Annotated in this window: 70 protein-coding genes, 2 tRNA genes, 2 pseudogenes and 1 riboswitch (1 of these 75 running past the window's edge); all 74 genes and pseudogenes read left to right on the top strand. The window is 47.8% G+C overall.

All coding sequences use genetic code 11. The features are described from left to right. Positions 1–242, top strand: a pseudogene (locus tag DWX32_RS19645) (hypothetical protein); the annotation flags it as partial. Continuing rightward, positions 239–442 (top strand): hypothetical protein, encoded by a 204-nt coding sequence (locus DWX32_RS11420; RefSeq protein ID WP_118660058.1) that lies wholly within the window; start codon positions 239–241, stop codon positions 440–442. The pseudogene DWX32_RS19645 and the gene DWX32_RS11420, both read left to right, overlap by 4 nt. Then, on the top strand, positions 406–600 hold the full coding sequence (locus DWX32_RS11425; protein WP_118660060.1) for a hypothetical protein: 195 nt from the start codon (positions 406–408) through the stop codon (positions 598–600). The genes DWX32_RS11420 and DWX32_RS11425 overlap by 37 nt, the downstream gene beginning before the upstream one ends. Then, a complete protein-coding gene (locus DWX32_RS11430) occupies positions 584–1159 on the top strand; it encodes an ERF family protein (RefSeq protein ID WP_118660062.1) in 576 nt (191 codons plus the stop codon). The genes DWX32_RS11425 and DWX32_RS11430 overlap by 17 nt, the downstream gene beginning before the upstream one ends. Then, the gene (locus DWX32_RS11435; RefSeq protein WP_118660064.1) at positions 1159–1803 is read left to right on the top strand and encodes a putative HNHc nuclease; all 645 of its coding nucleotides are present in this window, start codon (positions 1159–1161) and stop codon (positions 1801–1803) included. Before DWX32_RS11430 ends, DWX32_RS11435 begins: the two co-directional genes overlap by 1 nt. 8 nt (positions 1804–1811) lie before the next feature. After that, on the top strand, positions 1812–2276 hold the full coding sequence (locus DWX32_RS11440) for a putative PDDEXK endonuclease (protein WP_330421827.1): 465 nt from the start codon (positions 1812–1814) through the stop codon (positions 2274–2276). Further along, positions 2263–3093, top strand: coding sequence for a phage replisome organizer N-terminal domain-containing protein (locus DWX32_RS11445; protein ID WP_118660066.1), 831 nt, complete (start codon positions 2263–2265; stop codon positions 3091–3093). The genes DWX32_RS11440 and DWX32_RS11445 overlap by 14 nt, the downstream gene beginning before the upstream one ends. Before the next feature lie 98 nt (positions 3094–3191). Continuing rightward, positions 3192–3608, top strand: coding sequence for a hypothetical protein (locus DWX32_RS11450; RefSeq protein WP_118660068.1), 417 nt, complete (start codon positions 3192–3194; stop codon positions 3606–3608). Between the two features lie 96 nt (positions 3609–3704). After that, positions 3705–3854 carry a hypothetical protein gene (locus tag DWX32_RS19650; RefSeq protein ID WP_158579582.1) on the top strand — a complete coding sequence of 50 codons (150 nt, stop codon included), beginning with the start codon at positions 3705–3707 and terminating at the stop codon, positions 3852–3854. Between the two features lie 68 nt (positions 3855–3922). Further along, the gene (locus tag DWX32_RS11455) at positions 3923–4333 is read left to right on the top strand and encodes a hypothetical protein (protein WP_118660070.1); all 411 of its coding nucleotides are present in this window, start codon (positions 3923–3925) and stop codon (positions 4331–4333) included. 59 nt (positions 4334–4392) lie between these two features. Continuing rightward, positions 4393–4533, top strand: a pseudogene (locus DWX32_RS20880) (DNA cytosine methyltransferase); the annotation flags it as partial. Positions 4534–4554: 21 nt separating this feature from the next. Beyond that, positions 4555–4842: a hypothetical protein gene (locus tag DWX32_RS11465; RefSeq protein WP_118660072.1), complete on the top strand. Its 288-nt coding sequence runs from the start codon at positions 4555–4557 to the stop codon at positions 4840–4842. 123 nt (positions 4843–4965) lie between these two features. Then, entirely contained in the window at positions 4966–5274 is a 309-nt protein-coding gene (locus DWX32_RS11470; RefSeq protein ID WP_147398490.1) for a hypothetical protein, read from the top strand. Then, positions 5264–5563, top strand: a complete 300-nt coding sequence (locus DWX32_RS11475) for a hypothetical protein (RefSeq protein WP_118660076.1) — start codon at positions 5264–5266, stop codon at positions 5561–5563. The genes DWX32_RS11470 and DWX32_RS11475 overlap by 11 nt, the downstream gene beginning before the upstream one ends. 2 nt (positions 5564–5565) lie before the next feature. Further along, positions 5566–5859 (top strand): hypothetical protein, encoded by a 294-nt coding sequence (locus DWX32_RS11480; RefSeq protein ID WP_118660078.1) that lies wholly within the window; start codon positions 5566–5568, stop codon positions 5857–5859. Further along, positions 5856–6440 carry an ImmA/IrrE family metallo-endopeptidase gene (locus tag DWX32_RS11485; RefSeq protein ID WP_118660080.1) on the top strand — a complete coding sequence of 195 codons (585 nt, stop codon included), beginning with the start codon at positions 5856–5858 and terminating at the stop codon, positions 6438–6440. The genes DWX32_RS11480 and DWX32_RS11485 overlap by 4 nt, the downstream gene beginning before the upstream one ends. Before the next feature lie 88 nt (positions 6441–6528). Then, complete coding sequence (locus DWX32_RS11490) at positions 6529–6726, top strand: hypothetical protein (protein WP_118660082.1); 198 nt, start codon at positions 6529–6531, stop codon at positions 6724–6726. 19 nt (positions 6727–6745) lie between these two features. Continuing rightward, the gene (locus DWX32_RS11495; protein WP_118660084.1) at positions 6746–7045 is read left to right on the top strand and encodes a hypothetical protein; all 300 of its coding nucleotides are present in this window, start codon (positions 6746–6748) and stop codon (positions 7043–7045) included. Further along, positions 7042–7206 carry a hypothetical protein gene (locus tag DWX32_RS19655; protein WP_158579583.1) on the top strand — a complete coding sequence of 55 codons (165 nt, stop codon included), beginning with the start codon at positions 7042–7044 and terminating at the stop codon, positions 7204–7206. The genes DWX32_RS11495 and DWX32_RS19655 overlap by 4 nt, the downstream gene beginning before the upstream one ends. A 74-nt stretch (positions 7207–7280) precedes the next feature. Beyond that, on the top strand, positions 7281–7901 hold the full coding sequence (locus DWX32_RS11500; RefSeq protein WP_118660086.1) for a DUF4417 domain-containing protein: 621 nt from the start codon (positions 7281–7283) through the stop codon (positions 7899–7901). Positions 7902–7951: 50 nt separating this feature from the next. Further along, positions 7952–8314 carry a hypothetical protein gene (locus DWX32_RS11505; RefSeq protein WP_118660088.1) on the top strand — a complete coding sequence of 121 codons (363 nt, stop codon included), beginning with the start codon at positions 7952–7954 and terminating at the stop codon, positions 8312–8314. A 30-nt stretch (positions 8315–8344) separates the two neighbouring features. After that, the gene (locus tag DWX32_RS11510) at positions 8345–9892 is read left to right on the top strand and encodes a PBSX family phage terminase large subunit (RefSeq protein ID WP_118660090.1); all 1548 of its coding nucleotides are present in this window, start codon (positions 8345–8347) and stop codon (positions 9890–9892) included. Continuing rightward, entirely contained in the window at positions 9892–10083 is a 192-nt protein-coding gene (locus DWX32_RS11515) for a hypothetical protein (RefSeq protein WP_118660092.1), read from the top strand. Before DWX32_RS11510 ends, DWX32_RS11515 begins: the two co-directional genes overlap by 1 nt. 38 nt (positions 10084–10121) lie before the next feature. Then, the gene (locus tag DWX32_RS11520; RefSeq protein WP_243037584.1) at positions 10122–11531 is read left to right on the top strand and encodes a hypothetical protein; all 1410 of its coding nucleotides are present in this window, start codon (positions 10122–10124) and stop codon (positions 11529–11531) included. A 4-nt stretch (positions 11532–11535) separates the two neighbouring features. Continuing rightward, the gene (locus tag DWX32_RS11525; RefSeq protein ID WP_118660096.1) at positions 11536–11802 is read left to right on the top strand and encodes a phage holin family protein; all 267 of its coding nucleotides are present in this window, start codon (positions 11536–11538) and stop codon (positions 11800–11802) included. Positions 11803–11805: 3 nt separating this feature from the next. Further along, the gene (locus DWX32_RS11530; protein WP_118660098.1) at positions 11806–13044 is read left to right on the top strand and encodes a phage minor capsid protein; all 1239 of its coding nucleotides are present in this window, start codon (positions 11806–11808) and stop codon (positions 13042–13044) included. Further along, a complete protein-coding gene (locus DWX32_RS11535; RefSeq protein WP_147398491.1) occupies positions 13037–13369 on the top strand; it encodes a CTP synthase in 333 nt (110 codons plus the stop codon). The genes DWX32_RS11530 and DWX32_RS11535 overlap by 8 nt, the downstream gene beginning before the upstream one ends. 309 nt (positions 13370–13678) lie before the next feature. Further along, positions 13679–14119 (top strand): hypothetical protein, encoded by a 441-nt coding sequence (locus DWX32_RS11545; RefSeq protein ID WP_118660104.1) that lies wholly within the window; start codon positions 13679–13681, stop codon positions 14117–14119. Then, a complete protein-coding gene (locus DWX32_RS11550; RefSeq protein ID WP_118660106.1) occupies positions 14116–14376 on the top strand; it encodes a hypothetical protein in 261 nt (86 codons plus the stop codon). The genes DWX32_RS11545 and DWX32_RS11550 overlap by 4 nt, the downstream gene beginning before the upstream one ends. Before the next feature lie 53 nt (positions 14377–14429). After that, entirely contained in the window at positions 14430–15116 is a 687-nt protein-coding gene (locus DWX32_RS11555) for a hypothetical protein (protein ID WP_118660108.1), read from the top strand. Next, positions 15113–15328, top strand: a complete 216-nt coding sequence (locus tag DWX32_RS11560; protein ID WP_147398492.1) for a hypothetical protein — start codon at positions 15113–15115, stop codon at positions 15326–15328. Before DWX32_RS11555 ends, DWX32_RS11560 begins: the two co-directional genes overlap by 4 nt. Before the next feature lie 65 nt (positions 15329–15393). After that, complete coding sequence (locus DWX32_RS11565; RefSeq protein WP_118660112.1) at positions 15394–15822, top strand: hypothetical protein; 429 nt, start codon at positions 15394–15396, stop codon at positions 15820–15822. Between the two features lie 13 nt (positions 15823–15835). Beyond that, on the top strand, positions 15836–16429 hold the full coding sequence (locus DWX32_RS11570) for a hypothetical protein (RefSeq protein ID WP_118660114.1): 594 nt from the start codon (positions 15836–15838) through the stop codon (positions 16427–16429). Beyond that, positions 16429–16851 carry a hypothetical protein gene (locus DWX32_RS11575; protein WP_147398493.1) on the top strand — a complete coding sequence of 141 codons (423 nt, stop codon included), beginning with the start codon at positions 16429–16431 and terminating at the stop codon, positions 16849–16851. The genes DWX32_RS11570 and DWX32_RS11575 overlap by 1 nt, the downstream gene beginning before the upstream one ends. Before the next feature lie 411 nt (positions 16852–17262). Continuing rightward, positions 17263–17925 carry a phage scaffolding protein gene (locus DWX32_RS11580; RefSeq protein WP_118660118.1) on the top strand — a complete coding sequence of 221 codons (663 nt, stop codon included), beginning with the start codon at positions 17263–17265 and terminating at the stop codon, positions 17923–17925. A 59-nt stretch (positions 17926–17984) separates the two neighbouring features. Next, positions 17985–19013: a hypothetical protein gene (locus DWX32_RS11585; RefSeq protein WP_118660120.1), complete on the top strand. Its 1029-nt coding sequence runs from the start codon at positions 17985–17987 to the stop codon at positions 19011–19013. Positions 19014–19027: 14 nt separating this feature from the next. Then, positions 19028–19510, top strand: coding sequence for a hypothetical protein (locus DWX32_RS11590; protein WP_118660122.1), 483 nt, complete (start codon positions 19028–19030; stop codon positions 19508–19510). Positions 19511–19717: 207 nt separating this feature from the next. Next, on the top strand, positions 19718–20269 hold the full coding sequence (locus DWX32_RS11600) for a hypothetical protein (RefSeq protein WP_118660126.1): 552 nt from the start codon (positions 19718–19720) through the stop codon (positions 20267–20269). Continuing rightward, the gene (locus DWX32_RS11605) at positions 20269–20721 is read left to right on the top strand and encodes a minor capsid protein (RefSeq protein WP_243037585.1); all 453 of its coding nucleotides are present in this window, start codon (positions 20269–20271) and stop codon (positions 20719–20721) included. Before DWX32_RS11600 ends, DWX32_RS11605 begins: the two co-directional genes overlap by 1 nt. Continuing rightward, positions 20705–21214, top strand: a complete 510-nt coding sequence (locus tag DWX32_RS11610; RefSeq protein ID WP_118660130.1) for a hypothetical protein — start codon at positions 20705–20707, stop codon at positions 21212–21214. Before DWX32_RS11605 ends, DWX32_RS11610 begins: the two co-directional genes overlap by 17 nt. Positions 21215–21277: 63 nt before the next feature. Next, positions 21278–21811, top strand: coding sequence for a hypothetical protein (locus DWX32_RS11615; RefSeq protein WP_118660132.1), 534 nt, complete (start codon positions 21278–21280; stop codon positions 21809–21811). Positions 21812–21841: 30 nt separating this feature from the next. Then, positions 21842–22273 (top strand): hypothetical protein, encoded by a 432-nt coding sequence (locus DWX32_RS11620; protein ID WP_118660134.1) that lies wholly within the window; start codon positions 21842–21844, stop codon positions 22271–22273. After that, positions 22273–22872 (top strand): Gp15 family bacteriophage protein, encoded by a 600-nt coding sequence (locus DWX32_RS11625; protein WP_118660136.1) that lies wholly within the window; start codon positions 22273–22275, stop codon positions 22870–22872. Before DWX32_RS11620 ends, DWX32_RS11625 begins: the two co-directional genes overlap by 1 nt. Positions 22873–22936: 64 nt before the next feature. After that, entirely contained in the window at positions 22937–26287 is a 3351-nt protein-coding gene (locus DWX32_RS11630; RefSeq protein WP_118660138.1) for a hypothetical protein, read from the top strand. 11 nt (positions 26288–26298) lie between these two features. Further along, positions 26299–26679 carry a hypothetical protein gene (locus DWX32_RS11635; protein ID WP_118660140.1) on the top strand — a complete coding sequence of 127 codons (381 nt, stop codon included), beginning with the start codon at positions 26299–26301 and terminating at the stop codon, positions 26677–26679. Then, entirely contained in the window at positions 26676–32522 is a 5847-nt protein-coding gene (locus DWX32_RS11640; protein WP_118660142.1) for a hypothetical protein, read from the top strand. Before DWX32_RS11635 ends, DWX32_RS11640 begins: the two co-directional genes overlap by 4 nt. Positions 32523–32533: 11 nt before the next feature. Continuing rightward, the gene (locus DWX32_RS11645; protein WP_118660144.1) at positions 32534–32740 is read left to right on the top strand and encodes a hypothetical protein; all 207 of its coding nucleotides are present in this window, start codon (positions 32534–32536) and stop codon (positions 32738–32740) included. Between the two features lies 1 nt (position 32741). Beyond that, positions 32742–33227 carry a hypothetical protein gene (locus tag DWX32_RS11650; protein ID WP_118660146.1) on the top strand — a complete coding sequence of 162 codons (486 nt, stop codon included), beginning with the start codon at positions 32742–32744 and terminating at the stop codon, positions 33225–33227. A gap of 488 nt (positions 33228–33715) precedes the next feature. Then, positions 33716–34228, top strand: coding sequence for an ImmA/IrrE family metallo-endopeptidase (locus tag DWX32_RS11660; protein WP_117760945.1), 513 nt, complete (start codon positions 33716–33718; stop codon positions 34226–34228). 249 nt (positions 34229–34477) lie between these two features. Beyond that, complete coding sequence (locus DWX32_RS20150) at positions 34478–35548, top strand: N-acetylmuramoyl-L-alanine amidase (RefSeq protein ID WP_118660148.1); 1071 nt, start codon at positions 34478–34480, stop codon at positions 35546–35548. 156 nt (positions 35549–35704) lie between these two features. Beyond that, complete coding sequence (locus tag DWX32_RS11670; protein WP_118660150.1) at positions 35705–36046, top strand: hypothetical protein; 342 nt, start codon at positions 35705–35707, stop codon at positions 36044–36046. After that, entirely contained in the window at positions 36043–36531 is a 489-nt protein-coding gene (locus DWX32_RS11675; RefSeq protein WP_118660152.1) for a helix-turn-helix domain-containing protein, read from the top strand. The genes DWX32_RS11670 and DWX32_RS11675 overlap by 4 nt, the downstream gene beginning before the upstream one ends. 79 nt (positions 36532–36610) lie before the next feature. After that, entirely contained in the window at positions 36611–36778 is a 168-nt protein-coding gene (locus tag DWX32_RS19660) for a hypothetical protein (RefSeq protein WP_158579584.1), read from the top strand. Further along, entirely contained in the window at positions 36775–36945 is a 171-nt protein-coding gene (locus DWX32_RS20750; RefSeq protein WP_118660156.1) for a helix-turn-helix domain-containing protein, read from the top strand. The genes DWX32_RS19660 and DWX32_RS20750 overlap by 4 nt, the downstream gene beginning before the upstream one ends. A 121-nt stretch (positions 36946–37066) precedes the next feature. Continuing rightward, positions 37067–37136, top strand: a tRNA-Lys gene (locus tag DWX32_RS11690). Between the two features lie 68 nt (positions 37137–37204). Continuing rightward, a tRNA-Leu gene (locus DWX32_RS11695) sits at positions 37205–37286 on the top strand. A 133-nt stretch (positions 37287–37419) separates the two neighbouring features. Further along, positions 37420–39084, top strand: coding sequence for a transcription termination factor Rho (rho, locus tag DWX32_RS11700; RefSeq protein WP_118660158.1), 1665 nt, complete (start codon positions 37420–37422; stop codon positions 39082–39084). Between the two features lie 131 nt (positions 39085–39215). Further along, positions 39216–39416, top strand: a complete 201-nt coding sequence (rpmE, locus tag DWX32_RS11705) for a 50S ribosomal protein L31 (RefSeq protein WP_022462139.1) — start codon at positions 39216–39218, stop codon at positions 39414–39416. A 104-nt stretch (positions 39417–39520) separates the two neighbouring features. Beyond that, positions 39521–40504, top strand: a complete 984-nt coding sequence (locus DWX32_RS11710; protein ID WP_118660160.1) for a DUF1385 domain-containing protein — start codon at positions 39521–39523, stop codon at positions 40502–40504. 3 nt (positions 40505–40507) lie between these two features. Beyond that, positions 40508–41365, top strand: a complete 858-nt coding sequence (gene prmC, locus DWX32_RS11715) for a peptide chain release factor N(5)-glutamine methyltransferase (protein ID WP_118660162.1) — start codon at positions 40508–40510, stop codon at positions 41363–41365. A 75-nt stretch (positions 41366–41440) separates the two neighbouring features. Beyond that, positions 41441–42517: a peptide chain release factor 1 gene (prfA, locus tag DWX32_RS11720; RefSeq protein ID WP_022462136.1), complete on the top strand. Its 1077-nt coding sequence runs from the start codon at positions 41441–41443 to the stop codon at positions 42515–42517. A 92-nt stretch (positions 42518–42609) separates the two neighbouring features. Continuing rightward, positions 42610–43530 (top strand): nucleotidyltransferase family protein, encoded by a 921-nt coding sequence (locus DWX32_RS11725; RefSeq protein WP_055219722.1) that lies wholly within the window; start codon positions 42610–42612, stop codon positions 43528–43530. 104 nt (positions 43531–43634) lie between these two features. Then, entirely contained in the window at positions 43635–44981 is a 1347-nt protein-coding gene (gene glmM, locus DWX32_RS11730; RefSeq protein ID WP_022462134.1) for a phosphoglucosamine mutase, read from the top strand. Further along, complete coding sequence (locus DWX32_RS11735; protein ID WP_055219726.1) at positions 44978–46012, top strand: tetratricopeptide repeat protein; 1035 nt, start codon at positions 44978–44980, stop codon at positions 46010–46012. Before glmM ends, DWX32_RS11735 begins: the two co-directional genes overlap by 4 nt. 18 nt (positions 46013–46030) lie before the next feature. Then, positions 46031–47266, top strand: coding sequence for a GTPase HflX (gene hflX, locus DWX32_RS11740; RefSeq protein WP_055227015.1), 1236 nt, complete (start codon positions 46031–46033; stop codon positions 47264–47266). Between the two features lie 247 nt (positions 47267–47513). After that, entirely contained in the window at positions 47514–49925 is a 2412-nt protein-coding gene (locus DWX32_RS11745) for a ribonucleoside triphosphate reductase (protein WP_055227013.1), read from the top strand. Positions 49926–50083: 158 nt separating this feature from the next. Then, the gene (locus DWX32_RS11750; protein WP_022463108.1) at positions 50084–51361 is read left to right on the top strand and encodes an O-acetylhomoserine aminocarboxypropyltransferase/cysteine synthase family protein; all 1278 of its coding nucleotides are present in this window, start codon (positions 50084–50086) and stop codon (positions 51359–51361) included. A gap of 41 nt (positions 51362–51402) precedes the next feature. Beyond that, positions 51403–51885, top strand: coding sequence for an acyl-CoA thioesterase (locus tag DWX32_RS11755; protein WP_117801938.1), 483 nt, complete (start codon positions 51403–51405; stop codon positions 51883–51885). Between the two features lie 121 nt (positions 51886–52006). Further along, positions 52007–52087, top strand: a riboswitch (ZMP/ZTP riboswitch). 78 nt (positions 52088–52165) lie between these two features. After that, on the top strand, positions 52166–52879 hold the full coding sequence (locus DWX32_RS11760; protein ID WP_022463110.1) for an IMP cyclohydrolase: 714 nt from the start codon (positions 52166–52168) through the stop codon (positions 52877–52879). Positions 52880–52910: 31 nt separating this feature from the next. After that, positions 52911–54089, top strand: a complete 1179-nt coding sequence (locus DWX32_RS11765; RefSeq protein WP_117760499.1) for a phosphoribosylaminoimidazolecarboxamide formyltransferase — start codon at positions 52911–52913, stop codon at positions 54087–54089. 243 nt (positions 54090–54332) lie between these two features. Further along, a complete protein-coding gene (locus tag DWX32_RS11770) occupies positions 54333–54575 on the top strand; it encodes a hypothetical protein (protein WP_022463113.1) in 243 nt (80 codons plus the stop codon). Beyond that, a complete protein-coding gene (locus tag DWX32_RS11775; RefSeq protein WP_118660164.1) occupies positions 54562–55089 on the top strand; it encodes a DNA-deoxyinosine glycosylase in 528 nt (175 codons plus the stop codon). The genes DWX32_RS11770 and DWX32_RS11775 overlap by 14 nt, the downstream gene beginning before the upstream one ends. A 4-nt stretch (positions 55090–55093) precedes the next feature. Continuing rightward, positions 55094–55324, top strand: coding sequence for a hypothetical protein (locus DWX32_RS11780; protein ID WP_022463115.1), 231 nt, complete (start codon positions 55094–55096; stop codon positions 55322–55324). Positions 55325–55362: 38 nt separating this feature from the next. Beyond that, positions 55363–55694: the 5' portion of a metal-sensing transcriptional repressor gene (locus DWX32_RS11785; RefSeq protein WP_055219739.1), read on the top strand. It continues 13 nt past the right edge of the window; 332 of the gene's 345 nt are visible here — the first part of the coding sequence; the start codon lies at positions 55363–55365; its stop codon lies off the right edge, out of view.

A 55694-nucleotide genomic window follows, 5' to 3' on the forward strand; every position in this document is an offset into this window, starting at 1 on the left:
CCGGTGACTACGCGCAGATCAACAGCACCGGAGAAGACGCTGTGATTATGTGCGCGGGCAGAAAATCAAAAGCAAAAGGCAAAAAGGGGAGCTGGATCACGCTTGCAGAATGGGTGAAAGATGAAGAAAAAGGACGCTATGTGCCGATCTGCGTAAAAACAGAGCGTGTAGACGGCGAAAAAATCAAAGATGACACTTATTACACGCTGAAAAACGGAGAATTTTCGGAGGTAGAAGAATGAAACATTATGAATATGCAGGAATGGACGTAAGCACAGAAAAAAGTGTAGAGGACGGCGCAAGATGCTATATCGAAGCAGTACGCCGGTATCTGGAATCTGAAAAATTCCCGCAGGTTGAGACAATCGCGGCGATTCTTGGACTGAGAGAAGTGGAGGTGCAGCCATGTGGGACAGCGACGAAAACGGAAGAAGAGTTCTGATCTGTGATTTTTGCGGAGAGGTCATTGAGCCTGCGAAGCCGGGGTATTACGGTGAGGACTATGTAGAGGTCAATGGCGAGTGCATCCACACAGAAAACTGCATGGATAGATGGATTCATGAGCACAGAAAGGAAGCTACGTATGGCGAAAGTAGATGAGAAAATCATGCAGATTCAGACGCGGATCAAGGTCCCGAAGAATCACGTTAATGAATTCGGAAATTTCAAATACAGAAGCGCTGAGGACATCATGAGAGCGTTGAAACCGATGGAAAAAGAGCTGTTATTATCAGTGCAGATCACCGACGAAGTGGTAGCGGTAGGAGCGAATGTGTATATTCGCGCAACGGTGACGGTATATGACCTGGAAAGCGGAGAAAGCCGTAGTACAAGCGCATTTGCACGGGAACCTGCTGTCCCGAAAGCGAAGATGGACGAGAGCCAGACCACCGGTTCTGCATCGTCCTACGCGCGGAAATATGCGCTCTCGGGCATGTTCCTGCTCGATGACAGTATTGATCCGGATTCCAACCGGGCGATTGACAGCGGGGAGCCTTGCACGGATGCGCAGGAAAAGACCATCCGGGATCTGGCGGTCAAACACAATGTCAATCTTGAAGAGCTGTATAAAAGACAAAAAGTTAAGAACGGCCGCCCGACGGCGATGCAGGCCGGAAAGATTCTTAACATGTTCAAAAAACAGCTCGGGGGCGAGTGATGCACGCTCTGGCTGAAATCGTAAAATCCGTAGAAAAAGACGGTGATACGTGGCTTGTAGTGCGGCTGCCGAAAAGCAGACTGAAAGAAGAAATCGAGAACAAAACCATCACGAATACAGAAATGCGTTTCGACGATGGGCGGCATATCTCCAATCTGCAGCGGAAGAAAGCATACGCGACCATCCGGGATATAGCTATTGAGTTGGGCTATCTCCCGGAGGAGATGAAAGAGATTATGAAATGCAATTACATGATCGAGACCGGAGAGCCGTATTTCTCCCTTTCAGACTGTTCGATGGGGACGGCACGGGATTTCATCACGTTTCTGATGGATTTCGTGCTGAAAGAGGGAATACAGCTCTCAGACAGCGGAATAGAACGCGCGGATGACGTTGGAAAATACTTATACGCGTGTATCAAGCACAGAAAATGCGCGGTATGCGGGAAAGACGGTGAAATACACCATGTTGATACAATCGGCATGGGAAATGACCGGCGGAGGGTGGATGATTCTGGATACCGGAAAATCTGTCTGTGCAGGACGCACCACACGATCGCACATCAACGAGGAATGCCGAGCTTCGAGAAAATGTATCACGTCTACGGAATCATTGTGGATGATAGCCCGGAAGGGAAATCATAGAGTCCAGCATGGAACTGTCAACAGAGTATCTCAGTATGGTTCAAAATTTTATACGTCACAAAAAGGCGGCTGGCTGGAGCCGCCGGAAAGGGGCAGAAATGCCGATCAACAGCAAACAGAAAGGGAAACGCTTCGAGTTGGAGCTTTCCAGAAAGTTCCGGGAGTATGGCTACACGGAGTCCCGCCGGACCGCGCAATACTGCGGGAACACCGGGGACGCATCCGATGTTGTAGGCCTCCCGGGGATCCACGTGGAAGCGAAACATCAAGAGCGAATGCAGCTCTATGATTGGATGGATCAGGCGAAACACGACGCGAAAGAAAGTGGAAAAGACGTTTTGCCCACAGTATTCCACAAAAGAAACAATCATAAGATCCTAGTCACGATGGAACTCGACGACTGGATGACAATATTCCGCGAATACGAAGCGGGAATGAGTCTGAAAGAAGGTGCGGACGATGGGCGAGGTTAAGTGGGTTAAGATGTCGATAGACATGTTCGATAATCGAAAGATCAAGTATCTGCGCGGCCTGCCGGAGGGAAACAACATCGTTCTTATCTGGGTCATGCTGCTGACTCTGGCAGGGCGGTGCAATTCCAATGGATATATTTTCCTTACCGAAAACATCCCGTATACTCCGGCGATGCTCGCAAATGAGCTTGGATTCCCAGAAAGTACTATTCTGGTAGCCATGAAAGCGCTGGAAAGTATGGGAATGATAAGCCGAAACGAGGAAAACACGCTTCTGATCCCTGGATGGGAAGAACATCAGAACGTAGCCGCGTTGGAACAGATCCGGGCGAGCAACCGGAAGCGGCAGGCGCGGTACAGGGAACAGGCGAAAATAGAAGCTGTGGAGCAGGAAACACCACCGCCGGTAGAGGAGAAGCAAGAGGAACACGAAGAACCAGAAGAACCGAAGCCGTCGAAAAAGGCGGAGGAAACCAAAGAAGCAAAGATTCTTTTCGAGCGGTTGTGGAGCCTGTATCCGAACAAAAAAGGCAAGGGGCAGGTAAGTGATACAGCAAAGAAAAAACTGCTTAAAATCGGGCATGAAGAGCTTGAGAGAGCAATTCAGAGGTATAAGACGGAACTGGAAAAGGAGGACTGGAGAAAGCCGCAGTACGGCAGTACCTTTTTCAATTCTGGTTACGTGGATTATCTCGACGCGAATTATGAGCCAGGAAAAAGAGAGCCGACGAAGCAGCAGAAAGAAAACAAATTCAACAACTTCAACCAGCGGGACTATGATTTCGCGGCATTGGAGCAGGCATTGACAGGAGGTTAAGCATGGTATCAGTACTCAAAACAGCAATTATCTGCGCAACAGTAGCGTTTTGCTTTTACCAGATGATGAAATAATAAGAAAAGGACAGGGGAGGGCCTATGAGCAATAAATTGAAGAAAAAGCCGTCAACTAAGTTAAGCCCTGAGACGATGACAGCCGCAGAAGTGAGCGGGATCACAGGCGTAAAGCTCGAGATCCTGCGGAAATGGGTGGACAGGATGCAGAGAAATCTGTCCGAAGCCTACCAGAAAGAAGCACAGGAAAAGCTGCTGAAAGCAGAGGACTGCATCAGCGCGGCGAACGTCGTGTGCTCTGCACTGGCGATCTATGAGACCTGGGGGTACAAAAAGGCGCTTGACCGGTACATGGACAACTACACTGCTGCAGTACGGAAGATGAACAGTGTAGGTCTGGCTAAGATGTACGAGGAGCTGCACGAAAAGACCGGCGCGACGCTGGAATTTGAGGATATGGATCTCGCAAAAGAGTTTGGCTTTGGAGGGGCGGAAGAATGAAAGAAACGAAATACGGTAAAAACGATTTCCCGGATGCTCTTCTGAAAGAATGGGATAAAACGAGAAAACAGATTCTCGGAAAGGAAGGAAAAGAGAATGGAGATCATCGGAATTGTTCTGTTCTGCGCGGTGATTCTCGCGTCAGCAAAACTAATGCTTGACCCGCCGGATCGGAAAAAAGATCCGAAAGAGGATGAGGAGCAAATTGAATTTCTGAACGAGTGGAACAAGAAACATAAAAAATAACAAACACAAAGAAAGGAGCCAGCCTCCGGCCGGGGTAAGGGTATACCGGGCTTCTGAATGAAAAACATATGAATTTATTCGACAAGGTAAAATGCAAAGGCTTTTATAAAAAATTTAACGACGGAAAATGGTTGCGACTCGACAGAAAAACTTTAACTGCTGATGCAATGGACAATAATCTTGTGAGCATGGGCAATGATGGAACTGTCGAAAAAGACGTTGAGTATATCGAAAAAACCTATTTCAAACATGTTGACAAGAATTTCATCGGAGTAATTGTTGGATATAGAGATGTTATTGTAAAAGGTTGTCTTGATGCAGAGTATCAAGAGGAATGTGATGTAGGTGTCGGAGTTATTCCGGAAGCGTTTTATGTATCCAAAAGAGCGAAAGAAACTGTAAAATGTGCTGTTGTCTACTATGCGAATAACATGAAACACTATGTCCCTTTGGAAGATATTCTGGAGGTAATTCTATGAAAAAGAATCTTATCGTTGACTGTTTTGCTGGCGGAGGCGGTGCCTCCGTTGGCATCGAGATGGCACTGGGGCGGTCGGTAGATATTGCAATCAATCACGATCCGGATGCCATCCTGATGCACAAAACAAATCATCCGACCACGCTGCGTCTGACCGAGGATATTTTTAAAGTCAATCTGCGTAAATACGTCAAAAATCGTTTGCGTAGGAGGTGAAAAAATATGCTGATTCCAACGGTAAAAGCGAAAGAATTTGAAAAATTTGGTTTTAAAAAATGCAAAGGAATATCGAGTGACCTCGAATGCTATTATCTGTGCGTAGCAAGAGGAAAAAAGATGCTTTTTGTGAGTGATGTATACTTTGAGGTAAATGATTGGAGAGATGATGACCCGAGAATTCACGCGAATCCTAATTGCAGGTACAGAAACAGAAAAACAAGCCTTGATATTATTTACGAGCTGATCAAAGCGGGGATGCTGAAAAGCAGTTTTGAAAAAGAAAGAAGGTGAAACCGATGGAGCAGTACAAAGAAGCCAACTGCCCATACCTAAAAGTAGGGGAGCGGGTGCCGAATCTGAATATCGATGACAGCCAGGAACAGTTGAGATTTGCGTGAGGAAAAAGGAGAAAGAATGATAATTAAGAGTCAAAACAAAGATCTTGTGGTAGATACATACGGAAATGATTTCCGTATGTTCTGCGGACCGGACGGCCGGTATGGTATCGAGACAAGAGCAGGTGTAGTAGGAGTCTATAAAACAAAAAAGAAAGCAGAAAAGGTTCTTGATGAAATTGCTGAGCAAATTGGATGCTGCAAAGCAGATGAAATCATTTACGCGGGTAGAGGGATCGGCGGACTCCGTGTAACCGTGTATCAAGCGCTTGCACAGGAATATGTGTATCAAATGCCAGCAGAAGAGGAGGAAGAAGATGCTGATTAGAAGACAGGACAAGAAAGCAATCTTCAATATTGATACTTGCAGAGTGCTTTATGTGGCTGAGACGGTTGGAGGTTGTTTTAAAATCTGCGCAGACCAATTCGAACAGCTTGGAACTTACAAAACAGAAGAAAGAGCGATGGAAGTGTTGCATCTGATTGCAAAACAGAGCGCACAGTGCAAAGCAGTAGAGATTCTGTGTGGGCCGGTACATGAGGGACAAACGCAAAGCATGGTTTTGTTGGCGGAAGAAATCGAAAAAGCTTGGTATATGGATATGCCGGAGGAGTGAAGATGGGAAGAGTGAAAAGACTTACAGAAGATTCTTTTGACGGTACCGCACATATTAAGCTGTGCGGTACCAGTTGCCCGTACGACGGGGAATACTGTGCATCAGATGAATGCCGAGTACTAAACGAGGTAGCCGAAAAGTTGGCGCGGTATGAGAGACTGGAAGAACAGATCGCGGAGTCGGCAGAACAATATATACAAAAAGGAATTGCTATGCCTTATGCTGTAATTCCAGAAGTGACAAGAGGAGTAGTTAAAACGGTCTTTGAAGGGTTTGGAGGAGGTGAGGAAGAATGAGTAGAGCATACAAATGTGACAGATGTGGCGCACTGTATGAGTCGTATGAGGGAGAGAATAGATATGATGTATTAAAGCCAACTAAAGTAATGATTAATTCATTAGCAGAAGATATACTAAATGTATATGACATTTCTGTTCCGATTCAGAATATTGGTGATATTGTTGAAATATTAGGTGGTACTATCCAAAAAGAAACTTCATTTTCAGATGGCGCAGTTGAAAAGGAAGGGGATGGATTTAGGATTATTGTATCCCCATATCAAGACGAAAAAAGAGAAAGATTTACAATTGCGCATGAATTAGGACATCTCTTTCTTCATATGGGATATAGAACTAATAAAGAGTTATGGGCAAGACAAGAGAATAACATTTATCATCGAATAGGAAGCTCCGAAAAAGAATATCAAGCAAATGAGTTTGCAGCAGCTTTTTTAATGCCAGCATCGGAATATCTTACAGTTCTTAAAAGGATTGCGGACGGTAACGTAGTAGATACTTCCAAGATTGCAGAGTATTTTAATGTGTCGGTAGAAGTTGCATCTAATCGAGGAAAATTTTTGGGGTATTTAAGATGGTAAAAGAAGATCAGACATTAAGTAAATATAGCAAGCTAATTGAAGACTTAGAAAGCATGAACTTGGATGAAGAAGGAGAGAAAAAATCAAAATGACAAAAGAAGAACTTGTGATAGGGAACAGGTATAAGATCCGCCGCCCGTCAATCGCGGATGGCAACGTAAATTCGTATCAGTGGAGTGATGCAACTTTGGTTGATATCTCTACACATATTGCGGTATTCAGCGTGGGAGAGTATTGCGTCACCTACAAATTCTGCCAGTTAAGAGATGAAGTAAAAGAAGCGTAACGCAGAAAGGAGCTGCACCATGAGCATTCGGAACACATTTTTGAAAGATTACGGGATTTCGAAAGAACTTGGGGATAAGATCGTATCATATTGCAGAAACGCGCACGACTACGACCAGAATCTTATCTTGCAGGCCGCACAGAAGACTTGCCCGGAGATATCGAGTGCCCTGTTCGCGAATTTGACGCTTGGAATTGGATATGACCGGATCAGCCAGGTGCAGTACATCCCAATGCAGCGGAAAGATTTCCAGGGGTACAGGCGGAAGACAATCGAGGAGCTGTATAGATTGCTGCTTCTGCACGGGAAGGAGTTATGATGAAAATTGGGAACAAAAATGTTGCAGAAATCCAGATACTGGACAGAGACAATGATCTGATCGTAAGCATGGTTGATGAAAACGTAATTATTGAGAAAGATTATAAGGTGGTTTTAAGACTGGAAGGAGAAGAAAAAACAGAAACATATCCAGAAGAGTAACAAAAAGGGTACAACGAAAAGCCCCCATGCAAGTACACTAAGAATAGAAGTGTATTAGTATGGGGGTGATTTTTATGCCTACAAACAAGACTTACGACAATCTCGAGAAAATGATCTTCTCCGGCGTGGGAGAATACGGAATCCCCGAAATTATGCCAGAACAGTACAAGAAGTGCGAGTGGATCGGATTCAATTACGCTGCGAGCACTGCGAGGCGAGCCGGGAAGGGCGTGCATTTCTTCCTGGATGACTACCAGTTCGAACGGGTATGGAACAACCCGGACAGGTATATTGAGGTACTGAGAGACTATGACTACGTGCTTTCACCGGATTTCAGCATGTACACGGACTTTCCGAAAGCCATGCAGATTTACAACCATTACAGAAAACACTGGTGCGCGGCATATATGCAAATGAATGGACTGCGTGTAATACCTACGATCGCATGGAGCGATGAAAGCTCGTTCGAGTGGTGCTTTGATGGCGAGCCGGTGGGAAGCGTGGTGGCAGTATCCAGTGTGGGAACGCAGAACAGCAAGGCGAAAAAGTCGGCATTCCTGCGGGGATATGAAGAAATGATGAAACGATTATCACCGGAGCATGTGATCTTCTTCGGGAAAGTTCCGGAAGAACTGGAAGGGGACGTGGAAAAGGTCGCAGCGTTCCAGGAGAGATACAAGAAGGAGGGAACCTAGATGGGCGGACGAGGGGGGCAAGCGGAATAGGCAGGAAAAGCCAATCAGCATTGGACCCGAGAGCGAAAGAACAGACAATTACGACATTCTACCGTAGAAATTCAATCTACGGGGCACATTATAGAGATGATGTCTATGATGCCGTAGAGAGAAAGAACGAAAAAGGCGGAATTGAGATCGTAAAAGCCTATGGAACGTTCGACAACAGCAACCCGAAAGCGAACACCAAAGACGTGACGTATAAAATTCAACATGGTATTGTGAGCTACGATGATTCCAGGGGAATTGAAAGTTACGGTATCAGATGGGACAAGGTAAGCAGCGTTTCGGGACAAACCTACAACATACGAAGCATGTTAAAAGAAAAAGGCTTTCGGTGGGACGGTAAAACAAAGAGTTGGGTAAAGAAATAAAGCTACAGGAAAGGGAACAGAGATGATGGAATGGCGAACGAACAAAACTTAATACCGACAAACCGGAGAAGTAAGAGCGAGGTAAGAGAGAACGCCAGAAAAGGCGGTATCAAGTCTGGACAGGTGCGCAGGCAGAAAAAGACCCTTTCCGAACTGGCTAAGATGATAGCCGAGAACCCGGCACCTGCGCAGGCAAAAAAGTCTCTCGCAAAGCTTGGAATTGACGATGAAAATGCGAACAATAACGCGCGGATCGTAGCGTCGGTGTATAGTAAGGCCATCGAGGGAAATATGATGGCTGTTGAGAAGTGGGAGCAGCTTGTGGCGGACAAGAAAGCAGACACGGCGGTGTATGAGCTGCCTGCAAGGGTGATTGGAAAAGCATTCGTGGACATCAACCGGCGGATTGAGCCTAACATTGAATACGTGTTTGAGGGCGGGCGTGGCGGTCTGAAATCGTCCTATGTGGCTTTCAAAATCGTTGAAATCCTCAAGAATAACCCGCAGATGCACGCGTGTATCACAAGACAGGTAGCCGGGACACTGAAAGATTCCGTGTATGCCAACATGAAATGGGCGATTAATGAGCTGGGGCTGATGGAAGAGTTCGAGTTTAAGGTGTCTCCGCTCGAAATTAAGTATATCAAGACTGGACAGACGATATACTTTCGCGGACTGGATGACGAAACAAAACTGAAATCCATTAAGCCGGAATTTGGGTATATAGGAATCCTCTGGAAAGAGGAGAAAGACCAGATGAAAGGCGACGCACAGGAGCGTTCCGTGAATCAGTCAGTTTTGCGAGGTGGTGACATCTCCTATGATTTCTCATCCTACAACCCTCCCAAAAGCAAAAGTAACTGGGTCAACCGAATCAAGCTCGTGCCGAATCCGAAAAGAGTGATACACCACTCGTGCTATACAGACGCGCCGCCGGAATGGCTCGGAAAGAAGTTCATCGAGGACGCGGAACATCTAAAAGAAGTCAATCCGGAAGCGTACGAGCATGAGTATCTCGGCATCCCGAACGGAGACGGCGGAAACGTGTTTGAATATCTGGAGATCCGAGACATCACAGACGAAGAGATTAGCCACATGGACCGTATCTATCCAGGCGTTGACTTCGGATGGTACCCGGATCAGTATTGCTACCTGCGGACTTACTACGATTCGGCGCGGGAGAAAATCTATCTCATTGACGAACTATACGTGAATAAGTGGAGCAATGAGAAAACAGCAAAATGGATCAAAGAAAAAGGGTATGATGACTATACGATTATCTGCGATTCCGCGGAGCCTAAGTCCGTAAACGACTATAGGGATGCCGGACTCCCGGCCAGGGGAGCAATCAAAGGACCGGGAAGCATTGAATACGGATTCAAATTCCTGCAGGCACGAACTCTCGTGATTGATCCGAAGCGGACACCGCACGCTTACAAAGAAATCACGGAATACGAATACGACCGGGATAAGGACGGGAACGTTATCAGCGGATATCCAGACGGTAACGACCATGCTATCTCGGCTTTACGTTATGCGTACGAACCATTATTTAATCGAAGGGGGTATAGTGCATAATGTGCGAATTTTGCGATGAGCTGAAAAACTGGAAAACCTTAGAAAGATTCGATCAGCGTGCACGGTACGTCTATAAGTGTAAGCTGATACGCAAGACGATGGTCGAGACAAGAGCGGCAGGGAGCATCGAGGGAACGCCGCATAACGTCAATTACTGCCCGATGTGCGGCAGAAAAGTGACAGAGGGCTAGGAATGGGACTGATAACAACTATTAAGAGGTGGCTAAGCATGTTTTTTCGAAGCGAAGCGGAGCAGGCGTTTGATGCTGATGTGATTGAATCCCCGATCATGGACACAGTTATAAAAAAATGCGCTGCTGTTTACTCCGGGGAGCCGATGTGGAAAGACGCACAGAACGGCATCCGAACAATCAATTTTGCAAAAACGCTAAGCTCCGAAACGGCGCGACTTGCGACATTAGCAATTAAAATCACAATCGAGGGATCAGCACGGGCGGAATGGCTGCAGCAGCAGACGGACGCGGTGTTTTTCAGTATCCGAAAATGGGTGGAATATGGCTGTGCGTATGGAACGGTAGTCATCAAGCCGAACGGGAAGACACTGGATGTATTCACGCCGGATGAAGTGCTTATAACCGATTATGATAACCAGAATATCACCGGAATGATATTCAAGGACACGTACACACAGGGAAAATGGTACTACACACGACTGGAATATCACCGATTTGAAGAAGAAAAGCAGGGCGATGATACAGTTCGCCCTTACTATATTTCCAATCGGGCCTATCGGTCGAAAACACCAGATTCAATCGGAGATCCGGTGGATCTGAAAGATACGAAATGGTCTGAGCTTATGGCAGACTCACCGCCGATTCTGAAAGCGAACGGAGAAAGCCTGGATGGCCCGATGTTTGGCGTATTCGTGACACCGCAAGCGAACAACGTGGACAAGTCAACACCGCTCGGCCTGCCGGTATATGCAGAAGCGATGGAAGAACTGAAAGATCTTGATATTGCGTATTCCCGCATGACCGGAGAAATCCACGACAGTGAACGAATTGTTCTGGCAGATGATCGGTTATTGTCTCCGGCTGGCACTCCGGTCAATAAGATGACCCCGGGAGCAGCCGCAACAACGCACCTGCCAAAGTATGTTCGCAACGTGTACGGCGAAGGAGCGGATACATTCTATCAAGAGATTAACCCGACACTCAACACAGAGGTAAGAGTTAATGGCATCAACGCGCTATTGTCTCAGATCGGCTATAAGGCGGGCTTCTCAAACGGCTATTTTGTATTTGACCAGAAAACCGGAATGGTAACGGCAACACAGGTTGAATCCGATGACCGGCGGACGATCCAGTATATCAAAGATGTTCGGGATCAGCTCGAGAAGTGCATGGATGCCGTCTATTACGCGCTGAGCGTCTATGCGGATCTGTACGGCGAGAGTCCGGCGGGAGAGTACGAAGTAACGTATGATTTCGGTGATATTACGTACAACCGCGAGGAGGACCGCGCACGCTGGTGGAATTACGTTAATGCCGGAAAAGTACCGGCGTGGATGTATTTCGTCAAGTTCGAGGGATTCTCGGAGGAAGACGCAAAGGCAATGGTCGAAGAAGCCACTCCGAAAGAGGATGAGCTTTTTGACAGCAAATATAAGGAGGAATGATAACATGGATATGAGTGGAGTAGCAACAGTAGTATGCATCACAGTAGTCTGCTATCTGGTAGGCATGGTGATGAAAGCAACGGATATTAGCAACAAGTGGATTCCGTGCGCAGTAGGATTGGCGGGAGCGGTGCTTGGCGTTGTTGGTATGTACACAATCCCGGACTTTCCGGCGCATGACGTGCTTAATGCGGTAGCCGTCGGCATTGTCAGCGGATTAGCAAGCACCGGAGCAAACCAGATCATCAAACAGGCACAGAAAGAGGAATAAGACATGCTTACCCCGGAGTATCTGCAGCACGCGGCAGAGGGCGCAGAAGCCATCACAGAGGATTTACACAACCGGATCATGCGGAAGATCGTCAAGGCGATTTTAACACGCATGGAACGCGGCGAAAACTACATGCTGACGGCGGCGGACAAGTGGAGAATCGAAGCACTGCAGGAAGCTGGCTATCTGCTGGAAGATATCCAGAAAGAGATAGCAAAGGCGACCAATCAGCAGCTATCAGAGATCAAATCAGCCTGCGTTGACGCGGGAATACAGACGCTCAAGTGGGACGACGCGGTATATAAGGCGGCTGGGCTGGTACCTACGCCGCTTCTTCTTTCCCCCACACTGATGCGCGTACTGGAAAGAGACTATAAGGCGACCGCGGGCACATGGCGGAACTTCACCCGGACGACCGCAGAAGAAGCGCAGAGACTTTTTATCAACGAGCTTGACAGCGCCTATCACAGGGTTCTGAGCGGCGGAGAGTCTTACGGCGCTGTGGTGGCTGATCTGATCGAGAAAGTGTCCGAGGAGGGGCTGACAGTCAAGTACCCGACAGGATACCGGCAGAGCCTTGAATCTGCGACCATGACCATCGTACGCACCGGTATAGCGCAGGCGGCGTGCGATGTATCAGAAACGCGGATGGAGGAGATGGACTGGGATATTATTCTTGTTTCTGCTCATGTAGGCGCACGAACGGGAGACGGCGGGCAGAACCCGGGAAATCATCTTTGGTGGCAAGGACGATTCTATTCCCGAACCGGAAAAAACAAGAAATACCCGAATTTCTACGAGGTGACCGGATACGGCACCGGCGAGGGACTGGGCGGCTGGAATTGCCGTCATAGTTTCGGATCGGGAGACGGAAAGAACAACCCATTTGACGCTAAGAACATCTCATACGCAGATAATCGTAAGGTTGAAGAAGCACAGAAGCGGCAACGATTGTTGGAGCGCAGAATACGAAACAGCAAAAGGCAAATTCAAACTTTGCAATATGCTATAGACAACGCAAGCGATGACGAGACGAAAAGCAAATTGCAAAGTAGAACAGAGCAAAAAGCTAATTTGCTTAGTAAGCAAAATAAAGCATATCGCAAGTTTTGCGAAGACAACAACCTGCGCCCTTATGATGAGCGATTGAAAATAGCCCATTGGGACCGAAAACAGGCAGCAAGAGCCGCAGCGGATGCACGGCGATATCAAAAACGCAAAAAGGAAAAAGCAGATGATTGAGACGATTAATCAAATCATGATTCTCTGCGGCTGGATAACTACAGTAGGTGGCGCGATTGTGGTTCTGACCGGAGCATGGAAGAAATTCAAAAAGCCAGAGAGGGATCTGGAAAAGAGGATGCAGACGATGGAGGAGGATATCAAGGATATCAAGTCAAAACTTGAGAAAGATTATACCTCTATCCGCACCCAACGAGATGATATGAATCTGATAATGAGGAGCATGTTCAATCTGATCGAAAATAAGATTACAGGGAACAACATCGAGGGCTTAAAAAAAACGAGGGAAGAACTTGTAAATGCGATGACCGACAAGAAAAATTAAGAGGGCTTATCTTGAAAGTGTATGAATTCACAGTACCGGAGCTGGAATATTTTCGCACGTATTGTAATTTTACGCGTGACGAACGTACACTTTTTGATTATCGGAGTAGGAATATTCCGCTCGAAAAGTGTGCGGAACTAATGAACATTTCTGTTTCTACTGTAAAACGGATCAGCAGAAACGTAAACACCAAAATCATTAAAGTATGTTGATTGATACTTTTTTAAGCATTTCATGGGACTTTGACGAACTGTCAGAGTCCTTTTTTTGCGCCTAAAATATGAGTAGAAAGAGAACGGAGGGATGAATATGTATCCGTATATTGACCCGCAGGCATTTGCGAACGAACAGGCAATGCTTCAGCAGAGAATCAATCAGTTGGAACAGGCGAGAAACCAGCAGATGAGCATGTATGTACCACAGAGTCAGCAACAGCCGCAGGCACCGACCAGCAACGTGAATTGGATACAGGTTGCTGGCATCGAGGGCGCAAGAAATCAGATTGTCCAGCCTGGACATACTGCTTGGATGATGGATAACAACAGCCCTGTGTTCTACGTTAAGTCTGTGGACGGAATGGGAAGCGCGACTTTCAAGGTATTTCAGTTCGCCGAGATCTCGCCGGAAGCCCTAAACCCGGCACAGAGCCAGTCGAAAGAAGAAAGACAAGAATACGTTACGCGGCAGGAATTTGACGCTCTGCTGACGCGATTAGGCGAAAAGCCGGAGAATAAGGAGGAACCCGTATGAATCCATTAATGAGCATGATAGGCAATATGGGCGGCGGTAACAACCCGATGGGCGCGATGATGCAGGCTATACAGATGGTCAATAAGCTCAAACAGGCGGGCAACCCGCAGGCCGCAGTAGAACAGATGGCGCAGACAAACCCGAATGTTAAAAAGGCTATGGATATGTGCAAGGGAAAGAACCCGAAGCAGGTATTCGAGGAAATGTGCAGACAGAACGGGATGGACCCGGGGCAGTTCTCCGGGCTGATGAAATAAGATATTAGGGCGGTGCACAGCCTTAATAAATAGAAGGATAAGGAGAAATAACCATGACAGATGGAACAATGGGACTTAGCGCGGCTGATGTAGCAGCCGTAACGAGAAACAATGACGATGACTGGGGCGGTGGCTGCTGGTGGATCTGGATTATTCTGCTGGCATTTCTGTTCCCGATGATGGGCGGATGGAACCGTGGCGGCGTTGAGACTGGCGTGCAGGACAATTTCATTTCTGATGAATTTGTCAAACGTGACATTTTCAATACCAATCAGAACGTTTCCAACACAGCTTGCCAGACGCAGAGAGACGTACTGGAAAACCGGTATACCAATCAGCTCGGCTTACAGCAGGTGCAGGCGGCACAGCAGAATTGTTGCTGTGAAACACAGAAAGAGATCCTGCAGAGCCGATATGATGCGGCACTCATGGCACAGAATATGCAGGCTCAGATGGCACAGTGTTGCTGTGACATCAAAGAGAGCATTCTGGCCGACGGAAACGCAACCAGACAGATGATGCAGGAAAACACCATCCAGGCACTCAGGGATAAGCTGTCAGACCGTGACCGCGATCTGCAGAACGCGTACAATCAGATTTCACAGGTTTCGCAGACCCGTACAATCATTGATGCAGTACGCCCGACACCTACACCGGCTTATCTTACATGTTCCCCGTATTTCGCGTACAACATGACCGGATACGGCGGATGTTGCGGAAATGGCGGTAACGTGCTGTGATGAGCACAAGCGAGCTGTCCGCGCTCGATCTTCTGAACCTGTTCGGTGTATTCCTGCAGGCGATGAATTATCAGAGCGACCTATCGCAGGCGAGCAATGCGGATATCGCAAAACACCTGCAGGAACAGGACAGAAAGTACCTTGACCGGATCATCGAAAATCAAAATAAAATAATCAGCATGTTGGAAGATTCCAAATCTACGAAACAGTAGTTGTGCAAAATTGCAGGGGTAGGCGTGGAGCTTGCCCCTGTTTCATTTCAAAAAGGAGAGAAATTATGTTAAATGTAATTGCAAAAGCAGAACAGACAGTAGCAGCAGGACAGAATATTGTATTCACCAATACCCGCGTAAAATCCCGTCGTTGTGGATGCTCCAGCGGATGGCTGAACCACATCGAGGGAAGCGGAATTTTCACAATCACGAACCGGACGAACCTTCCTATCGCGGTAGAATTACAGTTCAACGGAAACGTAACAGCGGCGGCAGCGGGCGCGACCGTGCTTACGCTGAAATTGAACGGAGAAGCGGTTGGAGGAACAGAGATGGATTATACCGTAGTTACTGCGAACACTTATCAGAACGTGAGCGCAGACACACTGATCCCTGTGCCGGCGGGAACGAGCCTTACTGTGTCAGTCGGAAATATTTCTGCAACCGAAGTTCTCGTAAAAGACGCGAACCTCATCATCAAAAAAGTTGCGTAGGGGGTGACGAATCATGATTACTTTCCGAAGCAAAACAGACGTAACAGATGCGGATGCTATCTTTTCGGAAATCAACAGCCGCTTCATCGCGGCTATCATGATGCACGATCAGCTCGCGGACTATTTCGATTTTCTCGGATTGAAGGGATATAAGCGGCTCCATGAGTACCAGCACCTCGCGGAAAGCATCGAAAGAAGAAAAATATGCAAATATCGCATCGAAAGACACGGAAAACTGATTCAAAATGCGTTTTCTGGTGAAGTGAAGATGATTCCGGATAGCTGGTACTCCGCGAAAAGCATATCTGTCGGAAAAGGAACTAAGCAGAAAGCTGTAGAAGATGGATTCTTAGCATATCGGGAATGGGAAGAGGAAACAAAAGAGGTGTATCAGATCTATGCCGCCGCGCTCCTTGAGAAAGGTAACGTGGAAGATTTCACGCTTGTAACTTCTCTGGTGGACGACGTAAGTAATGAGCTGAAAGAAATCGACAAGATTATTCTGGACCTGATCTCAACCGGCTATGATATGGTCCATATCACAGAATCGCAAAAAGAGTTGCACAAGAAATACAAGAAACGCATGAAAGAAATTGAGGTGGAATGATGGGAAACGTGAAAGAAGTGCTGGAAAAGCAGTTGGAAAGAGAAAAAGAATCTGCGATGCAGAAACTCACGACAGATAACCTTGACGCAATGTTCAAAATCACAACCACACTGTGCAATATGCGGAAAATGGAGTGTGAGAGCATTCCATCGGTCATGATGGATGCATCAGAGACACTGATTAAGAAGTACAGCAACGGAAAATATGATAAGAATATTGATGCATTGTATGACGAATACATTGCGGCAAAAATGGCGTACCAGGAACACGGAGACGCGGCGCACAAAGATAAGCTTATGGATTCCGTCGGCCGCCTGATGGTTGAGGTGTTCGATATGCTGCAGGCGATGATTCTTGATGCGGATTTTCGCGACGAAAGACAGGCTATCATGCAGCAGATTCGAAAACTTGCTGATTCGTGATGACAAGATGGGTACAACGAAAAACATTGAATGTAGTACGATAGGAGCGTGAAAAGAAGTTGGGATGGGCTTGTAAGTCATTTTGATGTTCAATTCACCTCCTTTCGACGTTCTAGGGGATCCTGTTAAGAGCCTGCACAAGGCTCGGAACGTGTCTGAAATATGCCGCGTTTTCCGTTCCTCAAGCCTTTCTGAAAACGCGGCGTGTTTCTTATTATTTTATGAATTACACAATTGGGAAACAGTAATGGAAAACTGGCATCATCCCCCTTGATTCTGCCATAAGATGCTGGATCTTTGGACTGCTTGATAGGTTCGAATCCTATTTTCCCATTACCCCGGCAGAGGTTGATCTGCCTTAATCCATTACTGCCGACGGGCAGTTAAAAACAACGTTTAGGAGGATAGAAAATGCAGAACTACGAAGCAATTCTTTCAGAACTCGAAATCGAGATTCCGGAAGACAAAAAAGCAGATCTGAAAAAGAAGATGGAAGAAAACTATCGGACCAAATCAGATTATGACAAGGTAGTTACAAAGCGTGATGAGTACAAGAACTCGCTGGACGATGTGCAGAAAGAGCTGGAGGGATTCAAAGACGTGAACGTCGAAGAATTACAGACGAAAGTTACAACCCTCACCACACAGCTCAACGAAGAGAAAGCTGGACGGGCAGCAGATGCCAGAAAGGCAGAAGTCGAAAAACAGGTAAATGATTTCTTGACGGCTACAGACGAAAAGGGAGCGAAGAAATACGAGTTTTTGAACGATATTACTGCCGACTACTACCGCGCAGAGCTTGCAAAAGCGCTGGATGCTGATTCTGCAAAAGGAAAGTCCATTTCGGATATCTTCACAGAGATGATTACCGACAAGGACGGAAAACAGAAAGCAGGGATTTTCACGGATGCCGGAGCCAAAAAGGCAAAGAGCAATGCAGCCAAGTTCACACAGCCTACAACCGGCGGCAATGGAGGCGAGATTACGAAAGAAACTTTCCGCAAAATGAATCTTGATGAAAGACTCAAATTAAGAGAAGAAGATCCCGAGCTGTACGAAGCACTCTCGAAATAACACCGTTATCACGCGATAACGCTTGACCGCAAAAAGTTACGCGGTAGAAAGGAAACACAATGCCAAGAACTGGTACTTTTGGCGGCTTTTCATTTGATCCGGAGGTGTTCTCCGACTACATGAGCGAGCAGCCGACCTGGAATGACCGAATCTTAGCGTCTGGAATCCTTGTACAGGATCAGACGATCATGGATCTGATCGGAACAAAAGGAAACGTTGCAACACTTCCGTTCTATGTTCCGATTGATGAGGATGAATCTCACGCGCTCAACAATGATGGTGAAACCGACAACACCCCGACAGAGATCAGTGGAAAGAAACAGACTTGTATGCTGACCCAGCGTATGAAAGCATGGAAATCCCAGGATTTCACAAAAGAGCTGACCGGCGCTGACCCGATGACGCACGTTGCGAATTCAGTTGCTGGATTCTATCGGCAGGTAAGAACCCGTGATCTCATGGCTATTGTTGATGCAGTTCTTTCACTGGACGGTATGAAAGATCATGTTACGGATCTTTCGGCGACGGCATCTTCTGGGGTTACAACCGTAACCGATGCAAACAAAATCAATGATACAACACTGATTTTCGCGCAGCAGAAAGCAGTTGGAGACGCAGACGAGAACATGGGTCTGCTGGTCCTTAACTCTTACATCTACGCTCGTTACAAGGCTATGGGGCTGGTTGATTACAACAAGTACACTATCACCAATGCTATCGAGCGAGATGTTGAGCTTCCGACGATCGGCGGATTCATTCCAGTTGTATCTGATCGTTTCACGGTAGACACATCTACAGACGTTCCGATCTATAAGAGCTATATGATCGGATCTGGAACGGTGCTCACCTGCGATAAAACCAACTACGAGGACCCGTACTATGCAGACTACGATCCGGAAACCAAAGCCGGTATTCGTAAGTTGTACACAAAACAGGGCTACGTGCTGCATCCGAACGGATTCTCAATCAATGCAAACAGAATCACAAAAGAATCCCCGACCAATGCGGAACTCGGAGCAAAAGCGAACTGGTCACTTGCATTCAATCACAAAAACATCCGTATGGGACTGATTAAGTCCAACGGTTGACGGAGGTATCTGGCATGGCTTATGCAGATTATGAATTTTACACAACTTCATATTTCGGCGATACCGTGCCAGAATCCGACTTTCCGCGGTACGCCGAGCGGGCAAGTGATCGAATTGATGTTTTGACATTCGACCGGCTTGCAGACGGGCTGCCGGAAAACGAACGGGCACAGAAAAAGATCAAGAAAGCGGTCTGTACACTGGCGGATGCGCTTTTTCAGATCGACACCGTAAAAAATGCTGCGATGGAAACAGTAGGAACCGTAAAGAGAGAAGATGGAACGGTCATCAATAAGGCCGTTTCTTCGATTTCTTCCGGCAGTGAAAGCATCTCCTACGTGACCGGAACTAGCGGTACAAATTCTAGCGTCTACGGACAAGCGGCGATGGACAAAAAGGTAGAAAACGTGCTCGTGACACAGATTATTCTCGAAAATCTACAGGGCGTTATGACGGATGACGGCGTTCCGGTCCTGTATGCAGGAGTGAGGTTGTGATATGGGCGGAAGAGGTAGCAACAGTGGAATGATGAAAACTGTAAACGGTAAGACGGTAAAACGCTTCAATACCCCCCCTAAAGGCTGGAAACCCGTAGAAAATGCTCTTACGAATCCCAAAGGCTATACGTGGTACTCAAATGGAAAATCACGTTTTAGCGGTCAATATGAAACGGCTCTCGTGAAGAATAAGAAGTAGGTGGAAACATGTATGACGAAACCATAACTCTTTTCAACAGGTACGAAGATCAAACCGGGAATGTATTCTGGTATCCGACTGTGTTGCAGCATGTGGATCTTATCACGGACAAGGTCGCAAATATTGTCCGAACCGGCATTGACAGCGCCGATACGGCCAGCCTGCACGTGGCATATACGCCAGATAACGGCACTATTATGGTGCAGGGAAAGAAGTGGTTATCACCGAAAGCCTGGAAAGCTCAGACGAATGAAGAACTCCCGGGAACAATCACTTTTGCTAACGAAGATTTTTTCGTGCTCGGCGATTACTGCGTCAAGAAAGAACAGGCTTATCTTATCGACCATAACGGAGTATACGTGCAGGATCACGAGAAAAGGCCGATTGCCACAATTGTTGAACGGCAGATGTACGGCGTGGTGAAAGACGCGGAATACACAAGCAGAGTAGACCGCGGATTCTATGACTACATGAATAAAAAATACGATAATGTGTTTTCCATCAGCAATGTAGGCGGTCCGTACAGGCTTATTCCTCATTTTGAAATAGGGGGAAAATAATGAGCAATACGAAACATTTCCCCAGTTTTTCGGTCGTGAATGGACATGTTAAGGTACAGGTAGACCTTACGAGGTTCGACAAGCAGTTCCAGGAAGCGCAGTTCTGGCTTGATGGACAGGTTATGAATGATATGATCCCGTACATGCCTTTTCGTGACGGAATCATGGTGGATGCAACCAGAGTGCGCAGTGCATCCATGCAGGGAACTGGAAAGGTATGCGCAGGCGCTCCACCGTATGGACGGTTCCTGTACGAGGGAAAACTTATGGTTGATCCGGAGACGCGTTCAGCGTGGGCGAGACCTGGCGCAAAAAAAGTTGTTACTGATACACCACTAAAATTCGATAGAACCGCGCATCCGTCTGCTACGGATCACTGGTTTGATGCCGCAAAAGCGGCACACGGCAAAGAATGGGTGAAGGGAGTGAAGAAACGTGCCGGAGGAGGTTAAAAAACCTGTTACATACGATGTGGACGGATACGACATCGTAACGAAAGCGCTGGAAACAGTTCTGAACACTTTCCCCGGACTTCAGCCGACCGAAAAGATCAAGTTTTCTTCGCTCAAAGAGGATGAAGGGATTGCATTCTATCCAGTGAGTGGAGCTGTGGTTGCTTCTGAAAAGAAATACATCACAGGAATTGTGGATCAGCTTTGCAACTATCCGTTTTACATCGTGTATCGTTCAGCACCTACAACGCCGGGAATTAAGACAGAAATCAAAGAATTTCTTGACACTCTCGGAAAATGGCTGGAAAAACAGCCTGTGCAGGTGGATGGGAAAGAATATCATCTGGAATCTTACCCGACACTTACAGAAGGAAGAGTTATTGAATCTATAACCCGCCTTACGCCATCTTATCTTGATACGGTGGCAGAAAACAAAGTGGAGGACTGGGTTGTCAGCATGTCATTAAAATATCGAAAGAAATTCAAAAAATAATCATACCGGCACCGATTCGGCAGCCGCTGACCGCGAAAAGTTACGCGGTAGAAAGGAAAAAACATGTCTAAACTTGAGCGTGAAGCAATGGCCACTTACCTCGATTCGACATTCAAGAGAGTCGTGGCATCCGCAAGCTGGGTGCTGGTAGGTGACGACATCGAGGATATGTCCGTAGAGCTTAACCCGGACACCGAAACAACCAAAAATATTCTCGGCCAGACCAAAACGAGAGACAACGGATATGAGCCGTCTATGGACGCTGATCCGTTCTATGCTGACCCGGATAACAAACTGTATCCGGTACTGCGAGATATCGCCCTTGAACGTAAAAAAGGCGATGCCTGTAAAACCCTTATGCTGGAAGTCATCGTGGAGGACACAGCGGCGACCAATCATCTTGCGTACGTGCGTGAGGTCATCGTAAAACCGCAGTCTTACGGCGGCGATACTGCAGGCCTTAATATCCCGTTTGCCGTTTCCGAGGATGGCAAATTCACCAAAGGATACGTAAGCGCAGCTTCTCTTAAAACCGGAACTCCGGAATTTAATGAGGGCGCAGCGCCAGCTTCCGATAAAAGCACATCCCTGGCGTAAGATCACACACGAATAGAAAGGAGCTTTTAGATGAGCAATAAACTGGTAAAACCGCAGAGTAACGACATCATTATTGATGATGGCTTAAAAACTTATTATATCAAAAATAAGCAGGGCCATGTATACGGGAAATTTGATTTTCGACCGTCCGACACCAATCTTATCTCGCGATATGATGAGGTTGTAGAGCATCTGAACAGCTTTTCAGCGCCTGAAAACGAACCGGCGGACATCAAAAAGGTTGAAAACATGGTTGCTGATGAGCTTTCCTATCTGATCGGATCGGATTCAAAAGAATCATTTTTCAGCATCTTAGGCCCGTTCTCTCCGCTTGCTTCTGGAAAACTGTTTTTCGAAGAAGTTGTTGACGCTATCGGCCGCGTGATCGAAACTGAGACCGAACACAGGGCGAAAAAAGTTCGAACACGTATGAATAAGTACGTTACAAAATATCGTAAATAATGGACGCGTGGAGCCTTCCGACATCGCTCAACGTTGCAGGAAAAGAATATCCAATACGCTCAGATTATCGAGTGGTATTGGATATTTTGCAATGTATGAACGATCCCGAGATTTTCGAACCAGATATGACCGAGGACGAAAAGAGGGCGGAACAGGTCATAAGTATGTTAGCTATCCTCTATATTGATTTTGACGATATGCCACCCGGAGAATGGGAAGAAGCTGCGGAAAAAGCATGTGAATTTATTGACTGCGGTTTTTCAGAGGACACAAAGCGAAAAAGGCCAAAATTAATGGACTGGATACAGGATGCAACCATTATTATTCCGTCCATCAATAAGGTTGCCGGAAAAGATGTGCGCGGTCAGAAGTATCTGCACTGGTGGACTTTTTTTGCTTTCTACATGGAGATCGGGGAAGGCACGTTCGCAACTGTGGTAAGTATCCGAGATAAAAAAGCCAAAGGAAAGAAACTGGACAAGTGGGAACAGGAATATTACAGGGATAATAAGGCTATCATCGATCTCAAATCGGCAAGCGGCCAGAGAAGCGAAGAAGAAAAAGCAGCTCTTAGAGAGCTTTTTGGAATATCAAAATAACTGCCGGAGCATACGGAGTACCGGCACAAACCGTTAAAAGTTACACGGTAGGAAGGAAAAACGCATGGCGGGACAGGCTGACGGCTATATCATCATTGATACGGAGATTGACACCAACGGCGCAAAAGCTGGCAGTAAGGAGCTGGAAGCGAATGTGCGGCAGTGTATCTCGTCTATTAATGGTCTTGGAGACAAGGCCAAAGCATCACTCAACAAACAGGCGAACGCGTTCTCGAAGCTGAACGATCAGTACAGAGAGCAGGAAAAAAGAGTCGAACAGCTCAAAGAAAAGGTTGCTGAACTCGGAAAACAGCAGATACCGACCGACGAATACAAAGAGATTCAGGCACAGATAGAGTCTGCTAAGACGCAGATGGACAAACTAATCTATGCGCAGGAAAAATTTGTGGCGCTGGGCGGAAGTGAAGACAGCAAAAAGTATAAGAGCTATCAGTATGATATTGACCAGCTCGCAAAAACAATTGAATATGCAAAAGGTGAGTTGCAGGATCTTGAAGAAACAGGAAGAGCGTTCACGTCCGCACTAGGATCAGAAACTCCAACCCAGCAGTACGCACAGCTTGAGTCAGAACTTGCGAAATTGGATGAGAAAATTTCGATTACCAAAGAAAAATGGGATGAACTTTGGTCGTCGAATGATGACGGAAGTAAGACGGCAGAAATGGGAGAGCTTGCGGTTGACCTTGACTTTTTACGTGACAAATACGATTCGGTCGCAAACAAAATGCGTGAGATGGAAGAAGCCGGTACTGCAACGATTAATACCGAACCTACAAAAGAAGCAGCAGCGTCGACGGAAAAACTGGCGCAGGAAGAAGAAAAGCTGGCAAATATCAATGACCGGCTGAAAACGTCATATGACGGCGTAAAAGACACCATTGATAATTATTCGAAATCAGCAAGCAGCGCAGCAACAAAAAAAGCCGCTGGCGACGGAGAAAAGCTGGCAAATTCAAATAAAAAAGTGGCTGACAGCGGAAGGAAAGCCGCAAATTCGCTGAAAGAGACCGGAAGCGCGGCGGGAAATGCCAAAAACGGAATTATGACGTTGCTAAAATACGGTCTAGGCATCCGCTCATTATTCGTTCTTTTCAATAAGCTGAGAAGCGCGGTTGTGGCTGGAATGTCAAATTTGGCGCAGGAATCCGGCTCAACCAACTCGGCTATCTCTATGTTGTGGGGCAGCTTGGAACGGCTCAAAAACAGTCTTGCGACAGCATTTGCGCCGATTCTTACAGCGATTGCACCGATTCTGTCAAAATTCATCGACATGCTTAGCACCGCGGCAACTTACGTAAGCATGTTCTTTTCGATGCTGTCTGGTAAGAAAACATATACTCGAGCATTAGCTGTTCAGAAGGATTACGCGGCATCTCTAAGCGATACGGCATCGAGTGCGGAAGATGTAGCGGACGCAACCAACGACGCGGCAGATGCGGCAGATGCGGCCGCAGAAGCAACGGAAAAATACCTTTCTCCTCTCGATGATCTGAACAAGATGGATTCGAAAAGCGACAGCGGTTCCGGCAGCGGCGGGGGCGGCAAATCCCCGGGAGCTGGCGGCGGTGGAGGAGGAACAGGCAGTGCGCCGATGTTCACGGAAGAGCAGATCCCTAACGCTTTTCTGGATAATCTGCAGAAAGTTTTTGATTTACTGAAAAAGATTAAAGACATGTTTATGTCCGGCTTCTGGGATGGCCTTGGAGATTACAAACCGCAGCTTGCAGAGCTGAAAAAGGATCTGGCATCCATCAAAAGGAATCTTGCGGAGATCTTCACGGACCCGGAAGTAGTAGGAGCCGCAAAACGCTTTGCAGAATCTGTAATCTATAATCTCGGGGTCGTAGCCGGATCAATAGCAAGCGTAGGTCTTACACTGGCTGTTAATCTTGTAGGCGGTTTTGAAAGCTATCTAAGCAGAAATAAGGATAGAGTCAAGAAATTCTTGGTTGATATTTTTAACGTCGGCACAGAAATGGCAGATCAGTTTGGTCTTATTGCAAAAACCATAGCCGAAGTGTTTGCAAACACGTTTGGAACACAGACGGCACAGGATCTGACTGGAAATATTATTGGAATTTTTGCAACTTTGGGAGGTCTGGCCGTAGAAATTTTTTCACGATACGAACGGGATAAGATGTATCTTATTTCACAGCCGTGGATTGACAACAAGGATAAGATAACAGAAGCAATTAATAATACAATTGCTCCGATACAACATCTCGCGCAGGTTATCGAGGACTTTTTAAACGATACATCCGACAAAATTATTGCATTTTATGATGAGAGCGTTAAGCCATTTATTGATGACTTCGAATCAGGCTGTGCGTCTATTTTGGAAACACTGCTTGATCTTTACAATAGTTATGTAGTGCCTATCATCGATGAATGGGGAACGCGGCTCGAAGATTTGATTAATGGACCTCTTACAGATTTTGTCGATAAATTCCTTGATGTGTGCGCAAAAATCATTGATGCGCTACAGCAAATTTGGAATAACGTTCTTGTTCCCCTTATTAATTGGATTCTTCAAAATGTAATTCCGTTATTGGCTCCTGTAGTACAATGGCTAGGCGACGCGGCTATTGATTTATTGGGCGCTGCGGTAGAAATGGCGAACGGAATTCTGGATATGCTCGGCGGTTTGATCGATTTCCTTGTTGGTGTGTTTACGGGCGACTGGAAAAAAGCTTTTTCCGGTGCAGGACAAATAGCACAGGGATTTGCGGATACATGCGGCGCTGTAATTGAATGGATTGGAGACTATATTTTAACTCCATTTATGTCACTGGTGAAAAAATTATTCTCTGTTGACTGGGTAAAATATTTTGGCGTAGCTGGCATTGCTCCGCAGGTTCTTTGCGATTTGATTAAGTCAATATTCGGAACTATGAAAAACGTATTTATTGGGATTATGAATTTTATTAAATACGCGTTTACTGGTGACTGGCGGAATGCTTGGCAGAGCGTCAAAAATATCTTTTCGAGTATCATGAGCGGAATTGGTGATGTTGTGCGTGCTCCGATTAATGGGATCATCAGCATGGTTAATCAGGCAATCGGAGCAATCAATAATCTGATCCGCGGCGTGAATAGAATTCCGCATGTAAATATTCCAACTATCGGAAGAATCCCACATCTGGCATCCGGTGCGGTCATCCCACCAAACCAGGAGTTTCTGGCAATGCTCGGAGATCAGAAAAGCGGAAACAATATCGAAGCACCAGAGGGGCTTATCCGTAAGATTGTCCGGGAAGAGTCTGGAAAAGGCAATGGAAGCTATACTTTCGTTGCACAGTTGGACAGAAAAGTCCTGTTCAAGGAAACAATCAGCGAAGCAAAGCTGCAGCAGATACAGGGTGGAAATAACCCATTCGAGCTGTCTACGACTTAAGGAGGGCATACATGGCACAAAATCATTTGCAGTTTGATGGCTACACGCCGCCAGATGTTGACGAAGATGGTTACACAATTGCTTTTGCAGCAACATCTTCGGACGATTCCGGGCGGCTTATGAACGGCAAAATGGTCAACACAAGGTTATTCACCGTTGAAGCGTATAACCTTAAATGGACCGATATTACCCTTGAAGCAGCAGCGGAAATCCTTTCAAAGACTGTTTTCAAGTCTCAGTTCAATTTCCATTATTTCAATATCAAAACCGCAAAATGGGAGACACATGCTTTTTATGTTGCAAACGTTGACACAGCGATGTATTCCCTCAAAGAGGGCGAGGAAAAATGCACAAGTCTTAGTTTCCAGGTAACGAGGATTGACCCATCATGAAAAATGTAAGCACAGAATTTAGGAAAAAAGTAGAAAACGGTTCTGCATGTTATGCGTACGCGAACGTGGTTTTACGGAACGGCACAAAATTGACTCTGGATCCGTCCAAAGATTTTCGAATTGACGGTAACAGCATCACCACCAATGGGGGAAGTTCATTCCCCCTCGGTGTGGCGCTTTCAAGAACAATAGAGCTTAATTTGGATAACTACGACGGAAGATTTGATGCCATTGACTTTTACGGCGCAGAAATCACGCTTTTTACGGGAATGACGCTGGATGATGGAAGCGTAGAAAAAATCAAAGAGGGAATCTTTTCTGTAGTTGAGCCGACCACGCCGGGATCCACAATTACGCTTGTTGCTGCAGATTACATGGCGAAAACATCCGATAGTTACGTTGCAAATACGACGTTTCCGGCGACTATATTTAATATCTATCGGGATGTCTGCATTCAGTGTAATCTTGTTGCTGGCAGCGCGAAATTCACAAATGGTGATTTCGTGGTAGATGCAATTTCTGAAAATGTTACATGCAGGGAGATGCTCGGATATATCGCTATGATTGCTGGCGGAAATGCCATGTGCGATTCCAACGGTGCTGTTATTATTAAGAGCTATGATTTTTCCGGCCTTAAAAAGTCAGATGGCACGTATGATTACACGAAAGCACAGAATTTTTCTGGATTTCAGAAGAATCCGAGCATTTCGACAGATATGATTCGGATAACTGGAGTTAAGGCGGAGAATGACGATGGAGACGAAAAGCAATCTTATATTGTAGGTTCGGAAGATTACTGCTTCTTGATCGAAAATCCATTGATTTCCGGCAAAGAAGCACAGGCACTGCAGCTAATCGGAAATGTTATTGTTGGTCTGGAATTTTACACTTTCAGCGGAGATCACATTTCAAACCCGCTTGCTGAGTTTATGGACCCGTGTTTCGTGCAGGATATGAAAGGAAATCTTTTCTTTTCGGTTCTGAGCAATATTACTTACACGTACCTTGGCAGTACGTCTATTTCATGCGATACAGACAGCCCAGAAACCGTAAAGTCGCAAAAGGCGACATCTGGCTCGAAAGTATACCAGAATCTCAAAAAGCAGCAGCAGGTTATTAAAAAAGAATTTGAAAAACAGATGGACGCTCTCGAAAAACAGGTTTCCAACGCGCCCGGAACCTATATTTCAAGCGAAGTGCAGCCGGACGGCAGCAGCATCTACTATCTGCACGATAAGCCTACACTTGCGGAATCCAAAAGTGTTTTCAAAATTACAGCTGATACAATCACAGCATCGACCGACGGCGGAAAGACTTGGAACGGTGGATTTACTGTAGATGGAGTCATGATAGCTAAGATCATGACTACTATCGGCATCAATTTCGATTGGGGAGTTGGCGGAACCCTTATCATCCAGGACAGAAACGGAAAACAGACCGTCTACATGGATGCTGAGACGGGAGAAGTCCGGCTTAGCGTGGTTTCTCTTTCCATTCAGGGCGAAACGGTGGCAGATATAGCCGAAAAAAAAGCGGAATCTTCTCTGAACGACTTTAAGAGCAATATATACAACCCTATGATTTCCAACCTGCAAAAGCAGATTGACGGTCAGATCGAAACGTTCTATTACGATTACGAGCCTACGCTCAACAACGTTCCGGCGAAAGAATGGGATACCGAGGAGAAGAAGACGGCTCATGAGGGAGACTTATTCTATTGGAAGTCGAAAGGCTATGCGTACCGCTTCCAGAAAGACGGATCAGCGTGGAGCTGGCAGCTCGTACAGGATACCGATATCACGCTTGCTATGCAGAAAGCCGCAGAAGCCAAAGACACAGCAGACTCAAAGCGCCGCGTTTTTACAGCTACGCCGTATCCTCCGTACGATGTAGGTGACCTGTGGGTGGGCAATGACACTTCCGATCTTATGAGATGCCAGCGCTCACGTCAGTCCGGCTCCTATGATGCGTCTGATTGGATCAAGGCAGTTAAGTATACAGATGATTCTGCGCTTAACAACTTCATTTACACTGATTATGCAGAAACGCTTGTCGAAATCTCTAATTCGATTGACAAGAAAGCCGAAACGTGGTTCCAAGCAACAGATCCGGCGCTCCAATGGACAGATAATAGCACATCTGAACCATTGCAGGACCATACCGGCGCAAATATCACAGACAGCACCGGCGCAAACATTCTGACCGTATGGGAACGCGAAAAAGCGGCTCATAACGGCGACTTGTGGCATAACACGACTAACAATGTCGAATACATCTATAAGGACGGAAGCTGGCATGAAATGAGCGTTCCAGACGATGTTTTTGACAAAATCGACGGCAAGGCGCAGATTTTTGTTGGCGAACCGATTCCCCCTTATGACGTAGGCGATACATGGTTCACCGGAACAAATATCCTTGTCTGCGTAGTTAAGCGCACATCTGGAAAGTATAATGCGTCCGACTGGGCGAAAAAAGATACTTATACAGACGATACCGCGCTTGAAAACTTCCTTTCCGGCGACTACAAAGAGACTATTGCCAACTTGTCTACTCAGATTGACGGTAAGGCGGAAACGTGGCGGCAGAGCACTGATCCGGCGGCCAATTGGACAACGGATGAGCTGAAAGCCCAGCATAAGGGCGACTTGTGGAACAACACAGAGAACCAGAAAACTTATATCTATAATGGCTCAGCATGGCAGGAAATGACATCAACGCCGCCGCAAGCCGTATTTGACGCGATTGATGGCAAGGCTCAGATTTTCGTTAAGCAGCCAACTACGCCGTATGATGTGGGTGACTTATGGTTCGATTCTTCCAGTGCAGATATTATGACCTGTACGACTGCGAGAGAGAGCGGAAATTTTAATGCTACAGACTGGGAAAAAAGAAATAAATATACTGATGACTCCTCTCTTAACAACTGGATCAAGGGAGAGTACGCAAACACTCTTGCTGATGTTAAGAATCAGATAGACGGGAAAGCCGAAACGTGGAGACAGAGCATAGACCCGTCTAAGTCGTGGACAACGGGCGCATTGAAAAAGCAGCATAAGGGTGATCTGTGGTACAACACGACCGAGCAGAAATCCTATATCTACAACGGTAGCGCGTGGGAACAGATGAAAGCAGAGCCGCCGAGCGGTGTCTACGATGCCATTGATGGAAAGGCTCAGATTTTCGTAAGCCAGCCAAAACCTCCGTACTCGATCGGCGACCTCTGGTTTGACTCATCGACCGCGGACATCATGACCTGCGTAACAGCCAGAGAGTCCGGCTCTTATGTTGCCGGAGACTGGCAGAAGAGAAATAAGTATACGGATGACTCCGCCGTAAAAGCAGTCAGCAAGGAACTGGGCGATTTCATCACTGCATATGACGAAGAAATGGAGAAAATCTCCAATTCGATCGACAAAAAAGCAGAAACATGGTATCAGACAACCGACCCATCCTTGCAGTGGACGGGAACGACCGAAGAAGCGTTGCTGGATCACACCGGAGCGACCGTTACGGACAGCACCGGCGCGGCAATCATGACCGTGATTGAAAGTGAAAAGATGGTTCACGATGGCGATCTCTGGAAAAACCCATCGACCAATAAGGAATACATCTATCAAGCCGGAATTTGGCATGAAATGAGCATCCCGAACGATGTTTTCGACATCATTGATGGAAAGGCTCAGATTTTCGTAAGCCAGCCAAAACCTCCGTACTCGATCGGCGACCTCTGGTTTGACTCATCGACCGCGGACATCATGACCTGCGTAACAGCCAGAGAGTCCGGCTCTTATGTTGCCGGAGACTGGCAGAAGAGAAATAAGTATACGGATGACTCCGCCGTAAAAGCAGTCAGCAAGGAACTGGGCGATTTCATCACTGCATATGACGAAGAAATGGAGAAAATCTCCAATTCGATCGACAAAAAAGCAGAAACATGGTATCAGACAACCGACCCATCCTTGCAGTGGACGGGAACGACCGAAGAAGCGTTGCTGGATCACACCGGAGCGACCGTTACGGACAGCACCGGCGCGGCAATCATGACCGTGATTGAAAGTGAAAAGATGGTTCACGATGGCGATCTCTGGAAAAACCCATCGACCAATAAGGAATACATCTATCAAGCCGGAATTTGGCATGAAATGAGCATCCCGAACGATGTTTTCGACATCATTGATGGAAAGGCTCAGATTTTCGTAAGCCAGCCAAAACCTCCGTACTCGATCGGCGACCTCTGGTTCAGCTCGGCGACATCCGACATTCTGACCTGCGTTGTGGCTCGTGAGTCTGGCTCATACGTGGCATCCGATTGGCAGAAGCGGAATAAATACACGGATGACTCCTCTCTTAACAACTGGATCAAGGGAGAGTACGCAAACACTCTTGCTGATGTTAAGAATCAGATAGACGGAAAAGCGGAAACGTGGCGGCAGAGCACAGACCCAGCTAAGTCGTGGACAACGGACGCACTGAAAAAGCAGCATAAGGGTGATTTGTGGTACAACACGACCGAGCAGAAGTCCTATATCTACAGCGGCACCGCGTGGGAGCCGATGAAAGCAGAGCCGCCGAGCGGTGTCTACGATGCCATCGACGGAAAAGCGCAGATTTTTGTAAAACAGCCAACCACGCCGTATGCGGTAGGAGACCTCTGGTTTGACTCGACGAGTGCCGATATCATGACTTGCGTAACCGCCAGAGAGTCCGGCTCGTATGTTGCCGGAGATTGGCAGAAGAGAAATAAGTATACGGACAACTCCGCGGTAGATGCACTTGACAAGGCCTTAACACAGCTTGAAATTTTTAACCGACTCACCAATAACGGCGCGGCACAGGGCATTTTCTTGAAAGATGGAAAACTGTTCCTCAATTTCTCGTACGCACAAGGCGGAACCTTAAAACTTGGCGGAGTCAACAACGGCAACGGTCAAGCGGAAGTGTATGATTCCAGTGGAAATAAGATCGGAAGCTGGAACAAAGACGGTTTTAATTTGCAAAAAGGTTCCATATATGGTACGCAGATCCACCTTGAGTCACAAAATGACTATATACAATGCACGGTCAACGGAAATGAAGCTGTCAAAATCTCCACAGGCGGCGTAAAAGTTGACAGTACGGCTAACTTGGGACTTGGCGTTACTCGGAAAAAATATATTTTTGAAATGAATCCGTACGTATTCCCTGGCGTTCGATTGCTTGATCAATCAACGGGAGCTGGAATTGGTAGCACGTGGACAAGCGGACACTTCGGAATGTGTTACACAGACGATCTTTCCGGATATTCCTCTGTCACTGATTCACTTTCGAATTATGGCGTATACATGAAAGCCGGAAAAGAGGATGCAAACGGCGGCTTCTATGTAATAGGAAATGGACTTGGAAAAGGTTCACGTGTAACCACAGAGGGAATCTATACTTCTGGAACCAAAAATAGAATTGTAGATACCGAAAACTACGGTCAGCGTCTCCAGTATTGCTATGAGATGCCAAGCCCGTTCTTCGGAGACATCGGAGAAGCGGAAACGGACGAAAACGGCCTGTGCTACGTTCAGATTGACGATATTTTCGGCGAAACAGTGCTGAGAAATGACAAGTATAACGTGTTCTTGCAGAAAGAGGGATGCGGCGACCTGTGGATCGAGGAAAAAACGGCAGACTACTTTTTGGTCAAAGGAACACCAAATCTTAGCTTTTCATGGGAGCTGAAAGCTAAACAGGCAGATTACACGCTAGAAAGACTGGAAAAGAACGAAACTTCATATGAAAAAGAGCCGGAATTGGACTACAGCGAAATCGGCTATCAGACGTATATTGATTATGTAGAATCGAAAATCATAGCATGAAAGGAGCACGTATGAAAGTCTTAACAAGTTTTACTAAATTAGTAACCGGTGAGGGCATCCGGATCGCTTACACCTATTCAGAGGTGGACGATTCCGGCGACCTTATCAGTCAGAATAACCGCGGCAATTTTGTCGCGGTTAACCCGGAATTGAAAAAGCATATCGCCGCAATTGATGAATATATTGAAAATAATCAGCTCAATAAGGAGGAAAACTAATATGGCAAAATTCACAGATTACACCGAAAAAACAGAACCGGTAGACACCGACCTTGCTCTCATCTACGACACCCCAGCCAAAGTGAATAAAAAGTTTACTTTCGGTAATCTGTGGAAATGGATTGCTAAGAAAATCGTGTCTGAGGGTATCTCTCAGCTCGAGACGACTAATAAGACAATCCCGGGAGCTATTAACGAATTAAATAGTAACCGGCTCAGGAGCTCAGAAAACATAGCTTCTGCTTCTGATCTTGCTGAAGATGTACTTATAAAATGTGACTATGGAGAAATTAGGTTATTCACAATACAAAGCACAGTAAGTGTCTATCAAGGTTCTCCGGATGGCAGAGGCGGATTTCTACTTGCATATCAAAGCACAACCGGCAGCAAATACGGAATTGTTGTGCTTTTTTCTTACGCTGGAACTATATGGATGAAAATCAAATCTACTACTTGGGATGAGTGGAAAAAAATACAATTGTCTTAAAAACAAAATAGTAACCGGCTGATTGAACATATCAAACATTGACAAACAAAGGAATTTCCCATTTGGCACATTTATGGTAACTGGTGCTTGTCTTATATATACACACGGATTATATTGTGGTGATTATAATGGTTTATATATTTATTTTAGCTATAGAACTAAGAAAGGAGAAATTTATATGTTTCAGTACAAAACAAAATGTAAGTATGGCTATTCGATACTTGGCGAACGACCTCCTCGATTAGATACTAATGCGAAATATGTAATAATTGGGCAATCGAAATTTTTTCTCCATTGTGTTATTATACGGCGATTAGATGGAAAGCGTTTTCTTGGAGAAAAATATTGGATTGTTCCACAGAATAGCTTATACTAATCAAGTTCTAGTTCATTAATAATATTACTATATATAAGAATAAGTGGTATTGAATATATAAAAGAAACTGTGTTATAATATATTGACATTATAGAGGAAAGGAAAAGTGACAATGGATAATTCTACTAGAAGAATGATTAATTCATTAGCGGAAGATGTATTGAGTGCGTACAATATATCTGTACCAATTGGAAATATTGATGAAATTGTTGAAAAGCTAGGTGGTACTATCCAGAAGGAAGCTTTTTTTTCTGATGGTGCCGTTGAGAAAGAAGGAAATGGATTTAAAATTATTGTATCTCCTTTTCAAGATGAAAAAAGAGAACGTTTTACAATAGCACATGAATTAGGCCATCTTTTTCTTCACATGGGTTATCGAACCAATAATGAATTGTGGGAAAAACAGGAGAATAATATTTATCATCGAATTGGAAATTCAGAAAAGGAATATCAAGCAAATGAGTTTGCGGCAGCTTTTTTAATGCCGGCGACAGAATATCTTGCTGTATTAAACAAAGTGGCAGAGGGAAATATGGTTGATACATCTAAAATAGCAGAATATTTTAACGTATCGATAGAAGCGGCAGCGAATAGAGGAAAATTTTTGGGGTATTTAAGATGGTAGATCAAACTCAGAGATTAAGCAGATATAGAGAATTAATACAGGAACTGAATGAAACGAAAAAAATGGAAATAGCTCGACGAACAGTTGAGCTATTCTTTTCGTTTGATATCGTAAATTCATCGTTGTAACGCAGGAAAACGTAAGATACAGCCATCACCGATACGTAGTCTAACAAGCCTACAAAGAGCCGTGAGAAAAAGAGTACAATGTTCCTAAGAATCGAAATTTTGGGAAAAGGAGCATCGACAAATGAGAATTGACAGATCATTAATCAGTAACACGAACACTTACAGTGAGAACGATCCTAAATGTATCGTAGTCCACAACACGGATAACTTCGCCGCCGGAGCAGACGCGCTGGCACACGCACGAGCGCAGTATAACGGCAATTTTCAGAATATGTCCGCCCATTATTACGTGGATGATGGTGACACCGCCTATCAGGCGGCACCGCACAGCTGTGGCTGCTGGCACGTCGGGGTTAATTACGGCGGTAATAACCTGTTTGGACGCTACGGCAACCGTAGCAGCATTGGTGTGGAGATGTGCGTGCAGGCGGGATATAATTACGAAAAAGCGTTTCAGAACACGGTAGCGGTCGTCAAAGAGATCATGCGGGAGACTGGTATTCCGGCCAGCCGCGTATACCGCCACTATGATATCTGCAGCAAGCACTGCCCGAGCCAGATCATCGAGAGAGGGGATTGGGAGCGGTTTAAGAGCCTGATCAGTGGTGCGGCATCGGCCGAACAGCCAGAAAGTGGAAAATATGAGCCGGGTATCTACAAGGTTAATACCGACCTTAATATTAGAGAGCAGCCAAACGCAGACAGCCGCATCGTCGGCATGATCACGGATCATGGTAGCTATACGGTAACAGAAATTCAGAATACAAGCTGGGGACGACTGCTCTCCGGTGCGGGCTGGATCAACTGCCATTCAAAATTCTGCACGTATGGCGGCGCGGGCAAAGAATCAACCTCAAAAGCGATCACAGTCGATGGTGTGTGGGGTCATGAGCTGACCAAACGCTTGCAGGAGATTTTTAAGATTGGAGTAGACGGCGTGATCAGCGATCAGCCGACGAGCAACAAAAAATACTGTGCTGGCATCGCGGCGGCTGAATGGTCTGGCAAGCTGTCCGGCGGCTCCGATCTGATCAAAGCCATGCAGAGATGGGCAGGAGTGACCGCAGACGGCTACCTCGGACCGCAGACCATCCGCGCGCTCCAGAAAAGGCTCGGCACACCGGTAGACGGCGTGATCAGTTACCCGTCTGCGATGGTCAAGGCTTTACAGGAGTGGTGTAACCGCCAGTAAAAAATATAAAAGATATCAAGAGGCGTGGGGATTTTCCCCGCGCCTTTTTTTATTACAAAAAATAAAAAAACTAAAATAACCTATTGACGTATACGCCGATGAGTGGCATTATATAATCAAAGTTAAGGCATAACAAAAATCAAGGAGGAATTTAAAATGGAAAAAGCAAAAAAAATTAAAAGTCTGGAAGGAATCCAGAGAGTAAGATTTAATGATTTTTCGGAGTATGATTCTGAGAAGTCAGCAAACGGTGGAGCGTATGGCTTCTGGACGGACTACACCCGTTTGGAAAACGGGATGTGGGAGGTTTCCTATGGAACCACCGCAGAATTTGACTTCTGCCCGGTGTGCGGAAGCTTCGATGATCACCGTCTCGAAGACGGAACTTACGAGTGCGGTGAGTTCCAGACGGTCAGCGAAGAGGAGCTGATCGAAGAAATCAATAAATTCGTTGAGACAGACGACGAATTTATTGAATATAAAGGAGAAAAACAATGAAAATAAAAGAAATCCGGAACGCCTCCGGCTTAACACAGGAGGCGTTCGCAAGAAAATACAACATCCCGAAGAGGACTCTTGAGGGATGGGAGGCGGGAAAAAGAAACCCGCCGGGGTATGTGCTTGAACTGCTTGAGAGAGTAGTAAAAGAGGATACCGAAAAAACAGAAAAGGAGAAAACAGAAATGTATTACAATACGATAATTTTAAAACATGGTGTAGGAAGCTACACAAAGAAACAATTTGATAATTTCGTCGAAGGAGATTGTGTTTGCGGTGAAAACGCAAACCCGGAAGAGCTGAAACGTTGGTCTAGCGACCAGTACGGATTAGCAAAAGCCGAGTTAAACAAATACAAATGCTCGTACAAGAAAAGCGGCGGATACGTATTTGCAGACGAATACGCGCTCGAATACTGTAATACGGACGAAGACGGGGAATTTCTCGATGGATCAGACCTCGATCTCGCGGAAAAAGAAGCATGAGAAAAAAATAAAAGAGTCGTGCCATTTTGACACGACTCTTTTATGTGAAAAAAGCAAAAACACTTGAAAAACCAGACAAGTGATCCGGGAAAACAAAGGAATCACAAACGAAGTTATAAACAAAATTGAAAACGAGCGTGAAATGATGGAAAAAGAAAAGAAAAGGTTTGAGGAGAAAATAGAAAAAAGTTATAACGCGATAGCAAAAAACAAAGAATGGATGGAAAAGAAAAAAGAGGAAGAATGACAATTAAAGAAATAAGAGAGCATTCCGGACTTTCACAAGGGGAGTTTTGCAAGCGGTACGGGATCCCAAAAGGGACCCTGTGCCATTGGGAGAGCGGGGAAAGAAAGCCACCTTCATACGTGCTCAATCTTCTGGAAAAAGTAGTGGAGCAAGATAGAGAAAAATGAGTTGTAGAAAAACCGTGTCAAAAATTGACGCGGTTTTTTATTTGACATGATGGACACAATATGCTAGAATCTGAATGTGTCATTTTCGTGTCATGTAAGTGTTGGAAAATGGCGTATTTATGGGCATTTTAGGTGGTAAGGAAACTTGACTTTTAATCAAGTTGTCCGGGGTTCGAATCCCCGATGCTTCACTAAATACCCCATAGAAAACGCCCATGGAGGTTTTCTATGGGGTTTTTCTTTTTTGAAAAAATAATATGCGGTTATGACGGAATTGGCAGACGTGCAGGATTTAGGTTCCTGTGCCTTTCGGCGTGTGGGTTCGAGTCCCACTAACCGCAGAAAAATCCACAGCAGTAAAATGACAAAAATCAGATTCTAAATAATTGCAGCAAAAATATTCGCGCATCAAATATCTTAAAAACTCCAAACAGAACCGAAAATCAAATAGAGAATAGATAGAGGAAAAATGGTATGACAAGAGAAAAGTATGAGTCATTGCCTTTGAGCACGCTGAAAGCGCTGGCAAAATCCAGAAACATGAAGGGGATTTCCACCCTGCGGAAAGAAGCGCTGATTGAGCGGATGCTGGAAGAAGATCAGAAAGAAAACCAGAAAAACATGGAAGAGCCGGCGGTTCTAAAAGAGGAAAAAAAGACGGAAACTGTACAGGATCAGAATCAGGAACCGCAGGAAAAGCGGGAGGACGGTATGGAGCGCCAGAATCGGGAAACCTCGGAAAACGGCACCGCGCGTCCGTACCAGAGACCGCGGTATGTCCGCCGGGAAGAGCGCAGTGAAAACGGAGAGCGCCAGGAGTACCGTCCAAGAGCGCCGCGTTTCAATGAGCGTAGATTTCAGGAACCACGAAATTATAATCAGAATAACCGTGAGGAAGAGCAAAGACAGGAGCCGCGTCAGGAAGCAGGGCAGGAAATGAGACAGGAGCCGCTGCGTCAGGAAGCAAGACCAGAGACGAGACAGGAACCGCGTCAGGAAACCAGCACGCTCGACAGCGGCCAGGAGGCCTGCGGCATCCTCGAGGTCATGCCGGACGGATTTGGATTTATCCGCTCCGACAACTATATGCCGGGCGACAGCGATGTCTACGTTTCCCCGTCCCAAATCCGCCGTTTCGGACTGAAAACAGGAGATATCATCCGCGGAAACACGAGAGTAAAGTCCGCAACCGAAAAATTCAGCGCCCTTTTATACTTAAAGAGCGTCAACAATCTGCCGCTCGACCAGATCATGCGCCGCGGCAATTTCGAAGATATGACACCGGTCTTCCCGGATGAGCGGCTGCGCCTTGAACGCCCGGGCGGAAGCATGGCGATGCGGATCGTGGATCTTGTAAGTCCGATCGGAAAAGGCCAGCGAGGCATGATCGTCTCCCCGCCGAAAGCCGGAAAAACGACGCTTTTGAAGGATGCGGCAAAATCCATCCTGCAGAACAACCCGGAGATGTATCTGATCATCCTTCTGATCGACGAGCGTCCGGAGGAGGTCACCGACATTAAAGAAGCGATTCAGGGATCGAATGTGGAAGTCATCTATTCCACGTTTGATGAGCAGCCGGAGCACCACAAACGCGTGTCTGAGATGGTCATTGAGCGCGCGAAACGTCTTGTGGAGAGTAAAAAAGACGTTACGATCTTCATCGACAGCATCACACGTCTCGCCAGAGCTTACAACCTGACCGTTCCGCCGAGCGGCCGTACCCTTTCCGGCGGTCTCGATCCGGCAGCACTCTACATGCCGAAACGGTTCTTCGGCGCGGCCAGAAACATGCGCGAGGGCGGAAGCCTGACGATTCTTGCAACGGCGCTTGTGGACACCGGAAGCAAGATGGACGATGTCGTTTACGAGGAATTCAAAGGCACCGGAAACATGGAACTCGTGCTCGACCGGAAACTGCAGGAACGCCGCGTCTTCCCGGCCATCGACATAGCCAAATCGGGAACAAGAAGAGAAGATCTGCTTCTGACACCGGATGAGCAGGAGGCCGTTTACAATATGCGGAGGGCATTAAACGGCATGAAATCCGAGGAAGCCGTGGAAAATATTCTGAACATGTTTGCCCGCACCAGAAACAACGGCGAACTGATTCAAATTTTAAAGAAACAAAAAATAGTATAAGGCTTGCAATTTTCAAAATTGTGTGATATAATGAGAAAGCTGTGCAAGGTTGATGAGATTTTGTCAGCCTGAAATACGAAATCATCAGAGTAAATCTGAGAAGATAACAATATTAAGAAGAGGTGAATAAAATGAGAGAAGGAATCCATCCAGAATACCATCAGGCAACTGTTACCTGCAACTGCGGAAATACTTTCGTAACAGGTTCTACCAAGAAAGAGATCCACGTTGAGATCTGTTCTAAATGCCATCCGTTCTACACTGGCCAGCAGAAAGCTGCTGCAGCTCGTGGACGTATCGAGAAGTTCAACAAGAAATACGGCATGAAATAAGAATTGAATCAAGCAAGATGAAAAACGGGCTGAGGTTGGAAGATCTCAGCCCGTTCTTGCGTTACGGATGCAGAAAATCCCCTTTGAGGAGGTAAACGTAAATTATGAAATCATCCAATATTGGCGGCCAGGCCGTGATGGAAGGCGTCATGATGATGAACAAGGACCGCTATTCCGTCGCAGTACGCCGGCCGGACGGGGAGATTGAGGTTAAAGTAGAGCAGCACAAGCCGCTGACGAAGCACAAGGAGCTCTTAAAAGTTCCGATTCTGCGCGGTGTCTTCAGCTTTGCCGATTCGATGATCGTCGGCATGAGTTCCCTTATGTACTCCGCTTCGTTCTATGAGGACGAGGAGGAGGAAAAGAAAAAGCCGGCGACGAAAGAGGAAGAGGAGCAGCAGAAAGCGAAAAAAGAAAAGACAGACAAGCTGATGATGTACGGAACCGTCACATTTTCCGTTGTCATCGCCGTCGTTCTCTTTCTGATGGTGCCGTACTTCCTGTCCGAACTGCTGCACAAAGCGGGAGCCGGAACGACACTGACCGCGGTGGCAGAGGCCTTTGTGCGTGTGGCACTGTTCCTCGGCTATCTGGCAGCCATTTCCCGTATGGAAGACATTCAGCGCGTGTTCATGTACCACGGCGCCGAGCATAAATGCATCAACTGCGTCGAGCACGGTCTGGAACTGAACGTGGAAAACGTCTTAAAGAGTTCCCGGGAGCACAAGCGCTGCGGAACGAGCTTTCTTATGTACGTCATCGTCATCAGTATCATCTTTTTCATGTTCATCCGGGTCGATTCCCCGGTGCTGAAAATTGTGATCCGCCTGCTTCTCATTCCGGTGATCGCGGGCGTTTCGTATGAATTTATCCGCCTGGCGGGAAAAAGTGACAATAAACTGGTCAACCTGATCAGTAAACCGGGCCTGATGCTGCAGCACCTGACGACGCGCGAGCCGGATGCCGAGATGGCAGAGGTTGCGATCGCCGCTGTGGAGGCTGTGTTTGACTGGAGAGCGTACCTGAACGAAAACTTTGGTTATACGTACCCGGCCAAAACCGAAAAGAAAGAACATGAGGAGCCGTGACCGATGAGTGTGCACGATAGAAAAAACTTGAAATCTGCACTGGAATCCGCTATTCTGTACTTACAAAAGCAGGGGGTGGAGGAAGCCCGGCAGGACGCATGGCTTTTACTGGAGCATGTCTGCGGGATCAGCCACAGCACCTACTTTGTACACAGTGAAGATGAAATGCCAAAAGAACAGCAGGAGCAGTACGAAGCGCTGGTCAGAAAGCGCGGCGAACACATTCCGCTGCAGCAGCTGACCGGAGAGGCGTGGTTCTACGGAATCCCGTTTTTTGTGAATGAGCATGTACTGATTCCGCGGCAGGACACCGAGATTCTTGTGGAGGAAGCGCTCCGCGGCCTTCCAAAAGATGCACGGATTCTCGATCTCTGCACCGGTTCGGGATGCATCCTCATATCGCTTCTTGTGACGAGAGAGGACTGCACGGGAATCGGCGCGGATCTCTCCGAGAAAGCCTTACAGGTTGCGGAAAAGAACGGCGCACAGGCGGGCGGACGGGCATCGTTCGTAAAGAGCAACTTATTTGAAAACATCGAGGGAACCTTCGATGTGATCGCAAGCAATCCGCCGTATATCCGCACGGATGTGATTGAAACGCTGATGCCGGAGGTGCGCGACCATGAGCCGCGGATGGCACTCGACGGCAGTGCGGACGGTCTTGTCTTTTACCGGAAGATTACAGAGCAGGCAGGAAGCTATTTAAAAGAGGGCGGAAAGCTCTGTTTTGAAATTGGATACGATCAGGGAGATGAAGTGCGGGAGCTGATGGAAACCCACGGCTTTGCCGATGTACAGGTTCTGAAAGATCTGGCAGGCCTGGACCGCGTGGTGGCCGGTATCTGGCACAAAAAACCCTGACAGAAATGAATTTTAATTTTGACACCATAATGACATCATAAACAGACGAAAACAGTAAAAAGGAGCAGTCATTTTATGTTTGATAAACTTGATGATATCCTCATGCGTCTCGAGGAGGTACTGAATCAGTTAAGCGAGCCGGACGTCGCTGCCGATGCGGCGAAGTTCCAGAAGCTGATGAAGGAGCAGGCAGAACTCCAGCCGATCGCAGACGCATATAAGGACTATAAAACACAGAAACAGACCATTGAAGAGAGCCTGATGCTTCTCGAGGAGGAATCCGACGAAGAGATGCGCGAAATGCTGAAAGAAGAACTCTCCGATGCGAAAAAACGCGTAGAGGAGCTGGAGCAGGAGCTCAAAGTCCTGCTTCTGCCGAAAGACCCGAACGATGACAAGAACGTTATCGTAGAGTTCCGCGCAGGTGCCGGCGGAGACGAGGCGGCACTCTTTACCGCAGAAATCTGCCGTATGTACATCAAATACGCAGAGAGCCGCGGCTGGAAAACAGAGCTGACCAGCGCCGATGAAAACGGAATCGGCGGCTTTAAAGACGCAACACTTCTGATCAACGGAGCAGGCGCGTACTCCCGGATGAAGTACGAGAGCGGCACGCACCGCGTACAGCGTGTGCCGGAAACCGAGTCCGGCGGAAGAATCCATACCTCAACCATGACCGTAGCGATCATGCCGGAGGTGGACGACGTCGAAGTACAGATCGACCCGAAAGATTACAAATTCGATGTATTCCGTGCTTCCGGAAACGGCGGCCAGTGTGTCAATACGACCGACTCAGCAGTCCGTCTGACCCACTTCCCGAGCGGCATCGTCATTTCCTGCCAGGATGAGAAATCACAGTTAAAGAATAAGGACAAGGCACTGAAGATTCTGCGTGCCCGTCTGTACGACTTAGAGCAGCAGAAACAGCACGATGAGATGGCCGAGCTTCGAAAGAGCCAGGTCGGAACGGGAGACCGCTCCGAGAAGATCCGTACGTACAACTTCCCGCAGGGACGTGTGACGGATCACAGAATCAAACTGACCTTATACAAACTGGACGCCATCATGAACGGCGATCTGGATGAAATCATCGACAGTCTGATTGCAGCCGATCAGGCCGCAAAGCTGAGCAGCATGCAGGAAGAAGCATAATAATAAACGCTGCGAATCACGATTGGTCTACAGGATCGATTGTTGATAGAATAAACAAGAGAAAAAAGGGGAAAAGAGAAAGGGAAAACGCTATGAAGAAAACAGCACTTGTGATCATGGCAGCCGGAATCGGCAGCAGATTTGGAAAGGGAATCAAACAGCTTGAGCCAGTAGGACCAAACGGGGAGATCATCATGGATTATTCCATCCACGATGCACTGGAAGCCGGCTTCAACAAAGTAGTCTTCATCATCCGCAAGGATCTGGAGAAAGATTTCAAGGAAGTCATCGGCAACCGCATCAGCAAAATCACAGAGGTGGAATATGCATTCCAGGAGCTCGATGATCTGCCGGCAGGCTTTGCAAAACCGGAAGGCCGTACCAAACCGTGGGGAACCGGCCAGGCCGTTCTTGCCTGCAAAGGTCTTGTAAAAGAGCCGTTTGCTGTTATCAATGCTGATGACTATTACGGAAAAGATCCGTTCGTAAAACTGCACGACTACCTTGTACAGGAGCATGATGTGGATGAAGTTATGCCGATCTCCATGGCAGGATTCGTGCTTGGAAACACCTTAAGTGACAACGGCGGTGTTACAAGAGGTGTCTGCGTCGTTGATGAAAACGGAAATCTGACTGGTGTCAACGAGACGAAAAACATCGTAAAGACCGCAGAGGGCGCAGGCGTTGAAAAAGAAGACGGAACGGTTGATCCGATCGACAAAAACTCCCTTGTTTCCATGAACATGTGGGGACTGCAGCCGGAGTTCATTGATCTTCTGGAGAAAGGCTTTGTTGAATTCCTTTCTGCACAGAAAGAGGGAGATGTAAAAGGCGAGTACCTCCTTCCGATCTACATCGACGAGCTGCTGCACGCAGGAAAAGCAGAAGTAAAAGTTCTTCCGACCGACGCAGAGTGGTTCGGCGTAACGTATCAGGAAGACAAAGCTTCCGTAACAGAAGCATTCCGCAAACTGATTGCGGACGGCGTATACAGCGAGAAGCTGTACGACTAATTACGATATTTTGTTATTTGAGTGAATAACCAGAAAAAGCGTGTTTGAATGATTGCAAAAAATTTCAGACACGCTTTCTGCCCGAAAGGGGAAAGGAGCATACCATGGGTAAATATTTTGGAACAGATGGATTTCGCGGAGAAGCAAACATTGATCTGACGGTTGAGCATGCATATAAAGTGGGAAGATTCCTCGGATGGTATTTCGGAAAAGACCACAAAGCACAGATCGTCATTGGAAAAGACACCAGACGCTCCAGCTACATGTTCGAATATTCGCTGGTAGCAGGACTGACCGCATCGGGAGCAGACGCTTATCTGCTGCATGTAACGACCACCCCGAGCGTTTCCTATGTTGTCCGTACCGAAAACTTTGACTGCGGAATTATGATCTCCGCCAGCCACAACCCGTTCTATGACAACGGAATCAAAGTCATCAATGGCCTGGGACAGAAACTGGAAGCCGACATCGAAGCGCAGATCGAAGCCTACATCGACGACGGAACACCGAAGATCCCGTTCGCAACGAGAGAAGACATCGGACGTACCGTGGATTTTGCAGCCGGAAGGAACCGCTACATTGGACACCTGATCTCGATTCCGACAAAATCCTTTAAAAACATGAGAGTCGGACTCGACTGCTCCAACGGAAGTGCCTCTTCCGTAGCCAAGAGCGTGTTTGATGCCATCGGCGCCAAGACATATGTGATCCACAACGAGCCGGACGGAACAAACATCAACTGCGGCTGTGGTTCCACCCACATCGAAGAGCTTCAGAAATATGTAAGAGAGAAACACCTCGATGTCGGATTTGCCTACGACGGAGACGCAGACCGCTGCATCGCTGTCGATGAGCTGGGAAATGTGGTAGACGGAGACCTGATCATGTATGTCTGCGGTAAATACTTAAAAGAAAAAGGCCAGTTAAACGGAGATACGATTGTGACCACGATCATGTCAAACCTCGGTCTTTACAAAGCGTGTGACCGCGCCGGTATCCGGTATGAGAAGACGGCAGTCGGCGACAAATACGTGTGCGAGAACATGATGGCAAACGGCTATTCTCTCGGCGGAGAGCAGTCCGGCCACATCATTTTCAGCAAGCACGCGACGACCGGTGACGGAATCCTGACCTCCCTGATGGTGATGGAAGTGCTGATAGATAAGAAACTCCCGCTCAGCACCCTGACAGCCGAGGTAGTGATTTACCCGCAGCTCTTAAAGAATGTCCGCGTGGCAAACAAAGCAGCTGCAAAGGCCAACCCGGCAGTACAGAAAGCAGTAGAAGACGTAGCAGAGGCCCTGGGCGATGACGGACGCATCCTCGTAAGAGAGAGCGGCACCGAGCCGGTGATCCGTGTCATGGTGGAAGCACCGGACGACGCAACGTGTGCAAAATACGTAGACCAGGTTGTTTCTGTGATGCATAAAGAAGGACTTGTGACAGAATGAAAAAAAGACTGGTAATCTTTTTTCTGGCGGCGGCAATGGTGCTTGGCGGCTGTGAAAATAAAAATTCAAAGCTTTATAAAAAGGGCATCGAGGCGCTCGAACAGAAGGACTACGTAACGTCGATTGCGATGCTGGAGGGAGCCGTAAAGGCAGGCGACCGACTGGCGGAGAGCTACCGGTCGCTCGGCATCGCTTATCTGAAAAGCCAGGAGTATGACAAGGCAAAAGAGGCTTTCAAGAGCAGTCTTTCGAGCATGAAGCACAAAGACGCGGAGTTTTCGCGCGATGTCATGTATTACGAGGCGGAAACCTGCGTACAGGCCGGAGATCTGGATGGAGCCATTGAGATCTGCACCAATATTCAGGAAGAAAAGGCCGATGCCGATGCGCTGTTCCTTAGGGGACGCGCGTACTTCCTGCAGAAGAATTACGAGCAGGCGAAGGTGGATTTTGATGCGGCAGTGGAGACGAAGGAGAGCTATCAGCTCTGCCTTGACATTTACGAGCTGTATCAGGAGAGCAGCATGAAGGCGGACGGAGACCGTTACCTCGAAGCGGCAGTGAAGATTGAGCCGAAAACGACCGAGGATTATTATAACATCGGCTGCGCATACTACTATCTGGAGGAGCAGGACGAGGCGGTCAAAGCGTTCTCGAAGGCAATGAAGGACGGCAGCAGCGCGGCGATGGAAATGCTCGGCGAGGTTTACCTTTCCAATGGTCAGAACGACGAGGCGAAAGCACTGTTTTCTTCGTATCTTTCGACAGATGGCTTTGCGGCGGCAGCAAACAACGGGCTGGCGCTCTGCGCACTTGCGGAAAACGACACGGACAGTGCACTCTCGTATATCGAGGAAGGACTCAAAACGGCAGAGGATTCCGACCGGGAAAATCTGCTGTTCAACCAGATTGTATCCTATGAAAAACGGGCGGATTTTGATACCGCGAAGTCGCTGATGGCGGATTTTCTGGCAGCATACCCGGAAAACACCGCGGCGCAGCGGGAAAATACGTTTCTCCAGAACCGATAACAGACGGAGGAAGTTGAATTGTTTGATTTAAGAGAAGAACAGGAGCGCGTGATTCTGGTCGGCGTACAGGAAAACGGCGGCGCAAACGCAGAAGAATCGCTCGACGAGCTGGCGGAACTGGCCAGCACCGCCGGTGCGAAGGTGGAGGGCCGCCTGGTGCAGGTGCGAGAGGCCATTCATCCGGGAACGTACATCGGAAAAGGAAAATTAGAGGAGTTGAAAATTCTGGTGCGCGCCTGCGATGCGACGGGCATCATCTGCGACGATGAGCTCTCCTCGATCCAGTTAAAAGGGCTGGAGGAAGCACTGGAATGCAAGATCATGGACCGTACGCTTTTGATCCTGGATATCTTTGCGGCGCGCGCCGTGAGCAGCGAGGGTAAAATCCAGGTTGAGCTGGCCCAGTTAAAGTACCGTGCGTCCCGACTTTCCGGCCTTGGCACATCGCTTTCCCGTCTCGGCGGCGGAATCGGTACGAGAGGACCGGGAGAGAAAAAGCTGGAAACCGACCGGCGCCTGATCCGCACGCGCATTACGCAGTTAAAACGTGAGCTTGAGGAAGTACGCCAGCACAGAGAGCTCCTTCGTGAAGGCAGAAAACGTTCCAAAATCCCGGTAGCGGCGCTCGTAGGCTATACGTCAGCGGGAAAGAGCAGTCTTTTAAATGCACTGACAGGATCGGAAATTCTGGCAGATGCAATGCTGTTTTCCACGCTGGATACGACGACGCGGTCACTGACCCTTCCGGATGGACAGGAAATCCTGCTGACCGATACGGTTGGATTTATCAATAAGCTGCCACATCATCTGATCGATGCATTCCGCAGTACGCTGGAGGAAGCACGGTATGCCGACTATATTCTCCACGTTGTGGATACGTCAAATCCGCAGATGGAGCTGCAGATGCAGGTCGTGTACGATACGCTGCGGGAACTGAAAGTTGAGGACAAAAAGATCGTCACCCTGCTGAACAAGCAGGATAAGCTTCTCGCCCCGATGGTTGTAAAAGATTTCCGGGCAGACGCGAGCCTTGCGGTCTCTGCCAAAACAGGACAGGGACTCGAAGACCTCAAAAATTTACTCTCCTCGTGGATGATGGAGGGAAAAATCTATATCGAGCGCCTCTATCCGTACGATAAGGCGGGAACGATTTCACTGATCCGCGGATACGGAATTCTGCTCGAAGAAGAATATCTGCCGGAAGGCATCCGCGTAAAAGCCTATGTACCGAAGGATATCTATCCGAGGGTATAGAGGTATGGCAAGCGGGCTTAAAAACGGCAGTACATCCCTTTAAGCGCCGTACAGCGCCGAAAAATGGAAGGGACAGAATACAAGTAAAAGTACCATATCTAGTGATGTTAGAAAATTTCACACTAGATATGGTACTTTTTACTATTGACGGGAGAAACATGCTCTGCTATCATATGGTTCAGACACTGCAAAGAGTGGAACCTTAAAAAGGCCTTGCAGAAACGGTTGAATTAACAGGAGGGATTCCATGTTTCAGGTAGAAAAGAGAGACGGAACGATTGCAGAGTTCCAGATGAAAAAGATTACCGATGCGATTGGAAAAGCATTCGGCGCAAAAGATATGCAGTTCAGCGATGACATGCTTCAGATGCTGGCACTGCGCGTAACAGCGGACTTTCAGTCCAAGATCAAAGACGGAAAAATTTCAGTGGAGGCAATTCAGGACAGCGTGGAGAACGTGCTGATCCAGTGCGGCTACGCAGAAGTGGCAAAAGCTTACATTCTGTACCGCAAGCAGAGGGAAAAAATCCGCAACATGAAATCGACGATCGTAGACTACAAAGAGATCGTGGACAGCTACGTAAAAGTAGAGGACTGGCGTGTCAAAGAGAATTCGACCGTAACGTATTCTGTCGGCGGTCTGATCTTAAGCAATTCCGGCGCGATCACAGCCAACTACTGGTTATCAGAGATTTATGATGACGAGATCGCCGAGGCACACCGCAACGCGGATATTCACATCCACGACCTGTCGATGCTGACCGGCTACTGTGCAGGATGGTCGTTAAAACAGCTCATCAAAGAAGGACTTGGCGGCATCAACGGAAAGATTACTTCTTCTCCGGCAAGACATCTTTCGGTTCTGTGCAACCAGATGGTCAACTTCCTCGGCATTATGCAGAACGAGTGGGCAGGTGCGCAGGCATTTTCTTCATTTGATACGTATCTGGCGCCGTTCGTCAAAGTGGACAACTTAAGCTACGGCGAAGTGAAGAAGTGCATCGAGGCGTTTATCTACGGCGTCAACACACCGAGCCGCTGGGGAAGCCAGGCACCGTTCTCCAACATCACACTCGACTGGACCGTACCGGATGACCTCGCGGAGCTTCCGGCGATCGTCGGCGGCAAGGAGATGGACTTCAAGTACAAAGACTGTAAAAAAGAGATGGATATGGTCAACAAAGCGTTCATCGAGACGATGATCGAGGGAGATGCCAACGGAAGAGGCTTCCAGTACCCGATCCCGACCTACTCCATCACATCCGATTTTGACTGGTCCGATACGGAGAATAACCGTCTGCTGTTCGAAATGACTGCAAAATACGGTACCCCGTACTTCTCCAACTACATCAACAGCGATATGAAACCAAGCGACGTGCGCTCCATGTGCTGCCGTCTCCGCCTGGATCTGCGTGAGCTTCGAAAGAAAACTGGCGGATTCTTCGGTTCCGGCGAGAGCACCGGATCGGTCGGCGTTGTCACCATCAATATGCCGCGTATCGCATATCAGTCCAAAGATGAGAAAGAGTTCTACCGCCGTCTCGATCATATGATGGATATTGCCGCACGTTCGTTAAAGACGAAACGTGAGGTCATTACCCGCCTCCTGGACGAGGGACTGTATCCATATACGAAACGGTACCTTGGAACGTTTGAGAACCACTTCTCAACCATCGGTCTGATCGGTATGAACGAGGCCGGCTTAAATGCCGCATGGCTCGGAAAGGGTCTGGAGGATCCGAAGACACAGCAGTTTACGAAAGAAGTTCTGAACCATATGAGAGAGCGTCTTTCTGATTACCAGGAGGAGTACGGCGATCTGTACAACCTTGAGGCAACTCCGGCGGAGTCGACCGCATACCGTCTGGCAAAACACGACCGTGCAAAATGGCCGGATATCAAGACCGCAGGCCATGAGGGAGATACCCCGTACTACACCAACAGCTCCCATCTGCCGGTGGACTATACCGAGGATATTTTCTCTGCGCTTGATATTCAGGATGATCTGCAGACGCTGTACACCTCGGGAACTGTCTTCCATGCGTTCCTTGGCGAAAAACTGCCGGACTGGAAAGCAGCAGCTTCCCTTGTGCGGAAGATTGCAGAGAACTACAAACTGCCGTACTACACGCTGTCCCCGACGTATTCTGTCTGTGCGAACGACGGCTATCTCGCCGGCGAGCACTTTACATGTCCGATCTGCGGAAAAGAGGCAGAGGTTTACAGCCGTATCACGGGATATTACCGTCCGGTCAAGAACTGGAACGACGGAAAACGCCAGGAGTACAAGAACAGAACTGTATATGATATCATCCACTCCAAATCGCCGGAGCAGAAAATGAAATCGTACGGTGCAGCAGAGAAACTGGCAGAGCAGGCCGCTGGAAAAGAAGAGCCGAAAGCCGCTGCAGCAGCAGATAAAATCGAGGAAGACGGCATGTACCTGTTCACGACAAGCACCTGCCCGAACTGCAAAATGGCAAAAGAAATGCTCGCCGAGGAGCAGTATGAGGTGATCGACGCAGAGCGTCACCCGGATCTTGCCGCACAGTACGGCATCATGCAGGCACCGACTCTTCTCGTTGTGGAGGACGGCCAGGCGCAGAAGATTGTGAATGCTTCCAATATCCAGAAATATGTGGATGAATATCTCTCCTAAATCTGTGCGCATATAGTTGCAGGAAAGAACAAACAGAGTTATAATAGGAAAAAGTGATACCCTCGCCCGGGCATCCCGGGTGGGGGTATTATTATGGCGCTGAGCACAGCAGAAATCGGCCCGGTGGACCGGTTTCACTTACAGAAGGGAGAAAAATTATGGGATACAGCCAGGACACAATCTGTGTACAGGGAGGATGGCAGCCGAAAAACGGTGAGCCGCGTGTACTTCCGATTTACCAGAGCACAACATTCAAATATGCAACCAGCGAGGAAATGGGAAAACTGTTCGATCTGGAGGAGGAGGGATATTTCTATTCCCGTCTGCAGAACCCGACGAACGACGTCGTAGCACAGAAAATCTGCGATCTGGAGGGCGGCGTGGCAGCCATGCTCACATCTTCCGGCCAGGCGGCAACGATGCTTGCTGTTACCAACATCTGTGAGGCAGGCGACCACGTTGTCTGCGCGGCAAAGGTTTACGGAGGAACCTCCAACCTGCTCGCCGTTACCTTAAAACGATTCGGCATCGAGACTACTCTCGTGGACCAGGATGCGCCGGCAGAGGAGCTGGAAAAAGCATTCCAGCCGAACACCAAAGCTGTCTTTGCCGAGACGATTTCCAACCCGGCAGGTGTTGTACTTGACATTGACAAGTTTGTTAAACTTGCACATGAGCACGGCGTTCCGATGATCTGCGACAACACCTTTGCAACCCCGATCAACTGCCGTCCGTTCGAGTTCGGTGTAGATATTGTCACCCATTCCACCACAAAATACATGGACGGCCATGCAATGGCGCTCGGCGGAGCGATTGTCGATTCCGGAAACTTCGACTGGGATGCGCATGCAGACAAATTCCCGGGCCTTACTACACCGGACGAATCGTACCACGGCGTGATTTATACGCAGAAATTCGGTAAAAAAGCGTATATCACAAAAGCAACCGCACAGCTGATGCGTGATATGGGAGCGTGCCAGTCCCCGCAGAATGCATTCCTGACGAATGTCGGTCTGGAGACCCTGCACCTGCGCGTGGAGCGTCACTGCAGAAATGCCGAGAAAGTGGCAGAGTTCCTGAAAAACCACCCGAAGGTAGCATGGGTTGAGTACGCAGGCCTTGCAGACAGCAAATACCATGCGCTGGCAGAAAAATACATGCCGAACGGAACCTGCGGCGTTCTCTGCTTCGGACCAAAGGGCGGAAGAGACGGCGCGATGCGCTTCACGAACGGCCTGAAAATGGTAGCAATTGTAACACACGTTGCCGATGCAAGAAGCTGCGTTCTGCACCCGGCAAGCCATACCCATCGCCAGCTGAACGATCAGCAGCTCATCGAAGCCGGTGTTCTGCCGGATCTGATCCGTCTGTCAGTCGGCATTGAGGATGTGAACGATATCATTGCAGACCTTGATCAGGCGCTTGCGAACGTATAAAGATACAAAAAACAGGATGTGAAAAGGAGCGTATTGGTAAAATGGAAGAAATGGCAGAGAAACGCGTAAAAGATTCTGAGACAGAGCAGTCGTATCTTCTGATGCACCGCCATATCAACGGCTATGGCCGTCTGTTCGGCGGCCAGCTGGTCGCGTGGATCGATGAGCTTGCCGGTCTGGTGGGACGCCGCCACTGCGGCCACGAAATCACCACCGCGTGCATCGACAATCTGAACTTCAAGCATCCTGCTTTTCTGAACGACACCGTCGTACTGGTCGGAAGAGTGACGTATGTCGGACGCACCTCAATGGAGGTGCGCGTCGACACGTACGTGGAAGAGCTTGCGACCGGCATTCGGAAAATGATCAACCGTGCCTACGTGGTGATGGTGGCCATCGACGAGAACGGCCGCGCACTTCCCGTCCCGGGCCTGATTCTGGAATCCCCGGAGCAGGAGGCCGAGTGGGAGGGCGGAAAACGCCGCTATGAACTGCGAAAAGAGCGTCACAGAGAGGGGTTCTAAGTTGACGTTCACCCGCACATTTGCAGAATCCACCGGAGCTGTCTTCGTGCATTCTGAAAATTTTATTTTAAGAAAATCCCGCCGTGTCCCTTGACAGGCGGGATTTTCCATGTTAAGGTAAAGGCAGTTATACGACTGACGGAAGTGGAAATGACCACAGGGAGTATAGCGTGAGAAGAGGCCGACCGTCTGGGCAGAAGAATGCTTGGGGGAGTGGGTCTGTTTTTTTATCCAAAAACAGAAAATCCCATTCCAGCCACCTTGAAAAGGAGATCAGAAGATGAAAAAAGTATCACTGGAACAGGAATTAAAAGGAAATGCATATCCAGGAAGAGGAATTGTGATCGGCAGATCCAAAGACGGCACAAAAGCCGTTGCCGGATACTTTATTATGGGCAGAAGCCAGAACAGCCGCAACCGTGTCTTTGTTGAGGAGGGTGAGGGAATCCGCACACAGGCGTTTGATCCGTCGAAGCTGGAAGATCCGAGCCTGATCATCTACGCACCGGTACGCGTTCTGGGAAATGATACGATCGTAACAAACGGAGACCAGACCGATACCGTATACGAAGGACTGGAGCAGGGAAAAACGTTTGAGGTATCCCTTAGAAGCAGAGAGTTTGAGCCGGATGCACCGAACTACACTCCTCGTATTTCCGGTGTGATGCACGTAGAGAACGGAACGTACGGCTACCAGATGTCGATCTTAAAGAGCAATAACGGCGATCCTTCCCAGTGCAACCGCTACACCTTCTCCTATGATAACTGTGTAGCAGGGGAAGGCCATTTCATCCACACCTACATGCACGACGGCAATCCGCTGCCAAGCTTTGAGGGTGAGCCAAAACTGGTCGAGATTCCGGATGACATCGATGCTTTCACCGAACTGCTCTGGAGCAGCTTAAACGAGGACAACAAGGTGTCCCTCTTCACACGCTATATCGACATTGCAACCGGCAAGTATGAGACAAGAATCGTGAATAAAAATAAATAAGAAATCGAGTGTTTTGCGAAAGGAGAAAATCATGAAAGAATTAGCGTTAAAATACGGATGCAACCCGAACCAGAAACCTTCCAGAATTTACATGGATGATGACAGAGATCTTCCGATCGAAGTATTAAGCGGCCGTCCGGGCTATATCAATTTTCTGGATGCCTTCAATGGCTGGCAGCTGGTACGTGAGCTGAAAGCAGCCACCGGTCTTCCGGCAGCAACTTCCTTCAAGCACGTTTCCCCGGCAGGTGCAGCCGTAGGTCTTCCGCTGGACGAGACCCTGCGTAAAATTTACTGGGTAGACGATATGGGAGAGCTTTCTCCGTTAGCATGCGCTTATGCAAGAGCCAGAGGCGCAGACCGTATGTCTTCTTTCGGCGACTTTATCGCACTTTCTGATGTCTGCGACAAAGACACCGCATCTCTGATCAAACGTGAGGTTTCTGACGGTGTCATCGCTCCGGGATTTACCGATGAAGCACTGGAAATCTTGAAAGCAAAGAAAAAAGGTAACTACTGCGTCATCAAAATCGACGAGAATTACCGTCCGGCTCCGCTCGAGCACAAACAGGTCTTCGGCATTACCTTTGAGCAGGGCCGCCAGGAGCTGCCGATCGACGATGAGCTGCTCTCCAACGTGGTAACCGAGAACAAAGAGATTCCGGAAGCAGCAAAACGCGATCTGAAGATTGCACTGATTACCTTAAAATATACCCAGTCCAACTCCGTATGCTTCGTCAAAGACGGTCAGGCCATCGGTGTCGGCGCAGGCCAGCAGTCCCGTGTGCACTGCACCCGTCTTGCCGGACAGAAAGCCGACAACTGGTTCCTGCGTCAGTGCCCGAAGGTGCTGGATCTGCAGTTCGTAGACGGCATCCGCCGCGCAGACCGTGACAATGCGATCGACGTTTACATCGGCGAGGAGTACATGGATGTTCTCGCAGACGGCGCATGGGAGAAGATCTTCAAAGTAAAACCGGAAGTCTTCACAAGAGAAGAGAAACGTGCATGGCTCGACCAGATGAAGGGCGTAACCTTAGGTTCCGATGCCTTCTTCCCGTTCAGCGACAACATCGAGCGCGCACACAAGAGCGGCGTCCAGTACATCGCAGAGCCGGGCGGATCGGTTCGTGATGACGCTGTCATCGAGTGCTGCAACAAGTACAACATGGCGATGGCATTTACAGGAATCCGTCTGTTCCATCACTAAAAAGAAATGCGTTTTATATTTATATAAGAAGAAAGAATCCGGTCTCTGGGCGGCCGGATTCTTTCTTTTTTTCGCACATGTATCATCAAAGAGAGAGTAGCACTTTCTGAAGAATAAAAAATAAGCAGGAAGAGGGCGGTACCGCCCTTTTTCTGTCGAAAACCCCTGTTCTTTTTCGGAAAAGTGTGATAAAATACCCCATGGGCGTATCTTTTGCCCGCTGCAAAAAGGAGGATGAGGAATATGCGGCAGATGGAATTTAAAATGGAGCGACAGGGACTTCTCGAGGAAGGCCAGGAAGTCAACGTGACAGAAAGCGCACTGCCTACCTCCTATTATTATACGATTACCCCGGCAGTGGCCATGAGCAGGAATTATCAAGCGTATGAGAGGCTGCAGTCCCGGAAGGGAATCGTAAAAGAAGTAAAAGAGACACCGAGAGGATTCTATACGGTAGTGGAGTTTGATGAAGATGAGCCGACCTGACGAGAACAAAAATGAGCACCCGGCGGTGCATCCGATTCCGCCGGTTTACCGCGCCGATTCCCGGATTCTGATTCTCGGCAGTTTTCCGTCCGTAAAATCCAGGGAGACCGGATTTTTTTACGGCCATCCGCAGAACCGTTTCTGGAAAGTGACGGCAGCCGTGTGCGGGGAAGAGGTGCCGCAGACCGTGGAGGAGAAGAAGGCGTTTCTGCTCCGGAATCATATCGCTGTCTGGGATGTGATCGCGTCCTGCGTCATCACAGGCTCGAGCGATGCGAGCATCCGCGATGTTGTGCCGAATCCGCTGCAGGACATTCTGGAATGCGCCGATATCCGGCAGATTTACTGCAACGGGGTGACCGCGTGGAAGTATTACCGGAAGTACCAGGAGAAGCAGCTGGGACGGGAAGCGGTTCGTCTTCCGTCGACGAGTCCCGCGAACGCCGCATGGTCTGTGGAGCGGCTGCTTGGCGAGTGGAGCCAGTGCGGAGAAGTCTTACGAAACGGAGAGTGACAGGATGAAAAAAGAGTACGAGACCGTCTGGGAGATTTTTAATGAGTGTGCCAATAATCAGATGCGGGACGTCTTTTTCGACGAGATTGAGACGGATGACCCGGAGGCGTATATCCGTCAGAAATTTCCGGACAAAAACTTAAAATATGAAAAAACGGTGGAAGCGGACGGATCTCTGGTCTTTGACATTGAGACCTCCGGCATCCGCCAGCGGTTTACGTTTACAGAAATCTGAATCGCGCAGAAAATACCAGAAAAGCGGAGAAAAAAACGATGAGTGAAGAAAAACACACGCATGTGCATGTGCTGGAAGACGGCACCGTGATCGAGCATTCCCACGATCACGCCCACGGGCACCATCATACAAATACAAAAGCAGTCTTAAACCGCCTCTCCCGCGCGATCGGACACATGGAGTCGATCAAGCGGATGGTAGAGGAAGGCCGGGACTGCACTGAGGTTCTGATCCAGCTGTCTGCCGTGAAGGCGGCCATTAACAATACAGGAAAAATTATCCTGGAGGATCACATTGAACATTGCATCGTCGATGCAGTCGAGCATGGGGACACAAAAGCGATTCAGGAGCTGAATAAGGCGATCGACCG

Origin of the sequence: Blautia sp. AF19-13LB (genome assembly GCF_003479105.1) — a bacterium.
Classification (GTDB): Bacteria; Bacillota; Clostridia; order Lachnospirales; family Lachnospiraceae; genus Fusicatenibacter; species Fusicatenibacter saccharivorans.

Bases quoted from the DNA above. Each gene is read 5' to 3' on its own strand.
- DWX32_RS11580 (WP_118660118.1), top strand. From the start codon at position 17,263: ATGCAGAACTACGAAGCAATTCTTTCAGAACTCGAAATCGAGATTCCG.
- DWX32_RS11585 (WP_118660120.1), top strand. From the start codon at position 17,985: ATGCCAAGAACTGGTACTTTTGGCGGCTTTTCATTTGATCCGGAGGTG.
- DWX32_RS11660 (WP_117760945.1), top strand. From the start codon at position 33,716: ATGGATAATTCTACTAGAAGAATGATTAATTCATTAGCGGAAGATGTA.
- DWX32_RS11710 (WP_118660160.1), top strand. From the start codon at position 39,521: ATGAAATCATCCAATATTGGCGGCCAGGCCGTGATGGAAGGCGTCATG.
- DWX32_RS11780 (WP_022463115.1), top strand. From the start codon at position 55,094: ATGAAAAAAGAGTACGAGACCGTCTGGGAGATTTTTAATGAGTGTGCC.
- DWX32_RS11420 (WP_118660058.1), top strand. From the start codon at position 239: ATGAAACATTATGAATATGCAGGAATGGACGTAAGCACAGAAAAAAGT.
- DWX32_RS11530 (WP_118660098.1), top strand. From the start codon at position 11,806: ATGCTTACCCCGGAGTATCTGCAGCACGCGGCAGAGGGCGCAGAAGCC.
- DWX32_RS11490 (WP_118660082.1), top strand. From the start codon at position 6,529: ATGACAAAAGAAGAACTTGTGATAGGGAACAGGTATAAGATCCGCCGC.
- DWX32_RS11520 (WP_243037584.1), top strand. From the start codon at position 10,122: ATGTTTTTTCGAAGCGAAGCGGAGCAGGCGTTTGATGCTGATGTGATT.
- DWX32_RS11675 (WP_118660152.1), top strand. From the start codon at position 36,043: ATGAAAATAAAAGAAATCCGGAACGCCTCCGGCTTAACACAGGAGGCG.
- DWX32_RS11620 (WP_118660134.1), top strand. From the start codon at position 21,842: ATGAGCAATAAACTGGTAAAACCGCAGAGTAACGACATCATTATTGAT.
- prfA (WP_022462136.1), top strand. From the start codon at position 41,441: ATGTTTGATAAACTTGATGATATCCTCATGCGTCTCGAGGAGGTACTG.
- DWX32_RS11590 (WP_118660122.1), top strand. From the start codon at position 19,028: ATGGCTTATGCAGATTATGAATTTTACACAACTTCATATTTCGGCGAT.
- DWX32_RS11565 (WP_118660112.1), top strand. From the start codon at position 15,394: ATGTTAAATGTAATTGCAAAAGCAGAACAGACAGTAGCAGCAGGACAG.
- DWX32_RS11755 (WP_117801938.1), top strand. From the start codon at position 51,403: ATGGAAGAAATGGCAGAGAAACGCGTAAAAGATTCTGAGACAGAGCAG.
- DWX32_RS11600 (WP_118660126.1), top strand. From the start codon at position 19,718: ATGTATGACGAAACCATAACTCTTTTCAACAGGTACGAAGATCAAACC.
- DWX32_RS11515 (WP_118660092.1), top strand. From the start codon at position 9,892: ATGTGCGAATTTTGCGATGAGCTGAAAAACTGGAAAACCTTAGAAAGA.
- rpmE (WP_022462139.1), top strand. From the start codon at position 39,216: ATGAGAGAAGGAATCCATCCAGAATACCATCAGGCAACTGTTACCTGC.
- DWX32_RS11630 (WP_118660138.1), top strand. From the start codon at position 22,937: ATGGCGGGACAGGCTGACGGCTATATCATCATTGATACGGAGATTGAC.
- DWX32_RS11745 (WP_055227013.1), top strand. From the start codon at position 47,514: ATGTTTCAGGTAGAAAAGAGAGACGGAACGATTGCAGAGTTCCAGATG.
- DWX32_RS11455 (WP_118660070.1), top strand. From the start codon at position 3,923: ATGAATTTATTCGACAAGGTAAAATGCAAAGGCTTTTATAAAAAATTT.
- DWX32_RS19650 (WP_158579582.1), top strand. From the start codon at position 3,705: ATGGAGATCATCGGAATTGTTCTGTTCTGCGCGGTGATTCTCGCGTCA.
- DWX32_RS11510 (WP_118660090.1), top strand. From the start codon at position 8,345: ATGGCGAACGAACAAAACTTAATACCGACAAACCGGAGAAGTAAGAGC.
- DWX32_RS11605 (WP_243037585.1), top strand. From the start codon at position 20,269: ATGAGCAATACGAAACATTTCCCCAGTTTTTCGGTCGTGAATGGACAT.
- DWX32_RS11550 (WP_118660106.1), top strand. From the start codon at position 14,116: ATGAATCCATTAATGAGCATGATAGGCAATATGGGCGGCGGTAACAAC.
- prmC (WP_118660162.1), top strand. From the start codon at position 40,508: ATGAGTGTGCACGATAGAAAAAACTTGAAATCTGCACTGGAATCCGCT.
- DWX32_RS11615 (WP_118660132.1), top strand. From the start codon at position 21,278: ATGTCTAAACTTGAGCGTGAAGCAATGGCCACTTACCTCGATTCGACA.
- DWX32_RS11440 (WP_330421827.1), top strand. From the start codon at position 1,812: ATGGAACTGTCAACAGAGTATCTCAGTATGGTTCAAAATTTTATACGT.
- DWX32_RS11445 (WP_118660066.1), top strand. From the start codon at position 2,263: ATGGGCGAGGTTAAGTGGGTTAAGATGTCGATAGACATGTTCGATAAT.
- DWX32_RS11570 (WP_118660114.1), top strand. From the start codon at position 15,836: ATGATTACTTTCCGAAGCAAAACAGACGTAACAGATGCGGATGCTATC.
- DWX32_RS11430 (WP_118660062.1), top strand. From the start codon at position 584: ATGGCGAAAGTAGATGAGAAAATCATGCAGATTCAGACGCGGATCAAG.
- DWX32_RS11470 (WP_147398490.1), top strand. From the start codon at position 4,966: ATGATAATTAAGAGTCAAAACAAAGATCTTGTGGTAGATACATACGGA.
- DWX32_RS20750 (WP_118660156.1), top strand. From the start codon at position 36,775: ATGACAATTAAAGAAATAAGAGAGCATTCCGGACTTTCACAAGGGGAG.
- DWX32_RS11450 (WP_118660068.1), top strand. From the start codon at position 3,192: ATGAGCAATAAATTGAAGAAAAAGCCGTCAACTAAGTTAAGCCCTGAG.
- DWX32_RS11775 (WP_118660164.1), top strand. From the start codon at position 54,562: ATGAGCCGACCTGACGAGAACAAAAATGAGCACCCGGCGGTGCATCCG.
- DWX32_RS11760 (WP_022463110.1), top strand. From the start codon at position 52,166: ATGAAAAAAGTATCACTGGAACAGGAATTAAAAGGAAATGCATATCCA.
- DWX32_RS11770 (WP_022463113.1), top strand. From the start codon at position 54,333: ATGCGGCAGATGGAATTTAAAATGGAGCGACAGGGACTTCTCGAGGAA.
- DWX32_RS11635 (WP_118660140.1), top strand. From the start codon at position 26,299: ATGGCACAAAATCATTTGCAGTTTGATGGCTACACGCCGCCAGATGTT.
- DWX32_RS11575 (WP_147398493.1), top strand. From the start codon at position 16,429: ATGGGAAACGTGAAAGAAGTGCTGGAAAAGCAGTTGGAAAGAGAAAAA.
- DWX32_RS11545 (WP_118660104.1), top strand. From the start codon at position 13,679: ATGTATCCGTATATTGACCCGCAGGCATTTGCGAACGAACAGGCAATG.
- rho (WP_118660158.1), top strand. From the start codon at position 37,420: ATGACAAGAGAAAAGTATGAGTCATTGCCTTTGAGCACGCTGAAAGCG.
- DWX32_RS11485 (WP_118660080.1), top strand. From the start codon at position 5,856: ATGAGTAGAGCATACAAATGTGACAGATGTGGCGCACTGTATGAGTCG.
- DWX32_RS11735 (WP_055219726.1), top strand. From the start codon at position 44,978: ATGAAAAAAAGACTGGTAATCTTTTTTCTGGCGGCGGCAATGGTGCTT.
- DWX32_RS11650 (WP_118660146.1), top strand. From the start codon at position 32,742: ATGGCAAAATTCACAGATTACACCGAAAAAACAGAACCGGTAGACACC.
- DWX32_RS11645 (WP_118660144.1), top strand. From the start codon at position 32,534: ATGAAAGTCTTAACAAGTTTTACTAAATTAGTAACCGGTGAGGGCATC.
- DWX32_RS11435 (WP_118660064.1), top strand. From the start codon at position 1,159: ATGCACGCTCTGGCTGAAATCGTAAAATCCGTAGAAAAAGACGGTGAT.
- DWX32_RS11475 (WP_118660076.1), top strand. From the start codon at position 5,264: ATGCTGATTAGAAGACAGGACAAGAAAGCAATCTTCAATATTGATACT.
- glmM (WP_022462134.1), top strand. From the start codon at position 43,635: ATGGGTAAATATTTTGGAACAGATGGATTTCGCGGAGAAGCAAACATT.
- DWX32_RS11750 (WP_022463108.1), top strand. From the start codon at position 50,084: ATGGGATACAGCCAGGACACAATCTGTGTACAGGGAGGATGGCAGCCG.
- DWX32_RS11670 (WP_118660150.1), top strand. From the start codon at position 35,705: ATGGAAAAAGCAAAAAAAATTAAAAGTCTGGAAGGAATCCAGAGAGTA.
- DWX32_RS11555 (WP_118660108.1), top strand. From the start codon at position 14,430: ATGACAGATGGAACAATGGGACTTAGCGCGGCTGATGTAGCAGCCGTA.
- DWX32_RS11500 (WP_118660086.1), top strand. From the start codon at position 7,281: ATGCCTACAAACAAGACTTACGACAATCTCGAGAAAATGATCTTCTCC.
- DWX32_RS20150 (WP_118660148.1), top strand. From the start codon at position 34,478: ATGAGAATTGACAGATCATTAATCAGTAACACGAACACTTACAGTGAG.
- DWX32_RS11465 (WP_118660072.1), top strand. From the start codon at position 4,555: ATGCTGATTCCAACGGTAAAAGCGAAAGAATTTGAAAAATTTGGTTTT.
- DWX32_RS11640 (WP_118660142.1), top strand. From the start codon at position 26,676: ATGAAAAATGTAAGCACAGAATTTAGGAAAAAAGTAGAAAACGGTTCT.
- DWX32_RS11625 (WP_118660136.1), top strand. From the start codon at position 22,273: ATGGACGCGTGGAGCCTTCCGACATCGCTCAACGTTGCAGGAAAAGAA.
- DWX32_RS19655 (WP_158579583.1), top strand. From the start codon at position 7,042: ATGATGAAAATTGGGAACAAAAATGTTGCAGAAATCCAGATACTGGAC.
- DWX32_RS11525 (WP_118660096.1), top strand. From the start codon at position 11,536: ATGGATATGAGTGGAGTAGCAACAGTAGTATGCATCACAGTAGTCTGC.
- DWX32_RS11480 (WP_118660078.1), top strand. From the start codon at position 5,566: ATGGGAAGAGTGAAAAGACTTACAGAAGATTCTTTTGACGGTACCGCA.
- DWX32_RS11725 (WP_055219722.1), top strand. From the start codon at position 42,610: ATGAAGAAAACAGCACTTGTGATCATGGCAGCCGGAATCGGCAGCAGA.
- DWX32_RS11765 (WP_117760499.1), top strand. From the start codon at position 52,911: ATGAAAGAATTAGCGTTAAAATACGGATGCAACCCGAACCAGAAACCT.
- DWX32_RS11425 (WP_118660060.1), top strand. From the start codon at position 406: ATGTGGGACAGCGACGAAAACGGAAGAAGAGTTCTGATCTGTGATTTT.
- DWX32_RS11495 (WP_118660084.1), top strand. From the start codon at position 6,746: ATGAGCATTCGGAACACATTTTTGAAAGATTACGGGATTTCGAAAGAA.
- DWX32_RS11535 (WP_147398491.1), top strand. From the start codon at position 13,037: ATGATTGAGACGATTAATCAAATCATGATTCTCTGCGGCTGGATAACT.